Source organism: Roseburia sp. AF25-13LB (assembly GCF_003478915.1).
Classification (GTDB): Bacteria; Bacillota; Clostridia; order Lachnospirales; family Lachnospiraceae; genus Roseburia_C; species Roseburia_C amylophila.
On record NZ_QUFO01000002.1, the window covers coordinates 173015 to 230685 of the forward strand.

Consider the following 57671-nt stretch of genomic DNA (forward strand, 5'->3'; position numbering starts at 1 on the left):
TGTTGCCAGGCGATTGCAAAATGAAAAATAGTGTATGACATATTTTTTATGAGGTGAAAGGCTCCTCTTCTTTTCCGATATGAAATATTGTAACTCTAAGCGCTTTATTTTTCTTTTTGTTATATCAACTGTCTTTCCAATGTTTGACAAGAAATTCCGGAACTGTCCGCCGGAGTGCGGATACCTTGGCAAAGCTGCTAGGGGCACTTGGAATTTCACTGGCAACCGGCAACACTGGCACAGGGATGTGCCAGTGAGGTGTATCTGAACATGGATGTGAATATACACCGGTTGCCGGACATAATCATGATTTCATCGAAATTCCTAGTGCCCCTTGCGGGTTTGGCGTTGTATCCGCAACCGGCGGACAGTTCTGGAATCCTATGTCAAAGCAACCGGAAAGACAGTCTTCAATCAAGAAAAATAAAGTGCTAAGAGTTACGAGATATTTCATATCCATTAAAAAGAAGTGAAGTCTTCCACCTATAAAAATATCTTATTCTGTTTTTCCATTTTGCAATCGCCTGTTCAATCTTTGCCTATTATAGCATCTGTTTGTAAAAAGTCCACTGATTTAACAAAAAGTTTATAAAACGTTCATGGGATTAGATATTGTGAAGAAAGGCAGATAGTGGTACAATATTTCATAGTTGCGTAAGCAAAATTATGGATAGGAGCATTATATGAAAGCAATAGAAAAAATCTTTGGAACACATAGCGAAAGAGAATTAAAAAGAATTTATCCGCTTATAGATAAGATAGAGTCTTATCGGCCTGCCATGCAGGAACTGACTGATGAGCAGTTAAAGGATAAGACAAAAGAATTCAAAAAGAGACTTGCCGATGGTGAGACACTGGACGATCTGCTTCCGGAAGCATATGCAACCGTTCGTGAGGCAGCGAAGAGAGTGCTTGGAATGGAACATTACCGTGTTCAGCTGATTGGTGGTATTATCCTGCATCAGGGACGTATCGCTGAGATGAAGACCGGTGAAGGAAAAACATTGGTATCTACCCTGCCGGCATACTTAAATGCATTGGAAGGAAAAGGAGTACATGTTGTAACTGTCAACGAATATCTGGCAAAACGTGATGCTGAGTGGATGGGACAGGTTCATGAATTCTTAGGACTGACTGTTGGCGTTGTGTTTAACGGCATGGACACTAAGGAACGTCAGGATGCATATAACTGCGACATTACTTATATTACCAATAATGAATTGGGATTCGATTACCTGCGTGATAACATGGTAATTTACAAGGAACAGTTAGTACAGCGTGGACTTCATTTTGCAATTATCGATGAGGTCGACTCTGTGTTGATTGACGAGGCAAGAACACCGCTTATCATTTCCGGACAGAGTGGCAAATCCACCAGTATTTATGAGGCATGCGATATTCTGGCAAGACAGATGAAACGTGGTGAAGACCAGAAGGAATACACCAAGATGGATGCTATCATGGGAGTGGAAATCGAAGAAGATGGAGACTTCGTGGTAAATGAGAAGGATAAAGTAGTCAATCTGACATTAGAAGGTGTAAAGAAGGTAGAACAGTTCTTCCACATTGATAACCTTGCAGATCCGGATAATCTTGAGATTCAGCACAATATCATTTTAGCATTGCGTGCACACAATCTGATGTTCCGTGATCAGGATTATGTGGTAAAGGACGATCAGGTATTAATCGTAGATGAATTTACCGGACGTATTATGCCGGGCCGGCGTTATTCTGATGGATTACATCAGGCAATTGAAGCAAAAGAGCATGTAAAAGTAAAACGTGAGAGCAAGACCCTTGCCAATATTACGTTCCAGAACTTCTTCAATAAGTATGATAAGAAAGCAGGTATGACCGGTACCGCTTTGACAGAGGAAAAAGAGTTCCGTGACATCTATGGAATGGACGTTATCGAGATTCCTACCAACAGACCGGTTATCCGTGTGGATAAAGAGGATGCTGTTTATAAGACCAAGAAAGAAAAATTCCATGCTGTTGTGGATGAAGTAGAAGAAGCATACAAGAAAGGACAGCCGGTTCTGGTTGGTACCATCAATATCGATACTTCTGAGCTGGTAAGCTCCATGTTGAATAAGCGTGGTATACCACACAAAGTTTTGAATGCAAAATTCCATGAGTTAGAGGCTGAAATTGTAGCACAGGCCGGTGTACATGGTGCGGTTACCATCGCAACCAACATGGCTGGTCGTGGTACTGATATTAAGCTGGATGATGAAGCAAAGGAAGCCGGCGGTCTGAAAATCATCGGTACTGAGCGTCATGAATCCAGACGTATTGATAACCAGCTGCGAGGACGTTCCGGCCGTCAGGGAGACCCGGGAGAATCCCAGTTCTTCATTTCGCTGGAAGATGATTTGATGCGTCTGTTTGGTTCTGAGAAACTGCTTAGCATGTTTAATACTTTGGGTGTGCCGGAAGGCGAGCAGATTCAGCATAAGATGCTGACCAGTGCAATTGAAAAGGCACAGAAGAAGATTGAGGGAAATAACTTTGGAATCCGTAAGAATCTGTTGGAATATGATCAGGTTATGAATGACCAGAGAGAGATTATTTATGCAGAACGTCTCCGCGTATTGAATGGCGAGAGCATGCGCGATGTTATCTATAAGATGATTACCGACAGAGTGGAAAATACAGTAGATACCTGTATTTCGCCGGATTTACCACCGGAAGAATGGGACATTAATGAACTGAACCAGTTATTGATTCCAATTATTCCACTTCAGCAGGTGACACCGGAGCAGGCAAAAGAATACAAGGATCAGAAGAAGTTAAAACATGCTTTAAAAGAACAGGCTGTAAAACTCTACGAGGAGAAGGAAGCAGAGTTCCCGGAGCCGGAAGCTGTCCGTGAATTAGAGCGCGTTATTTTACTGAAAGTTATTGACCGTAAGTGGATGGATCATATTGATGATATGGATCAGCTGCGTCAGGGAATCGGTTTACAGGCTTATGGGCAGAGAGACCCGCTGGTAGAGTATAAGATGAGCGGTTATGATATGTTCGAAGAGATGATTAACAGTATTCAGGAAGATACCGTCCGTCTGTTATTCCATGTCAGAGTAGAGCAGAAGGTAGAAAGAGAGCAGGTTGCAAAAGTAACCGGAACCAATAAGGATGAGACTGCACAGGGCGTACCGAAGAAACGTGCGGCAGCAAAGGTTTACCCGAATGATCCGTGCCCATGCGGAAGTGGCAAGAAATACAAACAGTGCTGCGGAAGAAAAGCTTAAGAATAAAAATACAAAAATTAAATCGACTTATAATAATTAAATTACATTATAACAGTAAATATGACAAAAGGAGGAAAATAGATGCATTGCACAAGAAAAGTAACAGAAGATATAATCTGGATTGGTGGAAGTGACAGGAGACTTGCTTTATTTGAAAACGTATTCCCGATTCCAAGAGGCGTATCCTATAATTCCTATCTTTTAAAAGATGAAAAAACAGTATTATTAGATACCGTAGACCGTTCCATTGCAGGACAGTTTTTAGAAAATCTGGCATTTGCACTGGATGGAAGAAAACTGGATTACATGATTGTGAATCATATGGAACCGGATCACTGTGCATTAATTGAAGAAATCGTAAGAAGATATCCGGAAGTAAAGGTTGTGGGAAATGCCAAGACCTTTGGCATGATACAGCAGTTCTATACCTTTGATATTGCAGAACGTTCCGTTACTGTGAAAGAAGGCGAGACATTAAATACCGGAAAACATACCCTTCACTTTGTGATGGCACCGATGGTACACTGGCCGGAAGTAATGGTAACATATGATGAAACGGACAAAGTATTATTTTCAGCAGATGCATTCGGAACTTTTGGCGCATTGAACGGAAATATTTTTAATGATGAAATTGATTTTGACCGTGACTGGCTGGATGACGCAAGACGTTATTATACCAATATTGTTGGAAAATACGGCGGACCGGTTCAGACAACCTTGAAGAAAGCGGCAGGACTGGATATTTCTATTATCTGTCCGCTGCATGGACCAATCTGGCGTTCCAATCTTGGTTACATTCTGGATAAATACAATACCTGGAGCAGCTATGAGCCGGAAGAGAAAGCAGTTATGATTGCTTATGCGTCCATGTATGGAAATACAGAAAATCTTGCAAATGTACTCGCAGCAAAGCTGGCAGAAGCAGGCATTCACAATATTGCAGTATATGATGTATCCAATACACATGTTTCCACTTTGATTTCAGAAGCATTCCGTTGCAGCCATATTGTACTGGCAGCTCCGACTTATAATGGAAACGTTTATCCGGTTATGGAGAACTTCTTGAATGACATGAAAGCACTTGCCGTACAGAAACGTACCGTTGCAATTCTGGATAATGGTACCTGGGCAGCAACAGCTGGAAAACAGATGGCAGATAAGATTGCGGAAATGAAAGACATGAAGATTATTGAACCAAAGGTAAGTATTAAATCTTCATTAAAGAACGAACAACTGGAACAGCTGGATGAGCTGGTGGCAGAGATTAAAAAAGATTTCTAAAGCACTGATATTCATCAGAAGAGCAAATGAAATAGAAATAAAAAAGGTCAGAGTAAAATGAGTACAGAACAAACATTCGATTTTGTTCTGTACTTTTTTGTTGAGGGATGCTATAATGAGCGGAGAAACGTGGTAATACTAAAGGAAGAGTAAATGAACAGAGGAGAAATTGAGTGGATCATTTTAAATTAGTTTCCAAATATCAACCCACCGGAGACCAGCCGCAGGCAATTGAGAAGCTGGTGAAGGGATTTAAAGAGGGCAATCAGTTTGAAACACTACTGGGTGTAACTGGTTCCGGTAAGACATTTACCATGGCAAATGTCATTGCCCAGATGAATAAACCGACATTGATTATTTCGCATAATAAGACGCTGGCGGCGCAGCTCTATGGAGAATTCAAGGAATTTTTTCCCGAAAATGCAGTAGAGTACTTTGTCTCCTATTACGATTACTACCAGCCGGAGGCATATGTGCCATCCACGGATACTTATATCGCAAAGGATTCTTCTGTGAATGATGAGATTGATAAACTGCGTCTGTCTGCTACAGCAGCATTGACGGAACGGCGGGATGTTATTGTCGTTTCCAGTGTATCCTGTATCTATGGACTAGGTGAACCGGAGAACTTCCAGAAGATGATGGTATCTCTGCGGCCGGGCATGGAACGGGATCGTGATGATGTTATCCGGCAGTTGATTGATATACAATATACAAGAAATGATATGGATTTCCAGCGAGGCACCTTCCGGGTACGGGGAGACGTTTTGGAAATCTTTCCGGCAGACCGTGGAGAGACTGCTATCCGGGTAGAATTCTTTGGCGATGAAATAGACCGGATTACAGAAATCGATGTATTGACCGGCGAGATTAAGAATAGTCTGAATCATATCAGTATTTTTCCGGCATCCCATTATGTAGTGCCAAGAGAGAAAATCCTGCGTGCATGCGATACCATTGAAGCAGAGCTGGAAGAGCGTGTGAAATACTTTAAGGGGGAAGATAAGCTCTTAGAGGCACAGCGGATTGCCGAGCGGACGAATTTTGATATTGAAATGTTAAAAGAGACAGGCTTCTGTAGTGGAATTGAAAACTATTCCAGGCACTTATCCGGACAGCCGGCAGGTTCGAGACCGTTAACACTGATTGATTATTTTCCAGATGACTTCCTGATTATGGTAGATGAGTCCCATATTACGATTCCGCAGATTCGTGGAATGTATGCGGGAGACCAGTCCAGAAAGACAACGCTTGTGGATTATGGTTTCCGTCTGCCTTCGGCAAAAGACAACCGGCCAATGAACTTCGAAGAGTTTGAAAGCCAGATAGACCAGATGCTGTTTGTATCTGCAACACCAAATGATTATGAAGAAGAACATGAACTTTTGCGGGTAGAGCAGATCATCAGACCGACAGGACTTTTAGACCCTGACGTGGAAGTGCGTCCGGTAGAAGGCCAGATTGACGATTTGATTGGAGAGGTCAATAAAGAGACTGCGGCAGGACATAAGGTGCTGGTAACGACACTGACCAAGAAAATGGCAGAGGATTTGACAGAATATATGCGTGAAGTGGGTATTCGTGTGAAATACCTGCATTCGGATATTGATACTTTGGAAAGGGCAGAGATTATCCGGGATTTACGGCTGGATGTATTTGATGTGCTGGTGGGAATTAACCTTTTGCGGGAAGGACTTGATATACCGGAAATTACATTAGTGGCAATTATTGATGCGGACAAGGAAGGTTTCTTGCGTTCCGAGACTTCACTGATTCAGACTATCGGACGAGCGGCAAGAAACAGTGAAGGTCATGTTATCATGTATGCAGATAAGATTACAGACTCCATGCGGGTTGCGATTGATGAGACAAAGCGCCGCCGTGAGATTCAGCAGAAATATAATGAAGAGCATGGCATTACGCCGACTACCATTCAGAAATCTGTCCGTGAGTTAATCAGTATTTCCAAGAAGGTAGCCAAGAATGAAATGGAATTCAAGAAAGATCCGGAATCCATGGATAAGAAGGAATTGGAGAAGCTGATTGCAGATGTTCAGAAGAAGATGAACCATGCTGCTGCAGAGTTGAACTTTGAGGCTGCGGCAGAATATCGTGATAAGTTAATTGAGTTAAAGAAGATGCTTCGCGATTTGTAAGGTAGAGAAAGAGGAAGAAAAAGTGGCAAAGAAAGAGAGAAAATATATCAGGATTCGTGGCGCAAGCGAACATAATTTGAAGCATATTGATGTGGATATACCAAGAGATGAATTTGTGGTACTGACGGGACTCAGCGGCTCCGGTAAATCCTCATTGGCATTTGATACGATTTATGCAGAGGGACAGCGGCGTTATATGGAGAGCCTGTCATCTTATGCAAGGCAGTTCTTGGGACAGATGGAGAAACCGAATGTAGAGAAAATAGAAGGTTTGTCTCCGGCAATTTCCATTGACCAGAAATCCACAAACCGTAACCCGAGATCTACTGTAGGAACGGTAACGGAGATTTATGATTATTTCCGTCTGCTCTATGCGCGGATTGGAATTCCGCACTGTCCGAACTGCGGCAAGGAGATTAAGAAACAGACCGTAGACCAGATGGTAGACCAGATTATGAAGCTGCCGGAGCGTACCAGGATACAGCTTTTAGCACCGGTAGTCCGTGGAAGAAAGGGTGAACACCAGAAGCTCTTTGAACAGGCAAAGCGAAGCGGCTATGTGAGAGTACAGGTGGACGGAAATACCTATGAACTGACGGAAGAGATAAAGCTGGATAAGAACAAGAAACATAATATCGAAATCGTAGTGGATCGTCTGGTGGTAAAGGAAGGTATTGAAAAGCGTCTGACGGATTCTATTGAAAATGTGTTAGAACTTTCAAACGGACTTCTGATGGTGGATATCATTGATGGAGAGACCATGCAGTTTTCCCAGAGCTTTTCCTGCCCGGATTGTGGAATCAGTATTGATGAAATCGAACCGAGAAGCTTTTCCTTTAACAATCCATTCGGAGCCTGCCCGGAATGCTTTGGCCTGGGCTATAAGATGGAATTTGATGAAGAACTGATGATACCGGATAAAAGACTGAGTCTTGCAGAGGGCGCAATTCAGGTAATGGGCTGGCAGTCTTCTACCGATAAGAAGAGCTTTACTTATGCAATCCTTAAGGCACTTTCTGAAGAATATGGCTTCAGTCTTGATACACCATATAAGGAATTGCCGGCAGAAGTCCGGAATATGCTGATTCATGGAACCAATGGAAGGTCTGTAAAGGTATATTATAAAGGTCAGCGTGGAGAAGGCGTATATGACATTGCCTTTGAGGGACTGATTAAGAATGTGGAGCGTCGTTACCGTGAGACCGGCTCTGATACCATGAAACAGCAGTATGAAGAGTTTATGCGGATTACGCCATGCAAATGCTGTGGCGGGCAGAGGTTGAAGAAGGAGTCACTGGCAGTAACGGTTTCCGGTAAAAATATATATGAAATAACAGCGATGTCCATCCGTAATCTGGATGCCTATTTAAAAGAAATGGAACTGACGGAACAGCAGCATCTGATTGGTGACCAGGTTTTAAAAGAAATCAGAGCGCGGGTAGGCTTTCTGATGGATGTGGGACTGGATTATCTGTCCCTTTCCCGCGCGACCGGAAGCTTATCGGGTGGTGAAGCACAGCGAATCAGACTGGCAACCCAGATTGGCTCCGGACTTGTAGGTGTGGCTTATATTCTGGACGAGCCTAGTATCGGTCTGCATCAGCGGGATAATGATAAACTTTTGAATTCTTTAAAGGGGTTAAAAGACCTTGGAAATACACTGATTGTAGTAGAACATGATGAAGATACTATGCGTGCAGCAGATTATATTGTGGATATCGGACCGGGAGCCGGTGAACATGGCGGAGAAGTCATTGCTACCGGAACAGCAGAGGAGATTATGAAAAATAAGAACTCTATCACCGGTGCTTATTTAAGCGGAAGAATCAAGATTCCGGTACCGAAAGAAAGACGGAAACCAACCGGATTCATTACTGTAAAAGGTGCAAGAGAGAATAACCTGAAGAATATTGATGTGAAGATTCCACTGGGTATTATGACCTGCATTACCGGAGTGTCCGGCTCCGGAAAGAGTTCACTGACCAATGAAATCCTCTATAAACGTCTGGCAAGGGATTTAAACCGGGCAAGGTGTATTCCGGGTGCCCATGATGATATTGAAGGTCTGGAACAGTTAGATAAGGTAATTGATATTGACCAGTCTCCAATCGGAAGAACACCCCGTTCCAATCCGGCTACTTATACCGGTGTGTTTGATATGATAAGAGATTTGTTTGCATCCACTCCGGATGCCAAGGCAAGAGGATACCAGAAGGGAAGATTCAGCTTTAATGTGAAGGGTGGCCGGTGTGAAGCCTGCTCCGGCGATGGTATTCTTAAGATAGAAATGCATTTCCTGCCGGATGTATATGTTCCGTGTGAAGTGTGTCAGGGCAAACGATATAACCGTGAAACGCTGGAAGTAAAATATAAGGGCAAGAGTATCTATGATGTGCTGAATATGACAGTGGAAGAGGCACTGGAATTCTTTCAGAATGTGCCTTCTATTGCAAGAAAGATACAGACCCTTTATGATGTGGGCTTATCTTATATCCGTCTGGGCCAGCCATCTACTGAACTGTCTGGTGGAGAAGCACAGAGAATTAAGCTTGCAACAGAATTGAGCAAACGCAGTACAGGAAAGACTATTTATATTCTGGATGAGCCGACAACAGGACTTCATTTTGCAGATGTCCATAAATTAATTGAAATTCTGAGGAGATTGTCTGATGGTGGCAATACAGTAGTTGTAATTGAACATAATCTGGATGTAATCAAGACGGCAGATTATATTATTGATATGGGGCCGGAAGGCGGAGACGGTGGCGGAACTGTGGTTGCCCAGGGAACGCCGGAAGAGATTGCCAAAGTACCGGAATCCTATACCGGACAATATGTAAAGAAATATCTGGAATAGTAATACCGGATAAGCATAAGACAATGAAAAATGGCATCTGCTAGAAACTGCCAGTGGCGGGTTCGGCAGGTGCTATTTTCTATAGGCACATTCTTTGTTCCTGTTATGTGCACAAAAAAACTGCTGAAACATTCAGCAGTTACTATCTTGGGGAGTACCCTCCGGACATCCCGAGGGACATCCGAAGGGCTGAGTTATGAAAAATTATATTAGCTTAATAGCTAGTACATATATGATACTATAGAAGACGTGTGACTATTATGTGAACAAAAAGTTAAGACAATTAGAAAGCAAAAGAAAGTTAAGAAGATGTTGCGATTTCATTAAAAATAAGTAAAAACAGAAAAAAACCTTTGAAAAATGCCATTTATTGTATATAATGTGATTATATATGTAAGAATATGATTGAATGCGTAGTCTGCCTTTTTTTGTAGATTACTCCACATATAATGAAACAGATGAAAGGGGAAACATTGACATGGTTTCAACAGATATTGGAATTGATTTAGGAACAGCCAGCATATTGGTTTATATTAAAGGAAAAGGCGTAGTTTTAAAAGAGCCGTCCGTAGTAGCGTTTGACAGAGATACAAACAAGATTAAGGCGATTGGTGAAGAAGCAAGACTGATGCTTGGTAGAACACCGGGCAACATTGTAGCAGTAAGACCACTCCGTCAGGGCGTTATTTCTGATTATACTGTAACAGAGAAGATGATTAAGTACTTTATTCAGAAAGCACTTGGAAAGAAAACATTCCGTAAGCCAAGAATCAGTGTCTGTGTACCAAGTGGTGTAACAGAAGTTGAGAAGAAGGCAGTAGAGGATGCGACTTATCAGGCAGGAGCAAGAGAAGTTGCAATTATTGAAGAACCAATTGCAGCAGCAATTGGAGCAGGTATCGATATTGCAAGACCTTGTGGAAATATGATTGTAGATATCGGAGGAGGAACCGCAGATATCGCAGTAATTTCACTGGGTGGTTCGGTAGTAAGTACATCAATTAAAATTGCCGGAGATGATTTTGATGAAGCAATTGTCCGTTATATGAGAAAGAAACATAATCTTCTGATTGGAGAAAGAACTGCAGAAGATATTAAGATTAAGATTGGAACCTGTTTCCCGCTGGCACAGCCGGAAACTATGGATGTCCGTGGACGTAATCTGGTAACAGGACTTCCTAAGACAGTAACTGTTTCTTCTGAAGAGACTGAGGAAGCATTAAGAGAACCGACTTTACAGATTGTAGAAGCGGTACACAGTGTTCTGGAAAAAACACCACCAGAGCTGGCAGCGGATGTCGCAGACAGAGGAATTGTGCTGACAGGTGGCGGTTCATTACTTAGAGGACTGGAAGAGCTGATTGAAGATAAGACAGGAATTAATACAATGACAGCAGAAGAACCAATGACCTGTGTAGCAATTGGTACAGGTAAATTCGTAGAATTCTTAGCTGGTAAGAGAGACGACGATTAAGATTTCGGGAGGACTGTAGATGGTAAAAGGATTATATACCGCATGGACCGGAATGCTAGACGAACAGAACCGTCTGGATATTCTGACAAATAATCTGGCAAATGCCGACACAACCGGATATAAGAAGGAAGGTACCACAAACCATACATTTGCTGATACACTGGCAATTAAGATTAAGGATACTTCTGATTATGGGCAGCCGCGGGTACTGGGAAATATTAGTATGGGTGTGCATATTGGCGAAGTATATACCGATTTCAGCCAGGGCAGCTTTAAAGTGACAGACAGAAGTACCGATATGGCATTGGATGGAAATGGTTTTTTTACGGTATCATTTACCAATAAGAATGGTGAAACATCTATGAAGCTTACCCGGGATGGAGCATTTACACTGACCAGAGAAGGCTATCTGGTGACCAAAGACGGTGATTATGTGCTGAACCAGAATGGAGCTTCCACTGGCAATCCTGGTGCAGAGAATTATATCCGGATTAATCCGAATCTGGATTTTGAAGTGCTTTCCGATGGAAGTATTATGCAGAATAATCAGGTGGTTGCAAGACTTGGTGTGGTAGATGTAGATAATTATGACTATATCAGCAAATATGGTGAGAATCTCTATGATGTAGTAAATGGCGGACAGCTTGTGGCATCGAATGCGAGAGTAGAGCAGGGTGCATTGGAAGCTTCCAACATTAATGTAGTATCCGAAATGGTAGATATGATTACAATCACCAGAGCTTACGAGGCTGGACAGAAGATTATCCAGACGATGGATTCAACACTGGACAAAGCCGTAAATAATGTAGGTAAAGTATAAAAAGAACTAAAGAAAAGAGCAAAAGAAGCCGATATAAATAACTAGGAAACAGGTACGTTTCATAAAAGGCTGGCCACGGATGGCGCAAGAGAGATAAGGAGCGCAGGGCTTATGATGAGAGCATTGTGGACTGCTGCATCAGGAATGATTGCACAGCAGACAAATATTGATTCGATTTCTAATAATTTATCGAATGTAAATACAACAGGTTACAAATCCGAACAGGCAGAATTTAAATCGCTGCTGTATCAGACACTGCAGTCTAAGACAACTTCTGCAAATGGTGATGAAAAGCCGGTTCCGGTTCAGGTAGGACTGGGAACCAGAGTAGCCTCTATTACATCTGATTTTACCAATGGAGCATTAATTGCCAATTCCAGCAATACGGCATTTGCGTTGGAAGGAAAAGGATTTTTCTCGGTACGTGGAGAAGATGGACAGACATACTATACCAGAAATGGTAAATTTGGCTGGGCAATCGGAACTAATGGAACGACACTTTGCAATGAAGCCGGACTTCCGGTATTAGATAGTAATGGAAATGAAATTGTTCTGCCGGATGGCGTGACTGCATCATCTATCGAAGTATCAAATGATGGAAAGTTCTATTATAAAGATGCGGCAGGCAATACCATAGATATGAACAGACAGATTGGCGTATATCAGTTTACCAATCCGGCTGGACTGGAAAAGGATTCCGGAAGCCTTTTGGTTGCAACAGCAGCATCCGGTAATCCGATGAATGAGCTGACTACTCCGGGACTGACCAGAAGCAAGGTATGCCAGAATTATCTGGAAGCATCCAATGTCCAGGTGGCAGACGAGATGGTTAATATGATTATTGCACAGCGTGCATATGAATTAAACTCTAAGGCGATTCAGGCAGCAGATGAGATGCTTGGACAGGCAAATTCATTAAGAAGATAGTTCTAAAGGCAGGGTAAAATATGAGTATATCGATGGATAATATTTCGACATTCCTGAATACAACTGCATCACAGGCAAGTAACAGTTCCAATGGACTGGAGAAGACATTGAATTCAGATTTATCAGGTGCAACGGATGATGAACTGATGGATGCCTGCAAGGAATTTGAAGCTTATTTTTTGGAACAGGTTTATAAGGAAATGAAGAAAACCATTCCGGAGAACGAAGACCAGGATGCCAGTATGAGCCAGATGACGGATTATTTTGAAGACGAGATGATTCAGAAGCTGGCAAGCCAGTCAGTAGAACAGAGTGGCGGAAGTAACAGTCTGGCGCAGCAGCTGTATGAGCAGATGAAGCGTAATTATAATATGGAATAGAATTTAGAAAAGACGATAAAAGGGGCTGTCATTATATGACAGCCTTCTCTTACTTTACAGGAAATTGCTTTCCTGTAAAGTAAAAAATGCTCCGCAAGGATGCGCACTGCGGCGTATAAGGCGGATGTCGCAAGCGACCGCCGCAGGCGCAAGACTGTGCCAAGGCACATTCTTTATTCTGTTGGAAAGGAAAGACGATGGAGACGATAACCGGTTATGTAGATCATATCATATATCGAAATGCTGACAATGGCTATACGGTACTAGTGCTGGTTTGCGAAGAAGAAGAGATAACCTGCGTGGGAATCTTTTCGGGGATCAGTGAGGGAGAGAATATCGAAGTGACCGGTGAATATACGGCACATCCGACCTATGGAAAGCAGTTTAAAGCTGAAAGTTATGTGGAGAAAGAACCAACCGATGAACTGTCCATTGAGCGTTATCTTGGCTCCGGAGCAATTAAAGGGATTGGTGCGGCACTTGCAGCAAGAATTGTAAGAAGATTTAAAGGCGATACCTTCCGGATTATCGAAGAAGAACCGGAGCGGTTAGCGGAAGTAAAAGGAATCAGTGAACGGAAAGCAATGGAAATATCAGACCAGATCTCTGAAAAACGAGATCTGCGTCAGGCAATGATATTTTTGCAGCAGTATGGCATTACACTGAATCTTGCGGTGAAAATCTATAAAGAATACGGACAGGAAGTATACGGCATCATTCAGGAGAATCCATATCGTCTGGCGGATGATATCAGTGGTGTGGGATTCCGGATTGCAGATGAAATTGCTAAGAAAGTCGGTATTCATACAGATTCTGATTTTCGAATCCGAAGCGGTATATTGTATACACTTTTACAGGCATCCGGGGAGGGTCATACCTTTCTGCCGGAGGAAGAACTGACAAAGCGGGCAGGAGAACTTCTGGGTGTAACAGAAGAAGCAATCGAAAAGCAGTATATGGATTTGTCGATAGAGCGGAAAATCATTATGAAACAGGAGGGTGAACAGGTTCAGATTTATGGCGCACCACTCTATTATACGGAAGTAAATACAGCCATGATGCTTAAGAATCTGGATATTGCCTATGATGTGTCAGATGCAGAGATTGCCCAGCGAATCCATAAGATTGAGAAGCAGACCGGCATGGAACTGGATGAACACCAGAAAGAGGCTGTTTCGGAGGCAGTAAGAAACGGACTTTTGGTAATCACCGGTGGACCCGGAACTGGTAAGACGACGACAATTAACAGTATTATCAAATATTTTGAACTGGAAGGTCTGGACATTTTTCTGGCAGCACCTACCGGAAGAGCTGCAAAGCGAATGAGCGAAATGACCGGATATGAAGCCAAAACCATACACCGGATGCTGGAATTAAACGGTGGAATGGAAGGAGCGGTAGGATTCGAACGAAATGAAAGTAATCCGCTGGAAACGGATGTTGTAATTATCGATGAGATGTCCATGGTGGACATCAGCCTGATGCAGTCCCTGTTGAAGGCAATGGTAGCCGGAACAAGACTGATTCTGGTAGGAGACGTAAACCAGCTTCCGAGCGTAGGACCGGGAAGCGTATTAAAGGATATTATCGACAGCGGACAGTTCCATGTGGTACAGCTTACCAAGATTTTCCGACAGGCATCCCAGAGTGATATCATTGTCAATGCCCATAAAATCAACCGGGGAGAAGAAGTAGTGTTAGATAACAAGAGCATGGATTTCTTTTTCCTGAAACGATATGATGCAGATGTGATTATCAATGTGGTACTGCAGCTAATTATGCAGAAACTGCCTAAATTTGTAAATGCACAGCCTTATGATATACAGGTGCTGACTCCGATGAAAAAAGGAAATCTGGGCGTAGAACGACTGAACAGTATCTTGCAGCAATATTTAAATCCTCCTGCTCCGGATAAGAAAGAAAAAGAGTATGGCGATAAAGTGTTCCGCGAAGGGGACAAGGTCATGCAGATAAAAAATAATTATCAGCTGGAGTGGGAGGTCTTGAGTAAATATGGATTTGCCATTGACCGTGGAACCGGTGTGTTTAATGGGGATACGGGAATTATCCGTGAAATCAATGATTATAAAGAGACAATGACCGTGGTCTATGATGAAGACAAGGTGGTAGAGTACTCCTTTAAAATATTAGAGGAACTGGAACTGGCATATGCCATTACAATACATAAATCCCAGGGTAGTGAATATCCGGCAGTTGTAATTCCACTTCTTGGGGGACCGAGAATGCTGATGAACAGGAACCTTTTGTATACAGCGGTAACCCGGGCAAGAAAGTGTGTAACACTTGTGGGAAATGAAATGTGCTTCTATGAGATGGAACAGAATATTACAGAGCAGACCAGATACAGCGGTCTACGGGCAAGATTGGAAGAAAATGTGTAGAGGTGGTTGGCTGTACAGACATGCAGAACCGTCCACCGGCCACTTCTTAGAGTGCTTGGAAAGAAAAACCAGCCGAAATTCTGTATTTTGCAGAATTCCGGCTGGTTTTTGCGTGTCTGACAACCTGCAAAGCAAGTCATTTGTCAATTTTCGTTTAAAAACCGGCGGATACCAATTACTTGGATAATAAAGCTTTGTCATTGGCAAATTCTTCGCCACTGATTTCTTCAAATTTCTCTAATAAATCTTCTACGGTAAGATTCTTTTTCTCTTCTCCGGAAATATCTAAGATAACCTGACCTTCATTCATCATAATCAGACGGTTGCCATGAACAATTGCATCACGCATGTTGTGTGTTACCATCAGAGTGGTAAGGTTCTGCTCTGCAACTATTTTATCCGAAAGAGTAAGAACCTTTGCAGCAGTCTTTGGATCCAAAGCAGCGGTGTGCTCATCTAAGAGAAGCAGCTTTGGACGGTTTAAAGTAGCCATAAGAAGAGTCAGTGCCTGACGCTGACCACCGGAAAGCAGTCCGACTTTAGAGGTAAGACGGTTCTCAAGTCCTAAATCCAGCTCTTTTAACAATTCTTTGTAATGTGCTCTTTCTGCCTTGGTAATACCGCTTCCAAGACCTCTGCTTTTGCCACGACGGGCAGCGAGGGCAAGATTCTCATCAATTCCCATGGTAGCAGCGGTTCCCATCATAGGATCCTGGAATACGCGGCCTAAGAAACTGGCACGTCTGTGCTCAGACATTCTTGTAACATCTACGTCATCAATAGAAATGGAACCTTCATCCACAAGGAATACTCCTGCAATAGCATTTAATAAAGTGGATTTTCCGGCACCATTTCCACCGATGACAGTAACGAAATCCCCTTCGTTTAAAGTAAGGGTGGTGCCGTTAAGAGCGGTTTTCTCGTTAATGGTTCCCGGATTAAATGTTTTGTAAATATGATCAACTTTAAGCATTGGTTTTGGCTCCTTTCTTTACTGGTTTTGTAAAATATTTCTTCTTCCAGTAAGGAACTGCAAGGAAGAAAGCAACCACAAGTGCAGATAACAGCTTTAAGTAGTTGGTATCAAGACCAAGCCAGATAACAATCTGAAGTACAGCGTAGTAAATAACAGCACCGATAGCGACAGATAAAAGCTTCAACGCAAAGTTGTGGAAAATCTTTTCGAACAATACAGTACCGATAATAACGGCAGCAAGACCGATTACGATAGCACCACGTCCTGCATTGACATCAGCAAATCCCTGATACTGTGAGTAAAGAGCACTGGCAAGACCAACAAGACCGTTGGAAATCATTAAACCGATTACGGTATTGAAATTTGTGTTGATACCCTGGGCACGGCTCATATTCGGGTTGCATCCGGTAGCACGGATAGAACAGCCTCTTGCAGTTCCGAAGAACCAGTACAGGATAGCAATAATGGCGATGACAAAGATAGCAACGATAAATATGGTGTTTTTATAAAAAGCCACATTTTTTACATATCGTAAAGATACAATTAAATCGTATTTGTCAGCACTGATTGCCTGATTGGATTTGCCGCCAAGAATCTTTAAGTTAATGGAGTATAATCCAAGCTGGGTTAAAATACCTGCAAGGATTACCGGGATTCCCATTTTTGTATGGAAGATTCCGGTAATTAATCCTGCCAGCATACCGGATATGGTAGCGGCAAGGATTGCTACCCAGATATTCTGTCCAGAAGCAATCAGAGTAACACAGACAGCACCGCCAAGACTCATGGTTCCATCCACGGTTAAGTCTGCCACATCCTGTATTTTAAAAGTGATGTATACACCGATTGCCATAATGCCCCAGATTAATCCCTGGGCTACAGCACCGGGCATAGCGTTTAATAAATCAGCAATTTGCAATTCCACAATAAGTTCCTCCGGTTTCTAAATAAATAATTCAAAAGTATAAATTACTCAGACATGTCTAAAGCTTCGTAATCGTCTGGGACAGTGATGCCAAGCTTCTCACAGATGTCAGGGTTGTACTGTTTGGTAACTGCTGGAGCAAATTCAACTTCCATAGTGGATGGGTCTGCACCATTTACTAAGATTTCGTATGCCATTTTACCTGTCTGATATCCAAGATCATAGTAGCTGATGGATAAGGTAGCAACACCACATCCTTTACAGATACCGGCTTCCCCTGCAATAATTGGAACACCGGCTTCCCCTGCAATGTTATTGATAACTTCTGTATTGGAAGCTGCAGTGTTGTCGGTAGGAACGTAAAGAACATCGTTATCATTTACAGCACTCTGGACAACACTTGCAATATCGTTGGAATCAACGAAAGAATATGCAGTACAGGTGTAATTTAATTTTTCTAATTCTTCTTTGATAACATCAATCTGGTACTGTGAGTTTGCTTCTGCGGAGCAGTAAAGCAGTCCGACATTTTTAGCATCCGGGAATAATTCATTTAACATAGCTGCCTGCTCGGACAGAGGAGCTAAGTCAGAAGTTCCTGAAATGTTACGTCCTGTTGTGCCTGACCAGTCAGAAATGTCAAGAGCGGTTGCATAATCTGTTACGGAAGTTCCAAGAATAGGAATATCTGTAGTTGCAGCAGCTGCAGACTGAAGAGGAGCAGTTGCATTTGCAAGAATCAGGTCTTCATTTTTGGAAACGAAGGAGTTAACGATAGTTGCGCATGTGGCAGAATCACCCTGGGCGTTCTGCTCGTCAAAAACAACGTCATCACCTAATTTCTCGGTAAGATAGTCTTTGAATCCTTTTGTTGCAGCATCTAATGCCTCATGCTGTACGAGCTGACAGATACCAACGGTGTACTTTGCGTTGGATGAACTTTTCTCTGTAGCGTCAGCGTTTTGGGTATCTCCTGCTTTGGAGCCACAGGCGGTCATGCTGAGTGCAAGAACTGCTGCAACTGAAAGAGAGAGAAATTTCTTCATTTTTTTCATAATAATTTCCTCCTGAAATATGTAATGTTTTTTTTGATTTAACGCGTTCGTGCGTCTGCGCGTTTATGCATTAAAGCGTTAATCCGAATAGACTAATTATAATAAGTAGAGAAAAATAAGTCAATAAATTAAATCCTATTTTTATCAGGAAAAATTAAGAGAATGTTAATGTTTTTGCAAAAGGGACTGTGCTAATATGTGCAAAGAGAGTTTTGGAAAGGAAATAATGAATATACTGGATATTATATTCCCAAGAAGATGCCCGCTGTGTGATGAGGTAATACCGCCGGATGGGGAAATCTGCCCGGAGTGCACCGGAAAGGCAGAACTGGTGCAGGAACCGGTCTGTAAACGGTGCGGAAAACCCATTGGGAATGCCAGAAAGGAATATTGTGGTGACTGTGACCGGAAAAAACATTTTTTTGATTCGGGAAAGGCAGTATTTGTTTATCAGGGGGCAGTGCAACACTCGCTGTATCGTTTTAAATATGCCAATCGGCGTGAATATGCAGCTTTTTATGGAAAAATGGCATGTATACAGTATGCCCGGTGGATTTCAAGACTGGGGATAGATGCAATCATACCGGTTCCGCTGCATCGGAAACGCAGGAGGGAGAGAGGGTATAATCAGGCAGAACTCTTTGCAAAGGAAATAGGAAAACGTACCGGAATTCCGGTAGAAACGAAATTGCTATATCGGTGTATAAATACCAGACCCCAGAAGGAACTTAATGACCAGGAACGCAAGAAAAATCTGAAAAAGGCTTTTACAATCGCACAAAATATAGTACAATTAAGAAAAGTTCTGCTTGTAGATGACATTTACACAACTGGAAGTACCGTGGATGCAGCAGCAGAATGTTTGAAGGTATCAGGAATACAAGAGGTTTATGTGCTTTGCATTAGCATTGGCAGGGGACATTAGGAGGAGAAAGAATGGACGTAAGAAACTGCAAAGGATGCGGAAGATTATTTAATTATTATGGGGGCGTACCGTTATGTAAAGCCTGCAAAGATAAGCTGGAAGAGAAGTTCCAGGAGGTAAAAGAATATTTGCGGCAGAACCCGAATACTCCGATACAGGTTGTATCGGAAGATAATGATGTTTCTGTAAAACAGATTAAACAGTGGGTGCGTGAAGAAAGACTTGTCTTTTCAGAAGATTCACCACTTGGTCTGGAATGTGAAGGCTGTGGAACAATTATCAAAACAGGACGTTTCTGTGAAAAATGCAAACGTAAAATGGAAACGGACTTCCAGAGTGTAATAAAGAAAAAACCGGTGGAGCCTCAGTTGGATAAGAGACCGAAGGAAAGAGATAAGATGAGATATCTGTAACTGTAGATAAGAACTGCCGCAGTGACTGGTGGCAGTTTTTTCTTTTCAGAAGATAATATCTATGTTATACTAAAGAGAGTTTGTTTAGGAGCAGAGTATGATTAGTAAAGAACGCGTCAGACATATGACAAAGCTGTCAGAATTCGAAAATGAAGAAAGTAAAGCCTGCCAGAAAGCAACACAGTATTTTAGAAGAGATTATGTTGCCATGGAGTTGATAAAAAGCTTTTTTGCCGGAACCATTGCGTTTGGACTTCTTTTTGTGCTGTGGCTTTTTTACGACATGGAGAATCTGGTAAAGAAAATTAATGATATGGATATGATTGGATTTGGCATCCAGATTGTAATGGTGTATCTGGTATTTCTGGCTGCTTATCTGCTTATTACTTATATTATCTATAATCGTAGATATACAAAGGGGAGAAAACAGGTGAAGGAGTATTATAACAGACTGAAGAGGGTGAGCAGTCTGTATCGTGAGGAAGAAAATATATCTAATACGGATGACTGGGAGGTTTAGGATGACGGGTTTACTCGAACTGAAGGAGCGGTTAATCCGCTTTTTTGGAAAAAATGAAATATATGTGGTGCCGGTACTTAAGTTTATTCTGGCAACAGTGGTATTTCTACTGATCAATCAAAATATTGGCTATATGACCAGACTGGCTGGACTTCCGGTAACACTGGTACTGGCACTGTTATGTGCGGTTCTTCCGGTCAACGCTATCCTGTTGTTTGCGTTCATTCTGATTGCTGCACATTTATTTGCACTGTCTATGGATGTATGCGTGGTAGGACTGATTCTTATGCTGGTTATCGCACTGCTGTATTTACGGTTTTCACCAAAAGATGGTTATTATGCAGTGCTGACACCGATAACATTTACATTACATATCCCGTATATCATGCCGATTTCAGCAGGACTGTTACGGACACCGGCATCTGCTGCATCTATTGTGAGCGGAACTGTGATGTTTTATTTCCTGAAGGGAATAAAGGAAAATGAGGCAGTATTAAGTGCGGTGGAAGAGGACAGCAATGCGGCTTCAAAAATGGTGGTAGCAATCAACCAGCTGCTGGGTAATAAGGAAATGTATCTGGTACTGGCAACTTTTATTGTGATTTTACTGGTGGTTTATGTAGTGCGCCGCCTGTCCATAGATCATGCATGGACAGTGGCGTCACTGGCTGGCATTCTGATTGGACTTACTGTGCTGATCAGCGGTTTTGTAATGCTGGGCATCAAGGGACGAATCGTCTGGATTATTGTAGGAAGCGTAATTTCTACGGTGATTGCATTGATACAGCAGTTCCTGTTCTTTAACCTGGATTATAGCAGGACAGAACGGGTACAGTTTGAAGATGATGAATATTACTATTATGTAAAAGCGGTACCGAAGATTTATGTTACAACCAAGGAGAAAAAGGTAAAACGTATCGCAGCCAAGGATGAGGAAAAAGAACGTATTTCCCGCAAAGCATTGGCAGAGGAAATGGATATAGACGAAGATTTGCTGAAATAAGACAGAGAGGAAGTGGAACAGGTGCAGTCATTTTTGACAGTGTTGGAAAATTTTAAAGAAAATTATCTGGCGTGGGTAAGCGTTTTGAACATTACGGTATCAAAGACTGATATTGTAGAAATGCTTATTATTGCGTTCCTGTTTTATCACGTCCTGAAATGGATTAAGGATACACGGGCATGGATGCTGTTAAAAGGAATTCTTGTGATTTTAGCGTTTGTACTTGTGGCAGCAATCTTCCAGATGAATACAATTCTCTGGATAGCAGAGAAGACGATTAATGTAGCGATTATTGCAATCGTTGTTATCTTCCAGCCGGAGCTCCGGAAAGCACTGGAAGAATTGGGACGAAAGAAATTTATTTCATCACTCTTTTCTTTTGATTTTGGAAAAAACGGAGTGGAACGTTTCAATGACCATACGATTGGAGAACTGGTAAAGGCAAGCTATGAGATGGGTAAGGTGAAGACCGGAGCCCTGATTGTAGTGGAAAATGAAATTATGCTGACAGAATACGAAAGAACCGGTATTGCACTGGATTCCCTGGTATCAAGCCAGCTTCTGATTAATATATTTGAAAAGAACACTCCGTTACATGACGGAGCTATTATTGTACGTGGGGACAGGGTTGTCTCTGCAACCTGTTATCTGCCACTGTCTGACAGCCTGGAACTGAGCAAGGATCTGGGAACCAGACATCGTGCGGCAGTTGGAATTAGTGAAGTGAGTGATTCTCTTACAATTGTGGTATCAGAGGAAACCGGAAAGGTTTCTATTGCGATGGGTGGACAGCTGTACCGTAATGTGGATGCGGAGTTTCTGCGCAGCAAACTGAAATTTCTCCAGAGTAGCAATATCGAACCAAAGCGCTTCCAATTACTGAAGAGGAGGTTACGCAATGTTAAAAAAGCTGACAAAACTGGTGACGAATAATTTTGGACTGAAGGTTGCAGCATTATTCTTCTCTGTTGTGCTGTGGCTCGTTGTTGTCAACATTGATGATCCGACACAGGCGAAGAACTTTACCACGTCTATTACGATAACCAATTCGGATTATATGACACAGCAGGGCAAATACTTTGAAGCAAAGGACAGTAATCTGCAGGTAACCTTTAAGGTTTCTACTGTGCGTTCTGTTATGAAGAACTTGAGCAATACTGACTTCCGGGCAGTAGCAGATATGGAAAATGTTGAGCAGGTAGACGGTGTATACCGGGTACCGATTGAGATAACTGCAACACGATATGCGTCTGCGGTGAACTTCCAGGGCAAAACACAGTATATGGAAGTAAATGTAGAAGATCTGATGCTGTCACAGTTTTCTATTAAGGCAAAAACAGTAGGAGATGCAGCTGAGAATTATGCGGTTGGAGATGTGCGGGTATCTCCGAACATCTTAAAAGTAACCGGACCGGAATCGGTGGTGAATCAGATTGATCATGTAGAAGCAACCATTGATGTAACAGGTGCATCCGCAGACTTGACGGATAGTGTAGTCCCAGTTGTATATAATGCAAACGGTGAGGCGGTAGACACCTCAAAGCTGAATTTTAATATTGATAAAGTGACAATTTCGGCTACGATACTTAATATCCGTAACCTTTCAGTAGAAATTGAACCGAGTGGAACGGTTGCAGATGGATTTGTATGCACCGGAGTGACGATTAATCCGAATAAGATAGCGATAAAGGGAACACCGGAAGCACTGAACGCAGCCGGAAGTATTGTGATTCCGTCAGACCAGCTGGATATCAGCGATGCAACTGGCAATGTAGTGAAGACAATTAATATTTCTTCTTATCTGCCGGATGATGTAGAGGTGGTCGATGCTGACAATCTGAATGTTGAAGTAACCGCAGTGGTGGAGCAGATTGTGTCAGAATCTTATAGCGTACCGGTTGAAAACATTGCAATTCAGAATCTGAAAGAGGGTTATGAAGCAGCCTTTGCAGAGAGTACAGTTACGATAACTTTAAAGGGACTGCGTAATAATCTGGATAAACTTATGGCAGACAGTATTAAGGGAAATGTAAATGCAGCAGGACTGGCAGAAGGCAATCATACCGTAACAGTTACCCTGGAGCTGGATGACAGCTTATATTCGGTAAATGGAACACAGACTGCAGTGATAACCATAACAAAGAAATCAGAAGACACATCAGATACCACGAATACCGGAAATGACAATGGAACCCATACGGGTTCGAATGGTGGTACAGAAACGGGAACGGGCAGTACCAATGGAAATAATACGAATAATGGAAATTCGGAGGAAGATTAGAAAATGAGCAGAATGTTTGGAACAGATGGTGTAAGAGGTGTTGCAGGAGCGGAGCTGACCATTGAACTGGCAACAAAGCTTGGGCAGGCAGGTGCCTATGTGCTGACGAAAGAGCAGGAACATCAGCCGACATTAATTGTAGGATGTGATACAAGAATTTCAGGTGGAATGCTTGCCAATGCACTGATGGCAGGAATCTGTTCTGTAGGAGCCAATGCAATCTATGTAGGGGTAATGCCGACACCGGCGATTGCCTATCTGACCAGAAAACATAAAGTAGATGCAGGCGTTGTGATTTCCGCATCCCATAATCCGATGGAATTTAACGGAATCAAATTCTTTAATGGAGACGGATATAAGCTGTCTGATGCGTTGGAGGATGAAATCGAAGAGCTGATCCGCAATAATATGAAAGATGTTGTACTGCCGATTGGATCCGGTGTGGGAAGAATTGACTATCGTTTTGATTTGCGTGATGAATATGTGAAATTTATGAAGAAATGTGTGCCGGTTGATTTGACCGGTATGAAGATTGTGATAGACTGTGCAGAGGGTGCATCCTACTATACATCGGTTAAGACATTAAAAGACCTGGGTGCAGATCTGGTTGCTATCCATACGAAGCCGGATGGAACCAATATCAATGCCAACTGCGGTTCCACCCATATGGAAGAACTTCAGGCAAGGGTTGTTTATGAAAAAGCAGACGTTGGTCTTGCATTTGATGGCGATGCTGACCGTATGCTTGCGGTAGATGAAAAAGGTAACCTGGTGGATGGCGACCAGCTTATGGCAATCTGTGGATGCCATATGAAGAAAAAAGGAACTTTAAAGAAAAATACCATTGTAGTAACCGTTATGACCAATCTTGGCTTCAGTCTGATGGGAGAGCGGGAAGGCATCCATGTAGAGAAAACCAAGGTCGGAGACAGATATGTCCTTGAAAATATGCTGGAGAATGGCTATAATATCGGGGGTGAGCAGTCCGGACATATTATATTTTTAGATGATAATACAACCGGTGACGGACTTCTTTCCGGACTTCATTTATTACAGGTAATGAAGGAAACCGGCAGGAAATTATCTGAGCTGGCAGAGGTGATGGAAGTATTGCCGCAGGCACTTGTGAATGCCAAAGTGCCGAATCACAAGAAAGAAAAATTCATGGAATATACTGAGATTGCAGAGGCAATCAAGGCATTGGAAGAGAAATTCAATGGGGAAGGAAGGGTACTGATTCGTCCATCCGGAACCGAGCCGCTGGTAAGAGTTATGATTGAGGGAAAGAACCAGAGCGAGATTGAAGAAGAAGCACAGAAGCTGGCTGAATTAATTACCAACACAATGCTGTAATCAGGAGGGGAATAGAAATGGTAAGTCAGAAAGTTAAAATAAAGAATCCAACAGGATTACATTTGCGTCCGGCAGGAATACTCTGCAAGGAAGCAATGCAGTATAAATCGTTAGTAACATTTCATTATCGCGGAAATACTGCTAATGCCAAAAGTGTTTTAAGCGTACTGGGTGCGTGCATCAAATTTGGAGATGAAATCGAATTCGTCTGCGAAGGTGATGATGAGGACGAAGCATTAAAGGCAATGGTAGAAGCCGTAGAAAGTGGATTAGGAGAATAAAAGATGAAGAAGATATTGGTAACTGGATGCAATGGACAGTTAGGAAGAGCTATTCGTAAGGAATATGCAGAACAGAATATTGAATTCATAAATACAGATGTTGTTGCAGGCGATGGAATTGTATCACTGGATATCACCAATATTGATGTTGTAATGAACATGGTGAAAGATGCAAAACCGGATGTAATTATTAACTGTGCTGCACATACAAATGTAGATAAATGTGAAGAGCAGGAAGACCTGGCATATAAAATTAATGCGATCGGACCGAGAAACTTAAGCATTGCAGCAACAGAAGTGGATGCAAAAATGATCCATATATCAACTGATTATGTCTTTGAAGGAAATGGAACGAGACCGTATATAGAATTTGACAAGCCAAATCCGATCAGCGCATATGGAAGAACAAAATTAGAAGGCGAAAATTTTGTAAAACAGTTTGCTAGTCGTTTCTTTATGCTTCGGACAGCATGGCTTTATGGTGATGGCAGAAATTTTGTGAAGACGATGCTTTCTTTGTCAGAAAAGCATGATGAGTTAAATGTTGTCTGCGACCAGCTTGGATCACCGACAAGTGCAGTAGAACTTGCAAAGATGATTCATTTCCTGGAAGGAACAGATAATTATGGCATTTTTCATGCTACCTGCGAAGGTGACACAAACTGGGCAGAATTTGCAGATGAGATTATGAAACAGGCAGGAAAGAAGACCAGAATAAATCATGTGACCAGCAAACAGTATAAAGAGATGAATCCGGCATCTGCAAACAGACCTGCATATTCGATTCTGGAAAATTATATGATAAAGCTGACCAGCGATTACAGAATGGCAGACTGGCAGGATGCATTGACTGTATATATGAAAGAACTGCTGGGATAATAGGTGGAAAGATGGAACCATTAGTAAGTGTATGTATTCCGGCTTATAATAATGCCGGGTATATCAAAGAGACAATCGATTCGATTTTAAATCAGACCTATCAGAATATTGAACTTGTGATTGTAGATGACAATTCGAAAGATGAAACCTTAAAAGTTATACAAAGCATTAAGGATCCGCGGATAAAAGTCTATCACAATGAAGAAAACCTGGGCATGGTGGGAAACTGGAATAAGTGCCTGAGCCTTGCAAATGGTGAATATATTAAGCTTATATGCGCAGACGATATGATAGACAACAATGCGATAGAGATAGAAGCAAAAGCGATGCAGCAGAATCCGACGGCTAATCTGGTAGAGAGCGATACACGTCTGGTTGATATAAATGGAAAAAAGACTGGTGTATTTCACAGATATCGTAAATTGGGATTGGTAGATGGTAAAAAAGTTGCAAAAAAATCGTTATTAATACAGAACTTTTTTGGTGCTCCGGTTAATAACATGATTCGTAAATCAGCACTGGAAACAGTAGGATACTTTGATGAATCTTTTACATATATATTAGATTTTGATATGTGGATCCGGCTGGCCTGCAGTGGAGATGTATATATTATTCACCAGCAGCTTAACAGCTTCAGAATACGGAATGATTCAAACACAGGAAATTTAATTGGAGAGAATCGCGACGTATATGTGGACGAGCATAGACGACTGGTTGAAAAACATGCTTTGAATAAGGAATTACATATATCTGGATTTGATGTGAAATTCAGTATATGGTTCCGTAAAGTGAGAAATGTATTGATTGGAATATACTTGAAATTATTCTCGAAGTAGGAGTAATCAGATGAAGAAACTAGTAATCATTCCGGCGTACAATGAGGAAGGCGGAATTGTAAAGACGGTTACAGATGTAGTAGAAAATGCAAAAGACTTTGACTATGTGGTAATTAATGACTGTTCTAAAGATAATACGTTGAAAATATGCAGAGAACATAATTTTAATGTGGTAAATCTTCCGGTTAATATGGGAATAGGGGGAGGCGTCCAGACGGGATATATGTATGCGTACCGGAATGGTTATGATATTGCAGTGCAGTTTGACGGTGATGGGCAACACAATGCCAGCTATCTGACGGAAATGTCAGAAAAACTTGTCAAAGAACAATTGGATATGGTAATTGGTTCAAGATATATCGAAAAAGAAGGATTTCAATCCTCTGGAATGCGTCGGCTTGGTATCCGGTATTTTACTGGACTGATAAAGCTGTTGACAGGAAAGAAAATTACAGATCCTACTTCTGGCATGAGAATGATAAACCGGAAAATAATGAAACAGTTTTCAGAAGAATATCCAAAAGATTATCCGGAGCCGGAAAGCGTTGTGACAATTTTGAAAGAAGGCGCTAAGGTAGAAGAAATACCGGTAAAGATGAATGCAAGGGAAGAAGGCGTTTCATCAATATCTCCGTCTAAATCTATATATTATATGGTAAAAGTAAGCATAGCAGTTTTGATTGCTGCGATACGAAAGTAGAGGTGGACAATGGATATAAAAATACAAATAATAATACTGGTAATAATTATTATTGCATTATTAAGTCTTGGAAATATGATTCGCAAAAAAAAGGTAGATTTAAGATATGCATTGTCCTGGATTATAGTGGGCTGCATTATGCTTGTGTTTGATATATTTCCACAACTGTTAGGAAAGCTTGCAACTATTTTAGGATTTGAACTTCCTATAAATATGTTGTTTTTCCTGGGTGTGTGTTTGGCACTGGCAATATTGTTCATGCAGACAGTTGCCATTTCCAATTTGTCGGAGAAGGTAAAAAAACTGACACAGGAAGAAGCTTTAATGAATAAAACAGTTGATGATAAGATAAAGAAAAGAGAGGAAAAGTAAATGAGCAAAACAAAGGTATTGGTTACAGGTGCGAATGGTTATATTGGCAGACATGTTGTAGAACAATTACTTAATATGGGGGCTGATGTTCTTGCAGCGGATTTCAGTTTTGATGGAGTTGATGAGAGAGCACAGAGAGTGGAAACACCGATTTTTAGCGGCTTAGAAGATATTTATGAACAGATGGGAAAACCGGATGTATGCATTCATCTTGCATGGAGAAACGGATTTGTTCATAATGCAGATTCTCATATTGAAGATCTTCCGAACCATTATACTTTCTTAAAGAATATGATAGAAGGCGGATTGAAACATGTTGTTGTAATGGGAACAATGCACGAAGTAGGATATTGGGAGGGGGCAATTGACGAAAATACTCCAACCAACCCATTATCGCTTTATGGAATTGCTAAAAATGCATTAAGACAAATGGTGGAGCTTCTTGCCAAGAAAAGCGAAGTTTGCTTTCAGTGGACTAGAGGTTACTATATTATAGGAGATGACATTAAGAGTAATTCAATCTTCTCCAAAATTGTACAGGCTGAGCAGGCAGGTAATAAAAAATTCCCATTTACTACAGGAAAAAATTTGTATGATTTTATCTCTTTGGAAGAACTTGCAAAGGAAATTGCATGTGTAAGCTTACAGACAGAAGTGAATGGTATTATTAACTGTTGTACAGGAAAACCGGTATCACTTGCAGAACAGGTAGAATCATTTATTAAAGAACATAATTTTAAAATCCGTCTGGAATATGGTGCATATCCGGATCGTGCATATGATTCACCGGGAGTATGGGGAGATGCAAAGAAAATTCAGCAGATAATGAGCAAAGTTGAAAAGTAAAAGAATAGATGATATAATAACACAACAATGTAAATTAGGAGGATACTCAAAATGAGAACTTATTTGGTAACAGGTGGAGCAGGATTCATAGGATCCAATTATATTCATTACATGTTTCGGAAATATGATAATGAAATCAGAATTATTAATGTAGATGCTCTGACATATGCAGGTAACCTGGAGAATTTGAAAGATATCGAAAATAGAGATAACTATACTTTTGTGAAAGCTGATATTACAGATAGTGAAGCAATCAGCAAAATCTTTGCTGAGAATGATATTGACCGTGTGGTTCATTTCGCAGCAGAGAGTCACGTTGACAGAAGTATTAAACATCCAGAAGTATTTGTTAAGACAAATGTACTTGGAACTGCTGTTATGCTGAACTGTGCAAAGGCTGCATGGGAATTGCCAGATGGTACGTTTAAAGAAGGAAAGAAATTCTTACATGTATCTACAGATGAAGTATATGGATCATTGGAAGATGATGGAACAAGCTATTTCTATGAGACAACACCATATTCTCCTCATAGTCCATATTCAGCAAGTAAGGCTTCTTCAGACTTTTTGGTAAAAGCTTATATTGATACTTATCATTTCCCGGCTAATATCACAAACTGTTCTAATAATTATGGACCTTATCAGTTCCCAGAGAAACTGATTCCATTGATTATTAACAATGCATTACATGGTAAAAAATTACCGGTATATGGAGACGGAATGAATATCCGTGACTGGTTATATGTAGATGATCATGCAAAGGGAATCGATATGGTTCAAGAAACTGGTCGTCTTGGAGAGACATATAATATCGGTGGACATAATGAAAAACGTAATATTGAAATTATTAATATTATTATTGAAACATTACAGGAGATTCTTCCAGATGGTGACCCAAGAAAAGCAAATGTAAGCAAAGATCTGATTACTTATGTAGAAGATCGTAAGGGACATGACAGACGTTATGCAATTGCACCGGACAAAATTAAGGCTGAAATTGGCTGGGAGCCAGAGACCATGTTTAAAGAGGGAATTAGGAAGACAATTGCGTGGTACCTTGAACATGAAGACTGGATGAAGAATGTGACAAGTGGAGATTATCAGAAATATTACGAAGATATGTATAGTAATAAATAAAAATAAGAAATAAATAAGAAATGGAAGGGCTGCCCGATTTTAAATCGGACAGCCCTTTTTGCAACAAAATCAAGTCATTGCAAAGAATGTATATTGTGAAATACAAAAGACCCGTAATTTGCTTTTTCTTTACAAAAGTGTTAAAATAAATCGATTATATTATGACGAAAATGTTGGAGGTATGTTTGATGAAAGGAATTATACTTGCTGGAGGTTCCGGCACAAGGCTTTATCCATTAACAAAGGCTATTTCAAAACAGATTATGCCAGTATATGATAAGCCAATGATTTATTATCCGTTATCAACACTTATGCTTGCTGGAATTCGAGAAGTACTTATTATTTCTACTCCGAGAGACCTTCCGGTATTTGAGGAATTGTTAGAGGATGGAAGTCAATTGGGTATGCACATCGAATATGCAATTCAGGAAAGCCCAAGAGGACTTGCAGATGCATTTATTATTGGAGAAAAATTTATTGGTAAAGATGCTGTTGCATTGGTATTAGGAGATAATATCTTCTATGGACAGAGTTTTTCCAAGGTATTAAGAAGTGCTGCAGAGCGTACAGAAAATGAAGGCGGAGCTACAATCTTTGGTTATTATGTAAGAGATCCAAGAGAATACGGCGTAGTAGAATTTGATGAAAATGGAAAAGCTTTATCTATTGAAGAAAAACCAGCAGAACCAAAGTCTAATTATGCGGTTCCGGGTTTGTATTTCTATGACAATAATGTAGTTGAAATTGCCAAAACTGTGAAACCATCAGCCAGAGGAGAAATTGAAATTACAAGTGTTAATAATGAATATTTGAACAGGGAAACTTTAAGTGTAGAGACTTTAGGACGAGGCTTTGCATGGCTTGATACAGGAAATCATGATATGCTCCTGGCAGCAGCTGATTTTGTATCAGCATTCCAGAAACGTCAGGGATTGTATATTTCATGTATTGAAGAAATTGCTTATAAGAGAGGCTTTATAGATAAGGAACAGCTTGTAAAACTGGCGCAGCCTTTGTTGAAAACAGATTATGGTAAGTATTTGATGGAAATTGCAGAAGGATTATAAATAGAAAAGAGGAAAACAAAATGGGAAAAATTAAAGTAACAGATGATTGCAACGGTATCAAAGGATTAAAAGTAATTGAGCCTGCAGTATATGGAGATGCCAGAGGTTATTTTATGGAGACATATAATTATAACGATTTCAAAGAGGTTGGAATTGATTGTGAATTTGTGCAGGATAATCAGTCAGCATCTAAGAAGGGTGTTTTAAGAGGACTCCATTTTCAGATAAATTATCCACAGGACAAGCTGGTTCGAGTTGTAAATGGTACTGTATTTGACGTGGCCGTAGATTTAAGAGAAGGCTCTGAGACATTTGGAAAATGGTTTGGTGTAGAACTTTCCGCAGAAAATAAGAAACAGTTCTTCATTCCGAAAAATTTTGCTCACGGATTTATTGTTTTGAGTGATTATGCAGAATTCTGCTATAAAGTAACGGATTTCTATCATCCAAATGATGAGGGCGGATTATTATGGAAAGATCCGGAAATCGGAGTTGAATGGCCAATGCCGGAAGGCATGACTGAGGCAGATCTTATTTTATCGGATAAAGATAAGGTTTGGGGCGGTATTAGCACATTTAAGAAATAGAGGTTAATATGCGACAGTATATAGATACATTCATGAGATATCGGTCTTTGCTGACAGAACTGGTCAGCAGAGACCTTAAAACTAAATACAGAAGATCTGCATTGGGATTTATGTGGTCGGTGCTGAACCCATTGGGAATGATGGTTGTATTGACTATTGTATTTTCTACAGTGTTTCAGCAGGCAATTCCAAATTTCCCGGTTTATTTAATGTGTGGACAATTAACATTTAACTTTTTTAATGAGGCGAGCAATATGGCAATGACCTCTGTGCTGGATAATGCACCTTTGATTAAAAAAGTATATGTGCCAAAATATTTATTTCCATTATCAAGGGTGTGTTCATCTTTGGTAAATATGTTGACATCATTTGTTGCGTTAATGATTGTTATATTAATTACAAGAACACCAATTACATGGACTATTTTTTTGTCAGTATTTCCAATTTGTTTTGCAACATTGTTTTCCCTTGGAATAGGACTTATATTGTCTGTGGTTGTGGTGACATTTCGGGACATGAAACACTTATATAGTGTTATTACAACGGCATGGCTATACTTGACACCAGTATTCTACCCAATTAGTATGCTACCTGATTCAGTTGCAGTAATAGTTAGAAATAATCCGTTGACATTAATTGTTGAAATTTTAAGATATAATGTATTGTACCATCAGGTAGCTCCGTTTGTATTGGTATTAAAAACATTGATTTATTGTGCTGTAGCTATGATATTGGGCTTGTGGATGTTTAAAAAACAGCAAGATACCTTCATATTGAAATTATAGGAGGAATTGGTTTGAAACACGAAGAAAATGTGATTGAAGTTGAAAATGTTTCACTTCAATTCCGTTTATATAAAGAAAAAGTTGATAGTATAAAAGAGTATGTGCTAAAAAGGGCAAAAAGAGAATTGGAATATGAAAATTTCTGGGCACTGAAAGATATCAGCTTTGATGTAAAAAAAGGTGAGGCAGTAGGTCTTGTCGGGAAAAATGGCTCTGGAAAGAGTACAATGTTGAAAGTAATTGCGGGAGTCATAAAACCTACATTTGGTGAGGTGAGAAAACAAGGCTCAGTTGCACCAATGATTGAACTTGGTGCAGGTTTTGATTTTGATTTGACTGCAAGAGAAAATATTTATTTGAACGGAGCTATTTTGGGGTATCCTAAGGAGATGCTTCGTGAAATGGAGCATGAAATTATAGAGTTTGCGGAATTGGAAAAGTTTGCAGATGTTCCGGTGAAGAATTTTTCCTCTGGTATGGTAACACGTCTGGGTTTCTCTATTGCAACAATATATAAACCGGATATTTTAATCGTAGACGAAATTTTGTCTGTAGGCGATTTTAGGTTTCAGGCAAAATGTGAGGAAAGAATTGGCTCTATGTTAGAGAGTGGAACCACATTGCTATTAGTATCACATAGTACAGAGCAGGTACGACGAATCTGCGATAAAGCTGTGCTTATAAATCACGGAAATATGCTCTTACATGGTGACGTGGATGAAGTGTGTGATATGTATACAAGACTATAGGAGTTAAATTATGATAATTGATGAAAAGAAAGTAAAGCGTTTAATAGCTTATTTTATTTATGATAAACAGGGAATTGTAGATGATTATATCATTTACATGCTGTGTGCATTAAAAGAGCATTCCAGTGAAATAGCCGTTGTTGTAAATGGAAAATTAACATCGGAAAGCAGGAAAAAGTTAAATCAGGTGACACCTGTAGTGATGGTGAGAGAGAATAAAGGACTTGATGTATGGGCATACAAAACAGTTCTCGATTATTATGGATGGGATAAACTAGTTACATATGATGAAGTTATCATGATGAATTTTACGATAATGGGGCCGGTGTATCCATTGAGTGAAATGTTTGAATCCATGAGTGCCAGAGATTTAGATTTCTGGGGAATTACAATGTATCATAAATATGAGAAGGGTGATCCATTTGGAACTATTGAATGTGGCTACATTCCAGACCATATTCAGTCTCATTTTATTGCAGTACGAACACCTATGTTAAAAAGCATTGAATTCCAAAGTTATTGGAATAATATGCAGGAAATTAAGGATTATCGTGATGCAGTAGGATGTCACGAGGCGATGTTTACAAAACGCTTCTCGGAAAAGGGGTTTAAATGGGATGTTTATGCAGATATGGGAGATGGTTATAATAATCATCCGATTTTGTGTGCAACAAGAGAAATGCTGGAAGAAAAACGCTGCCCTATTTTTAAAAGAAGATCATTTATGCAGGACTACTCCAACATTATTCATGATACAGTAGGACAGGAAGCTATCGAAGCATATGATTTCATAGATAAGCATACAGATTATGATGTGAATCTGATTTGGGATAATATTTTACGTCTGGAGAATCAGGCAGATATTAAGAAAAATATGCAGCTTAATTTCATACTGGACAGTAAACATGGTACAGATATATCAGAAGTGTTAAAGAAAAAAAGAGTAGCACTTGTGCTACATTTCTATTTTGAGGATTTGGCAGAATACTGTCTTCATTATGTACAGTCAATGCCAAAAGAAGCAGATATTTACGTGACAGTTGGTTCAGAAAAAAAGAAAAAAATTATTGAAGAGACTTTCTCGGTATTAGAAAACAATGTGAAAGTGATTTTGATTGAAAACCGGGGAAGAGATGTTAGCGCTCTTTTAGTTGGAACAAAGGATTTTATCATGGATTATGATTATGTTTGCTTTGTTCATGATAAAAAGGTAACTCAATTATCGCCACAAACAGTTGGGGCTGGTTTTTCATACAAATGTTTTGAAAATTTATTGCCGACAAAGGAATTTGTTCAGAATGTAATTCGGACATTTGAAGAGAATCCAAGAGCTGGATTGTTGACACCGCCACCGCCAAATCATGGTGATTATTATATTACTTTGGGACTTGAATGGGGCATGAATTATGATGTTACAGTAGAACTTGCAGAAAAATTAGGCATAACAGTTCCGATTGATAAAAAGAAAGAGCCGATTGCTCCACTGGGAACAATGTTCTGGTTCAGACCGAAGGCCTTGAAATTATTGTTTGACCAGGATTGGGAGTATAAGGATTTTCCGGCAGAACCAAATAAAATTGATGGAACGCTGTTGCATGCTGTGGAACGGATTTATAGCTATGTAGTACAGCAGGAAGGCTACTATCCGGCATGGATTTTTTCGGAAAAAGGTGCTCAGATTGAAGTGACTAACTTAAACTATATGGTGCGTGGATTAAATAATGCAGTATTTCATATGGGACCGGGTGCGGGAAATTATGAGGATGTTCTGATTACAACAAAACGTGCATTTGGGGAATGGAGAATGTGCCGCTCGGCTTTAGGCTATTTGGAAGGAAATATTGTGCGGGCCAGAATGTATTTTAAAAATGAAAGTGGATTTTCGGAAGAAAATTCATTCCTGGCAGAGAACTCAGTGGATGAAGTCAGCCATCTGGATAATCATGAATTTTTGTATACAGATTTGGACAAACTTGGTGTGATTGAAGAATTACGCTGGGATCCGGGTGAAGTTGGCGGAATTGTAGTAAGAGATATTCATATTAAAGTGTTATTCCAAAATAATCACATTGAGGAGTACACATTAAAGGATGCAGTAAGTAATGGTGTAATGGTTGATGATGAGCTGGTATTTATTGCCCCGGACCCTCAGATGTATTTCAGATTAAGGACTACAGGGATTATTAAAAAAATAATAGTACAGTGTGATTTTATGAATAGTGTTTCTACACAATGTGCACAGAAAATTTATGATAAAATTGGTGGTAAAAAGCCGTTTAAATTCCTGAAAAAAGTGTATAGAAAAATAAAAAAAGTTGGAAAGTGAAAACGATGAAAAGAGAAAGAATATTTTATTTGGATTTTATTCGGGCGTTGGCAGTAATACTTATTTTGCTTACACATTACAATGCATTATTTCTATATATGGATCCACAACCTCTGGATAAGGTAGTAATTACATATAAAATATGCAATTTGTATATCGGTGATTTTGGCGTGTCATTGTTCTTTATTATATCAGGCGCCGCATTGATGTACGTATATGAAAACAGCTGCAATCTGGCAAAATTCTACAAGAAAAGATTTGTTGCAATTTATCCAATGTTCTGGATTACTTATATAATTGCGTTTGTAATACAGAAGCTGGTATATCATGCGGATTATTCTGGAATACCAAAACAAAATATTTTGTATACGATATTTGGATTTGACAGTTATTATGCTGCTGTAAAGCCGACTTTCTTCATAATTGGTGAATGGTTTTTAGGATGTATTATTTTAGTTTATATACTATTTCCGTTACTGCGTTGGGGGGCAAATAAGCACCCGGGAACATTTAGTGCAGCAATTATTTTAGTATATCTGTTGTCAATTGTGTGTTATCAGACAGGATTGAGCAAAGCAGAACTGGTGACGGTGAGACTTCCGGAAGTATTTTTTGGAATGCTTTATATGAAATATTTTAAAAAGACAAACTGGAAAGTTGCTTTGGGAGCCTTGGCGGTGTTGATTGCGAATACCATTCTGTCACCTGCTTTCAATAGTAACATTCAGACGACTTATGTTGGTATAGCAGCATTTCTGGTATTAACATTTATTGCAAAATATATGGAATGTGGTGTTGTGAAAGCTATCTGTAGTTTCCTTTCAAAGTATGCATATGCAATCTTTTTGATTCATCATTTTATTATTTATAAAGTGACAGATATGGTTGATTTTTATAAAATATCAACAGCAGAAAGCTATGGTGTATTTGGAATTTGTGTAGGAATTATTTTAGTTACATCTTTAGTATTATATTTCTTGAATAATAAATTTATGTGGTTATTTGGGAAAATTGTAAACAAAGAGAAATAGAGGAGAGAATTTGAATCATGGAATATATATATATGCTTACTGAAATAGATGATAGTGGAATACCAATTTATAGGGATGAGTTTTTGGAAAAAAGCAAACAGAATTGTACAATATTAACTACAAGTGAATATGCAACATTTCTTGAATATGAAAATAAGAATGTTGTGGTTGTTCCGGATGAAATAATGCAGGATTATGATAAAAATTTAGATGCAAAAGGAAAGCGTTTTGTTATGATGGAAGTTTATAGAAATGAGAAATTTGAAAATTGGCTTTCTTTTGTGTTTAAAGAGAATAATGAACGTGTAGAGGGGATTGTAATCAAGTATGCATATGCAAGCGTTATACATGTGGCAACAGAAAATAGAAAGTCTGTTTTGGTTGAACAAAATAGAAAAGAAACGTCAATGAATTCTGAGGAGGAGTATCAAAAACTTGTTAGTGAATTAAAACGTCAGATAGAAATATTACAGACCGAATTGAAACAAAAAGAGGTAACGACATTAAGTTTGAGCGAAAATTTAAATTCATCTAGTCATTATATAGAAAATCTGCAGAAACATGCAACGAATCTTGATAATGAATTGAAAAAATACAAAAGTTTTTATAATGAACACAATGAAACGATTCAATTTGCTGAAGAGAGAGTGAATCATGCGGAAGCAGAGATACAACGTTATATGGAATTATATAAAAATGTGTTGTCAGAACTTGATGAAAGAAAAATAGAACTTCTTGAATTGAAGAGTAAAATAAAAAAACATTAGTATTAAGAAATAATCAGATACAAAAGTGGAGATGAAGAATGAAGAGACTGGGTATATACTTTTTCTTTGACAAAGATGGCATAGTGGATAAGTATGTTGACTATGTATTGGAGGATTTGACAAAACATGTTGATAAATTAATTGTAGTATGCAATGGACAGTTAAATGAGCGAGGGCGAAAAACATTTGAAAAGTTTACAGGTAATATTATTGTCCGTGAAAATAAGGGATTTGATGTATGGGCATATAAGACAGCTATAGACAGTGAAGGCTGGAATAAGCTTATAGAGTATGATGAAATTATTTTAATGAATTATACTATTATGGGACCGGTGTATCCATTAAAGGAGATGTTTGACATAATGGATAAGCGCTTGGAACTGGATTTTTGGGGGATTACAAAGTGTTTTCAAGAAAATTCTCCAGTGGCACAACAAATCTGGCAGTGCCCTTATGGATATATTCCAGAACATATTCAGTCTAGCTTTATGGCTTTTAGAAGAAGTATTGTTTCATCCACTATTTTTCAGAAATATTGGGATGAAATGCCTATGATAAAAAGTTATTATGAATCGGGAGGGAGTCATGAACAGTATATAACAAAATACTTTAGCGATAATGGTTATAGATGGGATTGTTATACTAATTATGATGATATGGATGAAGAGATATATACATGTTGTCCTTTGATTGTAGCACCATTGGAGGTTATAAAAAATAGAAAGTCACCTTTCTTTAAAAGAAGAACATTTTTTTCTATGAAGACTGATTATAGTCAAACCCTACCAGTTGCAAAAGAGTTTCTAGATTTTTTGGAAAAAGAAACTTCATATGATACAGCTTTAATATATTCTAATTTAATTAGAACATGTCATCAAAAAGATTTAGTGGAGAGTTTCCAATTGTTTCATGTGATATAGAAAGGGGACAATCATGGCAATACTTGGGAAAAAGGTTGCATTATTTATTAATATAGAAAATTTAATATATAAAGAAATAATATGGAAAATATGCAACGAGTTTGAAGATGATTTGGAAGTATTTCAATGCAATGAAAAGTCAAATTCCTTGTTGCATTTAGGAATGAATGTGAAGGCAAATTACGATGACTTTGATTATATTGTTATAATAAATCCATTGAAAAAAAGTACTACAGAATTAAAAAGCGTATTGTTACAGCGCCAGTTGTATTATTTACAGAATATTCTTGGTAGTAGGGAACAACTTGAAAAGTCATTAAAATTGTTGGAAAACTCCAGAATAGAGGGGATGCTTGTTCCATATGTGGATTATATAAAAGCTCATAATATGGGGCATTATGATAATTGGCAGGACTATTATTCCGATATAAAGGAAATAGCGGATAAAAATGACATTCGAATAGTTTTATCCAGGGACAAATCGCCTGTAATATCAGAAGATGGCTTTGCAATTATAAAAACAGAGGCAATTCGTGGAATAGAAACAGTAAGGTGTGGGGACCTCGATGCACAGGGAATATTTTATCTGATGTCTATATATATGCAAAATAAAGGTTTTTTGCCAGCATATATAATGAAAGAGGATTTGCTAATTAATAATCAGTATGGATATGAAGCATTTAATGAAAACAAATTACAGTGTTTTCCACCAATTATGCAGCTTGAGAGTGAAATCTATTATGACTTCGGAGATGGCTTTGAAGTATCGAAGGTTAAAAAGATAAAATATATTTTAAAAATTGGAAAGAAAGAGGAGCTTTCTTTTAAAATTAAAGTTCCTCAAAATATAAAATATATTCGCTTTGATCCATGTGAGAAATTTATGTGTGTGTGTTCTGGAATATCTGTTAATGACACACATATTGAAGTTAATAATTTGAATGGAATTCATTTTGGAAATGAAGATTTATTCTTAACAAAAGATCCACAGTATATATTAAGCGGTGACTTTTCTGATATAAAAGAATTAGAAATAAGGGTAGAAAATCTATCTATTTTTTGGTCTGAAAATGGACTGAAAGAAGATATGGATCGTATATTTGAAGAGAAAGAAGAACTGGTTAAAGCCGTGCAGCATTTAACAAATGCATATGGAAAACTAGAGATGAGTGCTCAAAAACGGGAAAAAGATTTAATATATGAAAGGAAACAACTGGAAGAAGAAAAGATAGAATTAGAGCTTAGAATAGCAAATGAACTTGAAAAAAATGAAAAACTAGAATTAGAACTTACACAGATAAAAAATAGTCGTAGTTGGAGAATAATAACTAAATTAAGAAAAATGAAAAATAGAATAATAAGGAAGAAAGCATGAAGAAACATACGGAGACATGGTATTACTTGGTTTGATGCGTAATGTGTTTCATAAAATGGGGATTCTTCAAGATGTATATCAGCCGTATGACATATGTACAGGGATGGATGCTCTAGTAAATTATTTGAAATTAAACGCAGAACCATTTGCAGGTGCATTATGGTTTATGTTCCCATTCTTTTGGGCAACCTTGTTATATGGTGTAATATATTTGGCAATATGTAAGCTAAGGTTAAGTGAGCCAGGCAAATGTATTTTTAGCTTTGTATGTTGTACGTTATGTTCTGTCGTAGGTTTCTTTTATGTAGGGAAAGAGTTTTTCTTAAACAGCTTTTCTGACATCGCATTAGTAGGCGTATCAGGACCTATTTTGGTTAGAATGATATTGAAATATATGAGCAAATGAGAAGATATTTTATAAAATAGCAGGAGGCAAATGAGAATGCAAGGTATATCGGTAGTAGTACCAGTATTTAATGAAGAAGGAAACGTAAGAGAGTTACACAAGGAAATACTTGAAGCATGTAAAAAAGAAAATTATAACTTTGAAATCATCTTTGTAGATGATGGCTCAAAGGATAAGACACCGGAGATTTGTAAAGAATTAAAGCCTTTAAAATATATTCGTATGCGTAAAAACTTTGGGCAGACAGCGGCAATGGATGCAGGAATCAAAGCAGCTCAGTATGACTATATTGTGACAATGGATGGTGATAGACAGAATGACCCAGCCGACATTCCAAAGCTTGTAAACTATTTGGAAGAGAATGACCTTGATATTGTATCTGGATGGAGAAAGAACCGAAAAGATACAGTAATGAAAAAATTTACATCCAGAGTTGCAAATTTCTTAAGAGGAATTATTGTCAAAGATAATATTCATGATAGTGGATGTTCATTAAAAATCTATAAGAAGGAATGCTTTGATCATATAAATTTATATGGGGAAATGCATCGTTTTATTCCAGCGCTTTTAAGAATTAAAGGCTTTGAAGTTGGAGAAGTTGTGGTAAATCACAGACCTCGGACAGCCGGTGTGACAAAATATAATTGGAAGAGAACTATCAAGGGGTTTGTAGATATGATTTCATTATGGTTCTGGAGTAAGTATGCTGTAAGGCCATTACATATATTGGGAGCAGGCGGTATGGTATCTATATTCCTTGGAGTAGTATGCGCAATATGGTCAATCGTATTATTTGCACTTGGTTATAAGATGTCTAATAATATTATGCCACCATTATTAACAGTATTCTTTATTATAGTTGGATTACTAATGTTTATTTTTGGATTGATGAGCGACATGATGAGTAAGACATACTATGGTTCTGGAATTGATAAATCATATAGTATAAAAGAAACAATAGAAAATAAGGAAACGGAAGAATAAAAATGAAAATACTTGCTATATCCCATGAGTTTCCACCTATTGGAGGCGGAGGCGCCAACGCGTGCTATTTTTTGACCAAGGGATTTGTGGAAAAAGGTCATGAGGTAACACTTGTAACTGCAAATTATCAGGGAATGCCTGAGAGTGAAATTGTAAATGGTGTGCGTGTTATTCGAGTGAATTCGAAGAGGGCACATAAGGAACATTGCAGCTTCAAAGAAATGTTGAGTTATCTGCTGAAGGCATATCCTGTTGCGAATAAATTGCAAAAAAGAGAAAATTTTGATGTGTGCCTGGTATTCTTTGGGATACCAAGTGGACCAATAGGGTATATGCTAAAAAAGAAGTATAAACTTCCATACGTGATACGATTTGGTGGTGGGGATGTTCCAGGATTTCAGGAACGTTTCACGAAAGTATATAAGATAATTGCACCGGCGATAAAACTTATCTGGAAAAATGCAGACGCATTAATTGCAAATAGCCAGGGGCTAAAGGATATGGCGCTTGATTTTTATAATAAGAAACCATTTGATGTTATACCGAATGGTGTTGATACAGAAGTTTTTTATCCGAGCGTAAAAGAGGAAAGTGATGAATTTAAAATTCTTTTTGTTTCAAGGTTGATTGAACGAAAAGGGTTACAATTTATTTTTCCACAGTTAAAAAAAATACAGGATAGTACGGAGAAAAGTGTAAAACTAATTGTAGTTGGAGATGGTCCATATCGAGAAACATTGGAACGAATTGCGGAGGAAAACCATGTTTCAGATATGGTAGAATTCGTAGGACAAAAGGGAAAAGAAGAGATTGTGCCTTTTTATCAAAATGCAGATTTATTTATATTGCCATCATCAAAAGAAGGAATGCCAAATGTTGTGCTGGAGGCTATGGCATGTGGATTGCCAATTATTATGACTCCGTGTGAGGGTAGTAAGGAGTTAATTGATGGTAATGGAGATATTGTGTCGGTTGAGGGATTTGAGAAAAGAATAATTGAATTAATTCGGAATGAAGAAAAGAGAGAGGCCTGTTCGAAAGTTAGTATAGTGAGATGCCAAGAGCTGTTTTCATGGCAACAAGTGGTGGACGCCTATGAGAAAAAACTTAATGGTATGTGTAGGAGAAAGTAAAGTTCATGTGTGGAATTTGTGGATATATTTCAAAAAGAAAGATTGGTGATGAGGCATTAGAAGCAATGAATGACACGATGTATCATAGAGGACCAAATGATTCGGGGATTTATCAGGTAGAAGTGGAAGATAAATATTTTGGATTTGCTCAAAGAAGATTATCAATTATGGATTTATCTGTATTGGGGCACCAACCAATGTTTTCAGAAACAAATGAGTATGTGATTGTTTTTAATGGGGAAGTTTATAATTACAGAGATTTAAGAGAAGAATTAATCGAAAAGGGACATATGTTTAAATCTGATTGTGATACAGAAGTAATTCTTGCAGCATATATGGAATGGGGGGATGCAGCAATTGAAAAGTTGGATGGGATGTTTGCTTTTGCCATTTTGAATTTAAAAACAGGAAGAATCGTATTTGCACGAGATAGAATAGGTAAGAAACCTCTATATTATTATTGGAAAGATGGTGATTTGATTTTTGGGTCAGAATTAAAGGCTATTGTAAAACATCCAAATTTCAAGAAAAATCTTAATGAAAATGTAATTAAGCAGTTCTTGTGTTATCAATATATTAATGAACCAAATACAATCTATTGTGATACATACAAATTACCCGCAGGACATTATATGGTATTTGAGAATGGTCAAATAGAAATTAAGAAATATTGGGACATATATGAAAAGTATATTGATGGTAAAAAAAATGTTATTTTAGATTACAAAGAATGTAAGGAAGAATTAAAGAATAACATTTATCATGCAGTTGAAAAGAGATTGGTAGCTGATGTGCCGGTTGGCTCTTTTTTGAGTGGTGGAATAGATTCAACGCTTGTAACAGCTATTGTAAATGATATTGTGAAGGGAAAAATCAAAACTTTTACAATTGGGTTTGAGGATAAGAAAAGAAATGAGGCACAATTTGCAAAGGAGACATCACAGTATCTGGGAACGGATCATTATGAAGTATATGTTACTGAAAGAGATATGCTAAATTTGCTGGATGACATGTGTTTTTATTTCGATGAGCCGTTTGCTGACCCGTCTGAATTGCCAACAATGTTAGTTTCAAAAGTGGCAAAAGAGAAGGTTACAGTTGCATTATCAGGAGATGGTGGTGATGAATTTTTTTGCGGGTATTCAATGTATGATTATGTTTACTATTCACAAATGCTTGATAAGCTGTCTGGAGTAGGAAATAAGTTTATTCCCAAATCAATAAAGAAAAAATTGCCAGCAGAAGTCGTTGCACTTCTTAATAATAGAAATCCTAACTATAAGGTTCAGTTGTTTTCAGATTTGCCAGAGATGTTTGTTTCAAAAATGATGAAGAACAACGATGTGGGAATAAAATTTGATAAAGAAAGATTGATTGATACAGAAAATTGGCAAGAAAGAAGAATGCTCTTAGATATGTACACCTACTTGCCGGAAGATGTATTGACAAAAGCAGATAGAGCATCGATGAAATACTCTTTGGAGATGAGATGCCCACTGTTAGATACGAATGTTATGGAGTATTCTTTTAGGGTCCCGCATGAGTATAAGTATAAGGCAAGAAATAAAAAGTACATATTAAAGGATATATTGTATGATTATGTCCCAAAGAAAATGATGGATAGACCTAAGAATGGTTTTGGAGTTCCGCTTGGTAAATGGTTAAGAACCTTTTTGAAGGACGAGATTAATCGTGTCTCTCAAAAGGATTATTTAGACAAACAAGGGATATTTAATTATGAGGCGGTACAGGAATTAATATCTAAAGTTGATAAATCGGATAAAAAACCATATCCTAAAATTTTATGGGCATTTTATGTTTTTCAAATGTGGTTTGCAAGATATATAGAGAACTAGAAAAATGAAGGAAATGATTGTAAAATGTATAATTATGAAAGGTTTATGAATGTTGCTAGAGAATATCCAGAGGGGATGATAGCTACACCACCAGAATTTGAGAAGATAATGGGAGATTGGATTGATGTTAAATAGTAATTATGTTGGAATTGCATATAGTACTGAAAAAAAATATACAGATAGAAAGAAAAAAAATTGGTTTCGTCCAGATACACAATATCCTGAAATGATGTTTGATGATTGCTCAGAACACAATCAAGTGTATGAAGCAGTTAGGGAGGCACTACATATATATCAGATGGATAATGACAATTATGGAACCGATAGATGGAATCCGTTAGGCGAATTAATTAAACCAGGAGATAATGTTATTATTAAGCCTAATTTAGTTATGGATTATAATCAGTCAAATGAAGGAACAGAGTGTCTTTTTACACAGCCAGAAGTTGTTGCACCAATTATTGATTATATTTTAATTGCTTTAAAGGGAAAAGGCGGAATCATAATTGGGGATGCACCTATGCAGGAATGCAACTTAGAAAAACTGCTTGAAGAAAGCGGATATAATGAAATGATGGAGTGGTATAGAAACGTTGGCGTAGAAATAAAGATTGTAGATTTTCGTGGCTTGACAACACAGATTGATAGTAAAAAAAGAATAGGCGTTCGCAAACAGACAATTAGCGACAATCAGGATGGAACAGTTATTGATTTAGCAGACATGAGCCAGTTTGCCAAATATGATAAAGAACATTTAGAAAAGATGCGAATCACAAACTATTCTCCAGACCGTTTGAAAGAACATCATTGTCCTGGCAGACATGAATATTTTGTGTCTAATTATATTTTGAATGCGGATGTTGTGATTAATATGCCAAAGCCGAAGACTCATAGAAAAGCTGGCTATACGGCGGCGATGAAGAATATGGTAGGGATGAATGTTAGAAAAGAGTATTTACCACATCATACGATTGGAAGTGTGGCAGAAGGAGGAGATGAATATAAAAAGAAGAGTCTATTACGAAATATAGATGATAAGTTATATGACATAAAGAATACATTAGAAGGAAAAGAACGTTATAAAGCAGCTAAAGTTGTCTGGTATATTGCGGGTGGTTTAAAGTTTCTCGGAAACAAGGTACATCATGACGAGGCAGAGGGAAATTGGTATGGAAACAAAACTATAAGCAAAACAATAGTGGATTTGAATAAAATACTATTTTATGCAGACAAAAATGGACATATACATGATGAGATTCAAAGAAAAACATTGAATATTGGAGATATGATTATTAGTGGCGAGAAGGAAGGCCCTGTAGCACCTAGTCCAAAGCAGATTGGAGCAATTATAATTGCATTGAATGCCTATATTTTTGATATGGGTGTAGGCATTATGATGGGGGCAGATGCAACAAATTTTCCATTTGCAGAGGATTGCAAAAATGCAAATGAAAGTCTTCCATTGTGTAATTATCAAGATGATGAGTTGATATATGTTTCAAATGATGAAAAACTGAACAACAAGGATATTAAAAGTGTATCAAATGAGTTGAAATGGAAATTTGTTCCGACTAAAGGCTGGACGGAAATGTTTATTTGAGATAAAAATAGGGCATATGGCAGAGAATTTTATGCTGTCTTGTGGTTGGAAAGATAATTTTTAAAACATAATACTTATCAAGGAAAGAGAGATTAATTAAATGTTGCATAAGGTATTAAGTTGGTTTGTTTTACATTTTACAGGAAATAGAGGAGCGAAAGGACTTAGATATTCGGGTCAATTAAAAACATATAATTACTTAAAAAAAATGCAATGGAATGTAATGGAGGAGAATATCAATATACAGAAAAGAAAATTATATGATATTGTGATATTCTCCATAGAACATGTTCCGTATTATAGAGAACTAGGATTCAAAAAAGAAGATTTTTCGAAGGCGACAATATTTGACGATATAAAGAAATTTCCTATACTGACAAAAGATATAATTCGACGCGAAGGGAAAAAAATGTATCCTGATATACCAATAAGGGATTGGACATTCGAAAATGTTTCAGGAGGAACAACAGGAGAGCCGGTTAAATTTAGGCATAGTGGGAAATTTTTTGAAACCGATCAAGGAGCAAAATTGTTGTTTGATGAATGGTCTGGACGAAAAATAGGTGATTATCAAATTCGCTTATGGGGAAGTGAAAGAGATATTGTATCAGGAAAAAAAGACTGGATGAACAAAATTTACCGTTGGATGAGAAATGAAGTCTTTTTAAATACTTTTGTAATGTCTGAAGATGTAATAAAAAAATACATAAATGTGATAAATGAGACAAAGCCCAAAATGATTTTAGCGTATGTACAGTCCATTATGGAAATTGTGAAATATGCAAACTTAAACCATATTGAAATGTATTCACCTCGAGGAATTATGACATCTGCTGGAACATTGGACGAACAGATGTTAGAGGAAATTCAAAAAGTATTTAAGTGTCCTGTCTTAAATCGTTATGGCTCAAGGGAAATGGGAGACATGGCATGTAGTTGTAATAAGAATGAAGGTCTGCATATAAATACGTTTGTTTCTTATATAGAGGTGCTGGATGGTAATTATGAATCATGTAATTTAGATGAGGAAGGACAACTGATAGTATCATTGTTGAGTGATTATTCAATGCCTATAATTCGTTATGCAATAGGAGACAGAGGAGCATTAAGCTCAAAGACTTGTACATGTGGTAGGGGATTGCCTATGCTGAAATGTGTTACTGGAAGAATAATTGACTTTTTTAAAACTATGGATGGGCGTATAGTATATGGAGATTATTTTACACACCTTTTTTATCCCTGCACTAATGTAAAACAATTTCAAGTTATTCAGGATGCAATAGATCACATTTTGGTAAAATTGGTTTTTTTCGATAAAGATGTTGATAATAAAGGTTTTTATTTTGAAAAAGAAAATGAAATAAAAAAAGCCATGGGAGAAGGAACAAAAGTAGACTTCAAGATTGTTGATGACATTCCAGTATCGAAATCGGGAAAACGAATTTATACCATTTGTCAAATATGATTGATAAAAGTCTGTAAATAGAAAGCTAGGGCTAACTTGAAAGAATTAAACTGATGACCTATGTCCTTAAACTGATTACGTAATTTTCAAATATATTATACAGCTTAAACAACAAACCATAAATATATTGTAGTAGTGGAGGAATATATGAAAAAACAAATCAATATATTGAATGACACCATATTGAGTTTAGGATCAAAAGCGGTAGGAATGATTCTCTTTATGGCAACGGATATAATGATTGCGAGGTTTCTTTCGACTGAATCTTATGATGAATGGAGTTTCTTTTATGCGATTATTACTATGTGTTATTGGTTAGTCTGGTTTGGAATAAATGAGTCAGTCAGAGTTTTTGTAGCCAAAGAAAGAAAAAATATCAAAAGACAGAATAGCAATATTCGTATAGGAATAAAATTACGTTTACTAATCAGTGGATTATTTTTATTATTATTTACTATTGCAAGTATAGTATTTATCTTTGTAGAGCCTAGTAAAAATTTAAGATATCCGCATTTAAAAGAACTGTTTGTATGCGGAAGCCTTTTGTGCTTTGCTAATTCTTTGTTAGAGTATTTTAAGGCTGTTTTTATAGGTCTTGTTAAATTTAAGAATATTTTCATATTGACATTGGTGGAATTTGGTGGATATTTTATCTTTGGTGTAGGATGTCTGGTTATATCAAAAAATATCATTGGATTAGGAATCGGATATGTAATTGCTATTTGTAATGCTGCTTTAATAGGAAGCATTTTGTTAAAAAAATATTTAAGAGAATCGAAATGCCAATACGCGGATAGTGAATATGAGAAAACTATAAGGTGGAGTATTTTTAAATATGCTATGCCAATTTTTGTTGTTAGTATTGGCTCACTTCTTTTGACAGAAATGGACTCATTGATGTTGGGAGTGATGAGTGAAACCGGAGAAATAGGGGCATATTCTATTGCAAAAAGCTTAATGGGAAAACTCACACATGTTAATCTGGCAATATGTACAAGTACAATGACTGTCTTTGCTGTTTTAACCAAAGAAAATGTAAATAGGATGAGGAAAACATTTCATAAAATTATGCTTGGAAATGTTGCGGTTATGTTGCTAATTTGCGTAGCAGTACTCTTATTTGGCCCTTATGTGATTAGAATATTATATGGGGTAGAATATAGCAAATCTGGAATTGTGATAATTTATCTGATACCTTACTATTGTGGTTATGCTATTACAATATTTATGTCTGCTTTATTGGATTACCAAGAAAAAGCAAAGCAAAGAGTACCAATTTATTTTGCTATGATATTGTTGAATTTTATATTAAACATGTTATTTATTCCTCGTTATGGGGCTATTGGAGCTGCAATCGCAACCGATTTTAGTCTGTTGCCATATTTGGTGGGGCTGATTTTTTTAAGCTATAAGGTATTTAAGGAAAAAGAATAGATATTTAGATAAAATTACTTGGAACAGATAATTAGATACATAGGAGGTAAGCGCTTAATGGGTCAAAAAATGACATCAGTGTTTTCTTTTATATCAACCAATCATATACTGGAATTGATAGGATTTATTATATTAATTTTATTAATTTTTGATTTATATTGGAAAAGAAGTAAAACAGAAAATGTATTTGAAAAGAATGAACAATCGGCTGGTTTGCTGTTTTTGTTGCAAGGCTTTCTATTATTGTGTTCATATATGATTCTTTTCTTAAGATTTAGAAATTTAATCTACAGAAATGTTTTGAGCATTATTATTTCTGTAGGAGTAACAATTATAGTATTGGCATTAACTGTAATTGCTGTTCATGCATCAAAACAAGGTGACACTGTACGACTTAATACATCAAATTATATTCATTTAGTGAATGTGGCAATACTTATAGTTTCTGCCTGGTTGATTTATTCATATAAAATAGCTGTAAACCCAGAATTTTACAATGATGAACATTATATGATAAAAACGGCATATGGTTTAATTAATGAGCATCAGTTTGCTTTGTGGGATTTTGTACATAACACAACAATGGAAAAATATCATGGGGCTATGTTATATAATTTATGCTTAGCAATGGTGTATAAAATAACAGGATTATCAGTGGTTAGTGGTAGAATGTTATCAGTGATTTTTGCAATACTCGTTATTATATCATTGTATTACATAGGGCTGAATTTATTGAAATCTACGGAAACGGCATTTTTGGCTTCTGTAATCATGCTGTTATTTCCAGGATTTGTTGAACAGGCGAGATTGATAAGGATGCATACGTTGTCACCATTAGCCGGAATTTGGTTGTTTTATTTTGGATTAAAGGTTATTGATTGCAAAAATAATTTTAAGAAGGAAAATAGATTTACACTTTTTATAAAAAAGTACTTTGACTATAATTTGAAATATGTAGCTTTGTTTTTTTTGCTATTGGTAATTAATACATATTATTTGGTATTTCAAAATCCTTGGTTTTTTTGTATTGGACTTTTTTTATATTTGATTTTTTTGATGATAATTAAGGGAGAGAAGAAGCATTTTATATTATTTAGTGTAGGGGGAATATTAATATTCCTTGTTGTAATTGGCTGGAATTTTGAAAACATAACATGGGGGTACTATAAAGAAGTTATTGAAGCATTGAAATTACATTTGACTTTTCATTTTAATTATCCAGAAATGAGTTACATAACAAGTTTTATCAGTCATCCATTTGGAATAATTATGGGAAGCGTTTTGATGGTATCATTTATATATATATTATGTAGAAAATGGCATGAAAACAAACAATTAATTGCAATTGTATTTTGCTATTTATCATGTACATTTATATTTGTATTCTGTACAAGCCATATGTTCAGAATAAGATATCTCCTTTTTGTAGAACCATTATTAGCTTGTATTTTAGCTGTTTCGTTTAAGCAATTATTTGAAATAATGGAACGATTTGGCAAAAAAGTCTTAAGAGCCTTCTTGGTGATGGGGTTGGCTTTAAGTTTATTGACGATTGCAGTGTCAGAATATAATCCGGATTTAAGTAGAACAAAATTACAAGAAGCATATTCAAAAATAGATAGTGCTATTGATACAAGTAAACCATTTGCTTTTTGCTCTTTTCACTATCATAGCGAATACCTGACTGATTATTCAGAGAGTAATTATATAGAAATGCTGGATTCAGACTACTTACAGGATAGTGGCATGAAAGACTTTATTAGGATGGGAAGGGAGTATAATGATGGAGTTATAGTATTTGAAGCTGATAAAGCGCATATGGTAACACCAGTTTATGCAGACTTTCGTGATACATGGCTGGAACAGATTAGTGGTCAGAATATTGATGATACAAATGTAAATATTTATCGATATCGTTTTGAAGAAGAGGATAAATCTGTAGAAGTAAATCTAAATGACACAGAGAACTATAAGGCGGAAGTAATAGATGCCAATACTGTTTTTCTTGGAATAAGAATTAGAGAAGACATTAATGCTGATTTACTATTAATACAGTTCTTGAATTCAAATGGTGAAAAGAAAATGTGGCAATTAGATATTCCAGATGATGTAAGACCTGGTGAGGTAGTTTGTTATAAGTTAAAACTTGCTGAACCGTATTTTGATGGGGCTGTTTTACAACCTAATATGGGGATATATAATACGAATGAAGACACATTAACAGAGATATATTACTGATAATAGTGAGGGTTAAAAATTAGGAAGGAAAAAATTTAATGAGGAGAATAGCATTTATAGTTTCATCACTAGATACTGGAGGAGCGCAAAGGGCGGTTTCTAATATAGTGACAAATTGGCCGGATAATTGGGAAATAGATATTATTTTAAATAATGCAACAATAATTAAATATCCATATAAGGGGAATATTATTGATTTAAAAATAAAAGAACCAAAGAATCGGAAAAGTGTATTATATCAATTAAAGGTTTTTTTTAAAAGATTTCGTAGAATAAAAAGTCTGAAACGGAAAAGAAAATATGATGCATGTATAAGTTTTTTAGATAGTGCAAATATTGTAAATATTTTAACTAAAACGGCGAAAACCAAAACAATAGTGTCTGTAAGGTGCGAGCTGTCACAGGATAACTCATTTTCATATAGATATATATTAACTCCAATGGTAAAACATTTATATAATAAAGCGGATAAGGTGGTTTCGTTATCAAAGGGAGTGGAAAAAGATTTAGTTAGCAATTTTGGCTTGGAACCACAGAAAAATTGTACTATATATAACTGTTACAACTTGCAAAAAATGAAAATGTTGGCAAGTAGTGAAGATAATGTGTTAAATGATTTGGGAGATAATGAGGTATGTTTTATATCAATGGGGAGATTCACATACCAAAAAGGAGGCTGGCATCTAATAAGAGCATTTGCCAAATTAGTCCACGATGGTTATAAATGTAAGCTAGTTCTTCTGGGAACGGGGGAGTTAAAGGAATATTATGAGAAATTGGTTGAAGAATATAATATAGAAAAATCAGTTGATATAGTTGGATTTGCGGATAATCCATTTGTATATCTGAAAAAGGCAACATGTTTCGTATTTCCATCTTTATTTGAAGGTTTTGGGAATGCATTGATTGAAGCATTAGCATGTGATTTGCCGGTTATTTCTTCTGATTTTAAGTCGGGCGCAAGGGAAATTCTTGCACCAGGAACAAATATAGATTCTCATGTTATGGATGAAATTGAATATGCGAAATATGGAATTTTGGTTCCAGTATGCGAGGGAAAATATTTTGGAGCAGAAGAAAAGTTGACAAAAAATGAAATGATAATGTACAGGGCTATGACGGAAATCATTAATAATAAGGAATTGAGAGATAAGTACAAAAAAAATGCGCATTTATGTGTAGAACAATATGAACCACAGAGTATTATTAAACAGTGGATTGACTTAATTGAAGAATAGAATATAGAAAACAGATCAAATGATAGGCTAGATTGCGATAGTGTATTTTTGTGATTAGTTTTATATAAAGTGGCAGAAATGATTTATTTGAGGTGGGATATGAAGGGTAGCATTTTAAAAGAAAAATACAGTTGGATTTGGCTGGTTGTCTTGATGACAATTCTTAATCTGCTTTTTTATTGGAAATTTATTATTGGAAAAGAGTTTTTTTTAGTATCAAAAGATATGGCTATCCAACAATATTCAAGCCTGGTGAACTGGCTAAATCATATAGGAGACGGCATAAAGGGGTGGTCTTTTTCAGAGGGTATGGGAAATAGTTATGATTTTAGTGGACAGACTTTTTCTTTAAATATATTTCTCCTCCTTTTTGGAAAAGAAAATCTTAAATACACATTTATCTGGTATCATCTGATTAAAATGTATTTGGCTGCAGTGTTGTTCTATTGTGCGTTGACAAAGCTTGGAATAAAGCAAAAAGTGGCAGTATATGGTGCATTATGTTATGTTTATTCTGCTACATTTATTGTAAGAAGTTTTTGGGCAAGCTATGCATTGGAATTTGTCCTTTTTGCATTGTTGCTTTATGCATTGGAATGTTATTTTCAGGATAACAACTGGCTCCTGTTGGTGGTTGCAATTGTTTTATTGGGGACACAATTGCAATTATATCATTTAGTGGTGTATTCAGTTGCAATGTTATGCTATACGTTAATTCGTAATTATCTTGTGACAAATTATCGTGGGAAAAAGTTTTGGAAGTATATTGGAAACTGTGCATTGATTATGATCGTTTCTGTTATTATATTGGCATATCGTCTTATTCCGGAAATTATGTCAACATTTTCGTCTGGTCGTGTAGCAAATGTTAGTACACAGGTTGGAAGTTCTGCAAAGTGGATAAATTTGTTGGCATTTGCTGAACCGGATCGTCTTATAGCATCATTCAATAGCTGTTTTGCAATTTCATTGGAAGGGGCAATTGGAAATACTGCCTTTTGCCCGAATGCGTTGGATGGACCATTGTTTTATGTGGGACTATTGGTATTATTGTTGCTGCCACAATGTGTAAAATTCCTGAATAAAAAGGGAAAAAAGGTATGGCTCGGATTATTTGCATTTATTGTAGCATATTGTGTGATTCCGGCAGTTTCTTATTTATGTAATCTAGGTGCAGATGAGGACTATTTTAAGTTAAGCACAATGTGGATGCTTGCCTTCCTGATTTTTTCGACAGTCTATGTATTAGATAAGGTAGTACGCGGGGTACAATGTATAGACGGAAAATTACTTTGTATAACATATGCGGTGATTATGGTGGCTTTTATGGGGGTGAATCTGGGAATTGATGATTTTAAAAGCCGGCTCAATATGATTATGTTTGGAAAAGTAATTATTTATTTAAGTCTTTGGCTGCTGTTTCTATTGATGTTTAACAAAATAAAAAATAAAGTCATAGTGAATTACATATTTATGATAATTGTATGCACTGAAATATATTTCTTTATTCATCCGACAATGACAGCTGCAGAAGATTTGGCAGATGGATTAAAATATGTTGTAGATACCGGAGAAAATCAGAGGATGATTGATGGAATAAAGGAAAATGAACAGGAAGATTTTTACAGAATATATTTTCGGGACCAGCGTATGGCAGATTATAATACAGAATCTGTTTTGTATAATTTTAATAGCATGGGATATGGAGAACAAAGTGTAAAAAGCGGGTATGTTGATTTTCTGGAGGCTATAGAGGCAGAACCAACTTACAGACCTGTCTGGAAAAGAAGTAATGGCTTTTTGTCCAGATATATGATAGATTCCTTGGCGAGTGTGAAGTATGCAGTATTAGATAAGACAGAAACTCCACCAAGAGGATTTGAAAAGATTGGTGAGAATGAAAACTATAATATTTATCGTAATAATTATAGTATGCCGTTGGGTGTGGTAATAGACCAGACGATATCCATTGAAGATTTTGAAAAGTTATCTATCCGTCAAAAAGACGTTGCACTACTGAATTGTATTGTTTCAGATGACATACAGGAGAGTAATTTGACTCAGTATCAGAATGAGCTGAATGTCGAGTCAGAGGAAATTACCCTGGAGGAGATGTATTTAGAAGGTATAACGTTAGCCGTGAAAAATGATATGTATGAAATACAATGTGAATCAGAGGATTTTAATCGTATTTGCCTTCAGACAAAGGATATGCAGTGGACGGAGGATAATGAATATATTGTATCTTTCAAGATTTATTCTCCTACAGAAAATTCAATTTTTATACAGTGGAACGAGGGAGATGTCTGGAAACAGAAAATTATTTCAGTTACAGAAGGAATGAATAATGTTAACTTTACCATAGATTATAAAAATACAGATACTTTATGCATGTATTTTCAGAAAGGAACTTATCAGATTGGAAATCTGCATTATGAAAGCAGTAGTGAAGATGCAATTGATGAGGTATATCAATCGGGCATAAGTGAAAAATCGTTTTTGCAGATGGACACATATGAAAATAATTTGATTACAGGAACAATAGAAACAGAAAAAGATTCATTCTTATTGTTTATGATACCTTTTGATAAGAACTGGGAATTGTATGTAGATGGAAAAGAGGCACAATTACAACAGGTAGATTATGGATTTATGGGAAGCAGAATTGCAGCAGGAAACCATGTTATAAAACTTGACTATGTACCGGATAGTAATGCAATTCCGGTATACATTTCCATCGTGGGTATTATTCTTTTGGCAGGACATATACTATTGCTTAAGAAAAAAAGCCGGCTGTTATGAGAAAATTAGAACGATGGAGTAAAGAGGAAAATGAAGAAGAAACGGAAGATGGAATAAGAGTTTCTTTTTTGGTGATAGCATAACAACATATAAAGATTATAGCGGTACACAGGGTTATTATTATGATGAGTCCATGTTGCCCGTTGAAAGTACCTGGTGGATGCGTCTCCAGGGTGAAGTAGATATGGGAGAAATTAAAGAAGAATACATTTATGGTAAAACAGATGATTTTGCAGATGCATACTACACGATGTTGCAGAGAATCAGAAATGATTATCCAGATGCTGAAGTTGTATGTATGATTCCATATCATACAATCTACTCGGCTGCATTGCCGGTACTTTTGGAAGATACGGAAAAGGAGGCGGCTATTATTTCTATGATGAGAATGGCAGAATGGTGCGTAACAGCCGGATAGAATATGAAGGAAGTATGTACTATTTCAAAAGTGATGGCACACCGATGAAGGACAGGCTTACTTATCATCCAGATGGAGAACATATTATTTATCTGGATGCAAATGGAGCCATGGAGCAACGGGGCCTTTTCCGCTTCTCCAATGGAAGGGATTTAGGGTATGCAAATGCCGATGGAACCCTGATGCATTCCAGGTTTTCATACGACCCATATGGAAGAATAGTTTTTTTCATTGGAATGGAATGATAGCAAGGGGATTGATTTCGGATGGTAATATTTATTATAATATGGATGGAGCGGATGGACATTATTTAGGACAATTCGGATAAGGAGATAATTATGAGAAGAGCAGGGATACGAAGAACAGGACAAAAGTTGGTAGCTTTTTTACTGGTTGTATTGCTGGTATTTCCTATGATGGTACCGGCACAGGCGAAAGCAGCAACAACCTTGATGGGAAAAAGAGCATCAGCGTCTGACGTGGTGGAAGCAACGGCGGAAAATAAAAAAGGTATTCAGGGAGTAGAATTTTGGACAGACAGCTCTGATACAGAAATGAAGAATTCTGTCCACCATGTTTATGTGAATCTGGAATTAAATAATATTATTAACACGGATGGAACGGGAACACCATATGTTTATAATGGAAAAACCTATTATTTTAATTATGAAAATTATATAAAGGTTTTTGAATGGAGAATCAGGGAACTCCGGGCGGCTGGTAAGATTATTACAGCAGAAATATTATTAGGTTGGTCGGATAATCCGGAAATACAGAAACTGATTTATCCGGCAGGAAGAGAAAATGGACATTTCTATTATGCATTGAATGTACAGGATGCGGATGCTGTAGCAACACTGGATGCAACTTTCCATTATTTGGCAGATGTATTTGGACAGTCAGATTGTTTCATACAGAACTGGATTCTTGGAAATGAGATAACAGCACCTCAGCATTATAATTACTGTGGTTCGTATGATATCAATACAAATGTTGATATTGCTGTAAAGTCTTTTGATTTATTTTATGATGCAGTGAAAGATAACAGTCCATATGCAAGAGTGTATGTATGCCCGACACATAACTGGTATGATAATCTGGCTGGAACAGGAATTCCAACCAAAACGTTTATTGACCGTTTTGCAGCAAAAGAGCAGAGCCGTAATTGGAACATAGCATATCATGCTTATCCACGCAAAATGGATAAGACGATGTGGAGCAAAGAGGCAGCGGCAGATTTATCCCATGATATTACTTCTAATTTTGTATGTGCGGCAAATTTGGAAGTGCTGACGGATTATATTAAGAATACATATGGTTCCAAGCATCGGATTATTTTGTCAGAGCAGGGGTTTGATGCTAAGACCCTGGGGGAAGAAGCACAGGCGGCAAGTCTTGCTTACCTTTATTATGCAGCAGCTAGAAATGATATGGTAGATGCCATGATTTATGTACAATTTAAAGATAATCTTGGTGCTACAGGAGCAGGTCTTTATCAGGGACTTGTGAATGCTGATGGGACAGACCGTCAGGCATATAATGTATTTAAGTATATGGATGGCCCATATGCTTCAACTGTTGTAGAACAGTATTTGAAATATATAAAACCAAATGATACAGGAACACCAATCAGCAGTTGGACAGATGATATTATATGGAAAGCGGCCCCAACATTAGCAACTATTACTTCAGCTCAGCTTTATATTCCAGATAATCAGTCTGGCCCATGTGTGCAGATGGCAATGAGTGCAACGACATCTGCATCTGCGGATTTGGAGTATCGCTGGCTGGTATACGATCAGAGTACTGCAGTCTGGAGAGTGGTCAGTGGCTGGCAGCTGAATCAGAATATATTGAACTGGTATCCGGAAAATGCTGGAAATTATCTGGTACAGGGGGAAGTGCGGGTTGCAGGAAATACGAATTCCGTAAAAACTGCAACTACTGGTTACCAGTATGGAAATGCCATTAATCCACCTGAATCTGCACCGGCTGTTTCAGGACTGTCCTCTGTTGGAATCTATCTCTGGCAGTATGAAAATGGGCTGATTGAAGGTGGGGCGGTAGTAAATGATGGCACAGATAAATCACAGCTTTCTTACCGCTGGCTGGTATATGATGTGAAAAATAATCAGTGGATTCAGGCAGGTGATTGGTCTGCAGACTATGGAATCCATTATAGTCCGTCATCAAGTGGAGATTATCTTGTCTATTGTGAGGTAAAAGATGCACAGGGAACTGTGGTAAATACCACAGTAGGAGTTAATTACCGCCATGCAATAGAAGCAATCTGCCAGATGCCTGACCCGGCAGGAAATGGATATTTAATTGGTATCCAGAGCTTTAATAACCTAGGTTATTATTATGAAATGCAGATATTAGACTGCAATCTGTATGTGCAGGGAAAGGACGCCTGGATTTATACTACCGGTAAGTG

The 57671-nt window shown here is 37.8% G+C and carries 48 protein-coding genes (1 of these 48 cut by a window edge); 45 read left to right on the top strand and 3 right to left on the bottom strand.

All coding sequences use genetic code 11. The features are described from left to right. Positions 1-683: 683 nt before the first annotated feature. The 9 genes from secA to recD2 all read left to right on the top strand — a co-directional run bounded on the left by secA (position 684) and on the right by recD2 (position 15551). Positions 684-3254, top strand: coding sequence for a preprotein translocase subunit SecA (gene secA / locus DWY37_RS04095; protein ID WP_117946347.1), 2571 nt, complete (start codon positions 684-686; stop codon positions 3252-3254). Between the two features lie 81 nt (positions 3255-3335). Next, positions 3336-4535 carry an FprA family A-type flavoprotein gene (locus tag DWY37_RS04100; RefSeq protein WP_118544452.1) on the top strand — a complete coding sequence of 400 codons (1200 nt, stop codon included), beginning with the start codon at positions 3336-3338 and terminating at the stop codon, positions 4533-4535. Positions 4536-4708: 173 nt separating this feature from the next. Further along, positions 4709-6691: an excinuclease ABC subunit UvrB gene (gene uvrB, locus DWY37_RS04105; protein WP_118544451.1), complete on the top strand. Its 1983-nt coding sequence runs from the start codon at positions 4709-4711 to the stop codon at positions 6689-6691. Positions 6692-6713: 22 nt separating this feature from the next. Next, positions 6714-9548 carry an excinuclease ABC subunit UvrA gene (gene uvrA, locus DWY37_RS04110; RefSeq protein WP_117698445.1) on the top strand — a complete coding sequence of 945 codons (2835 nt, stop codon included), beginning with the start codon at positions 6714-6716 and terminating at the stop codon, positions 9546-9548. Between the two features lie 478 nt (positions 9549-10026). Further along, positions 10027-11022, top strand: a complete 996-nt coding sequence (locus DWY37_RS04115; protein WP_022244522.1) for a rod shape-determining protein — start codon at positions 10027-10029, stop codon at positions 11020-11022. A 19-nt stretch (positions 11023-11041) separates the two neighbouring features. Further along, positions 11042-11842: a flagellar hook-basal body protein gene (locus DWY37_RS04120; RefSeq protein ID WP_117698444.1), complete on the top strand. Its 801-nt coding sequence runs from the start codon at positions 11042-11044 to the stop codon at positions 11840-11842. Positions 11843-11953: 111 nt separating this feature from the next. After that, positions 11954-12769 carry a flagellar hook-basal body protein gene (locus tag DWY37_RS04125; protein WP_117698443.1) on the top strand — a complete coding sequence of 272 codons (816 nt, stop codon included), beginning with the start codon at positions 11954-11956 and terminating at the stop codon, positions 12767-12769. A 20-nt stretch (positions 12770-12789) separates the two neighbouring features. Beyond that, positions 12790-13149, top strand: coding sequence for a rod-binding protein (locus DWY37_RS04130; protein ID WP_118541605.1), 360 nt, complete (start codon positions 12790-12792; stop codon positions 13147-13149). A gap of 197 nt (positions 13150-13346) precedes the next feature. Next, positions 13347-15551, top strand: coding sequence for an SF1B family DNA helicase RecD2 (gene recD2 / locus DWY37_RS04135; RefSeq protein WP_118541607.1), 2205 nt, complete (start codon positions 13347-13349; stop codon positions 15549-15551). A gap of 175 nt (positions 15552-15726) precedes the next feature. On the opposite strand, the gene DWY37_RS04140 is transcribed toward recD2, so the two are convergent. From DWY37_RS04140 to DWY37_RS04150, 3 genes are read right to left on the bottom strand one after another with little or no spacing between them, the layout of a single operon-like run. Beyond that, a complete protein-coding gene (locus tag DWY37_RS04140) occupies positions 15727-16524 on the bottom strand; it encodes an ABC transporter ATP-binding protein (RefSeq protein ID WP_022244517.1) in 798 nt (265 codons plus the stop codon). Further along, positions 16517-17446: an ABC transporter permease gene (locus DWY37_RS04145; RefSeq protein ID WP_117698468.1), complete on the bottom strand. Its 930-nt coding sequence runs from the start codon at positions 17444-17446 to the stop codon at positions 16517-16519. Before DWY37_RS04145 ends, DWY37_RS04140 begins: the two co-directional genes overlap by 8 nt. A 50-nt stretch (positions 17447-17496) precedes the next feature. Beyond that, positions 17497-18507, bottom strand: coding sequence for an ABC transporter substrate-binding protein (locus DWY37_RS04150; RefSeq protein WP_330408337.1), 1011 nt, complete (start codon positions 18505-18507; stop codon positions 17497-17499). Positions 18508-18733: 226 nt separating this feature from the next. Between DWY37_RS04150 and DWY37_RS04155 the strand changes: the two genes are divergently transcribed. From DWY37_RS04155 to DWY37_RS04330, 36 genes are all read left to right on the top strand, one after another. After that, positions 18734-19432, top strand: coding sequence for a ComF family protein (locus tag DWY37_RS04155; RefSeq protein WP_243092086.1), 699 nt, complete (start codon positions 18734-18736; stop codon positions 19430-19432). Between the two features lie 11 nt (positions 19433-19443). After that, positions 19444-19845 carry a flagellar protein gene (locus DWY37_RS04160; RefSeq protein WP_117698439.1) on the top strand — a complete coding sequence of 134 codons (402 nt, stop codon included), beginning with the start codon at positions 19444-19446 and terminating at the stop codon, positions 19843-19845. Between the two features lie 97 nt (positions 19846-19942). Further along, positions 19943-20365 carry a hypothetical protein gene (locus tag DWY37_RS04165; protein WP_118173021.1) on the top strand — a complete coding sequence of 141 codons (423 nt, stop codon included), beginning with the start codon at positions 19943-19945 and terminating at the stop codon, positions 20363-20365. A gap of 1 nt (position 20366) precedes the next feature. Next, complete coding sequence (locus DWY37_RS04170; protein ID WP_117698437.1) at positions 20367-21368, top strand: hypothetical protein; 1002 nt, start codon at positions 20367-20369, stop codon at positions 21366-21368. A 21-nt stretch (positions 21369-21389) separates the two neighbouring features. Continuing rightward, the gene (gene cdaA, locus DWY37_RS04175) at positions 21390-22301 is read left to right on the top strand and encodes a diadenylate cyclase CdaA (RefSeq protein WP_330414758.1); all 912 of its coding nucleotides are present in this window, start codon (positions 21390-21392) and stop codon (positions 22299-22301) included. Beyond that, on the top strand, positions 22267-23649 hold the full coding sequence (locus DWY37_RS04180) for a CdaR family protein (RefSeq protein ID WP_118541611.1): 1383 nt from the start codon (positions 22267-22269) through the stop codon (positions 23647-23649). Before cdaA ends, DWY37_RS04180 begins: the two co-directional genes overlap by 35 nt. A 3-nt stretch (positions 23650-23652) precedes the next feature. After that, positions 23653-25002: a phosphoglucosamine mutase gene (gene glmM / locus DWY37_RS04185; RefSeq protein WP_022244508.1), complete on the top strand. Its 1350-nt coding sequence runs from the start codon at positions 23653-23655 to the stop codon at positions 25000-25002. Between the two features lie 17 nt (positions 25003-25019). After that, positions 25020-25283, top strand: coding sequence for an HPr family phosphocarrier protein (locus DWY37_RS04190; RefSeq protein ID WP_022244507.1), 264 nt, complete (start codon positions 25020-25022; stop codon positions 25281-25283). Between the two features lie 3 nt (positions 25284-25286). Beyond that, positions 25287-26162 (top strand): dTDP-4-dehydrorhamnose reductase, encoded by an 876-nt coding sequence (rfbD, locus tag DWY37_RS04195; RefSeq protein ID WP_117698434.1) that lies wholly within the window; start codon positions 25287-25289, stop codon positions 26160-26162. 11 nt (positions 26163-26173) lie between these two features. Further along, positions 26174-26998 carry a glycosyltransferase family 2 protein gene (locus DWY37_RS04200; protein WP_117698433.1) on the top strand — a complete coding sequence of 275 codons (825 nt, stop codon included), beginning with the start codon at positions 26174-26176 and terminating at the stop codon, positions 26996-26998. A 10-nt stretch (positions 26999-27008) separates the two neighbouring features. After that, positions 27009-27698: a glycosyltransferase family 2 protein gene (locus DWY37_RS04205; RefSeq protein WP_117698432.1), complete on the top strand. Its 690-nt coding sequence runs from the start codon at positions 27009-27011 to the stop codon at positions 27696-27698. 9 nt (positions 27699-27707) lie between these two features. Next, positions 27708-28070 (top strand): DUF2304 domain-containing protein, encoded by a 363-nt coding sequence (locus tag DWY37_RS04210; RefSeq protein WP_117698431.1) that lies wholly within the window; start codon positions 27708-27710, stop codon positions 28068-28070. Continuing rightward, positions 28071-28916, top strand: coding sequence for an NAD-dependent epimerase/dehydratase family protein (locus DWY37_RS04215; protein ID WP_117698430.1), 846 nt, complete (start codon positions 28071-28073; stop codon positions 28914-28916). A 51-nt stretch (positions 28917-28967) separates the two neighbouring features. Further along, a complete protein-coding gene (rfbB, locus tag DWY37_RS04220; protein WP_118173020.1) occupies positions 28968-30053 on the top strand; it encodes a dTDP-glucose 4,6-dehydratase in 1086 nt (361 codons plus the stop codon). A 188-nt stretch (positions 30054-30241) separates the two neighbouring features. Then, a complete protein-coding gene (gene rfbA / locus DWY37_RS04225; protein WP_117698428.1) occupies positions 30242-31120 on the top strand; it encodes a glucose-1-phosphate thymidylyltransferase RfbA in 879 nt (292 codons plus the stop codon). A 20-nt stretch (positions 31121-31140) separates the two neighbouring features. Next, the gene (rfbC, locus tag DWY37_RS04230) at positions 31141-31707 is read left to right on the top strand and encodes a dTDP-4-dehydrorhamnose 3,5-epimerase (protein ID WP_117698427.1); all 567 of its coding nucleotides are present in this window, start codon (positions 31141-31143) and stop codon (positions 31705-31707) included. Between the two features lie 47 nt (positions 31708-31754). Next, positions 31755-32492, top strand: a complete 738-nt coding sequence (locus DWY37_RS04235) for an ABC transporter permease (protein WP_330408336.1) — start codon at positions 31755-31757, stop codon at positions 32490-32492. 11 nt (positions 32493-32503) lie between these two features. After that, positions 32504-33241: an ABC transporter ATP-binding protein gene (locus DWY37_RS04240; protein WP_117698425.1), complete on the top strand. Its 738-nt coding sequence runs from the start codon at positions 32504-32506 to the stop codon at positions 33239-33241. A gap of 10 nt (positions 33242-33251) precedes the next feature. Further along, complete coding sequence (locus DWY37_RS04245) at positions 33252-35567, top strand: rhamnan synthesis F family protein (RefSeq protein ID WP_117698424.1); 2316 nt, start codon at positions 33252-33254, stop codon at positions 35565-35567. 5 nt (positions 35568-35572) lie between these two features. Next, on the top strand, positions 35573-36598 hold the full coding sequence (locus tag DWY37_RS04250; protein ID WP_118544450.1) for an acyltransferase family protein: 1026 nt from the start codon (positions 35573-35575) through the stop codon (positions 36596-36598). A gap of 17 nt (positions 36599-36615) precedes the next feature. Next, the gene (locus tag DWY37_RS04255) at positions 36616-37365 is read left to right on the top strand and encodes a hypothetical protein (RefSeq protein ID WP_117946376.1); all 750 of its coding nucleotides are present in this window, start codon (positions 36616-36618) and stop codon (positions 37363-37365) included. A gap of 38 nt (positions 37366-37403) precedes the next feature. Further along, positions 37404-38285: a rhamnan synthesis F family protein gene (locus DWY37_RS16250; RefSeq protein ID WP_117946378.1), complete on the top strand. Its 882-nt coding sequence runs from the start codon at positions 37404-37406 to the stop codon at positions 38283-38285. A 13-nt stretch (positions 38286-38298) separates the two neighbouring features. After that, positions 38299-39660 carry a rhamnan synthesis F family protein gene (locus DWY37_RS16255; protein WP_117946380.1) on the top strand — a complete coding sequence of 454 codons (1362 nt, stop codon included), beginning with the start codon at positions 38299-38301 and terminating at the stop codon, positions 39658-39660. A gap of 16 nt (positions 39661-39676) precedes the next feature. Continuing rightward, positions 39677-40066: a hypothetical protein gene (locus DWY37_RS04270; protein ID WP_118542456.1), complete on the top strand. Its 390-nt coding sequence runs from the start codon at positions 39677-39679 to the stop codon at positions 40064-40066. A 36-nt stretch (positions 40067-40102) separates the two neighbouring features. Continuing rightward, entirely contained in the window at positions 40103-41050 is a 948-nt protein-coding gene (locus tag DWY37_RS04275; protein ID WP_117946384.1) for a glycosyltransferase family 2 protein, read from the top strand. A 2-nt stretch (positions 41051-41052) separates the two neighbouring features. Then, positions 41053-42183 (top strand): glycosyltransferase family 4 protein, encoded by a 1131-nt coding sequence (locus DWY37_RS04280; protein ID WP_118542458.1) that lies wholly within the window; start codon positions 41053-41055, stop codon positions 42181-42183. A 5-nt stretch (positions 42184-42188) separates the two neighbouring features. After that, on the top strand, positions 42189-44039 hold the full coding sequence (gene asnB, locus DWY37_RS04285) for an asparagine synthase (glutamine-hydrolyzing) (RefSeq protein WP_118544449.1): 1851 nt from the start codon (positions 42189-42191) through the stop codon (positions 44037-44039). A gap of 124 nt (positions 44040-44163) precedes the next feature. Beyond that, positions 44164-45639, top strand: coding sequence for a DUF362 domain-containing protein (locus tag DWY37_RS04290; protein ID WP_118542512.1), 1476 nt, complete (start codon positions 44164-44166; stop codon positions 45637-45639). Positions 45640-45739: 100 nt separating this feature from the next. Then, positions 45740-47104, top strand: a complete 1365-nt coding sequence (locus tag DWY37_RS04295) for a phenylacetate--CoA ligase family protein (RefSeq protein ID WP_118544448.1) — start codon at positions 45740-45742, stop codon at positions 47102-47104. Between the two features lie 147 nt (positions 47105-47251). Beyond that, complete coding sequence (locus DWY37_RS04300) at positions 47252-48538, top strand: oligosaccharide flippase family protein (protein WP_118544447.1); 1287 nt, start codon at positions 47252-47254, stop codon at positions 48536-48538. A 57-nt stretch (positions 48539-48595) separates the two neighbouring features. After that, a complete protein-coding gene (locus DWY37_RS04305) occupies positions 48596-50776 on the top strand; it encodes an ArnT family glycosyltransferase (protein ID WP_118544446.1) in 2181 nt (726 codons plus the stop codon). Positions 50777-50814: 38 nt separating this feature from the next. After that, the gene (locus tag DWY37_RS04310; RefSeq protein WP_118544445.1) at positions 50815-52014 is read left to right on the top strand and encodes a glycosyltransferase; all 1200 of its coding nucleotides are present in this window, start codon (positions 50815-50817) and stop codon (positions 52012-52014) included. Positions 52015-52113: 99 nt separating this feature from the next. Beyond that, positions 52114-54816, top strand: a complete 2703-nt coding sequence (locus DWY37_RS04315; protein WP_158575662.1) for a YfhO family protein — start codon at positions 52114-52116, stop codon at positions 54814-54816. 184 nt (positions 54817-55000) lie between these two features. Beyond that, entirely contained in the window at positions 55001-55234 is a 234-nt protein-coding gene (locus DWY37_RS04320; protein WP_147403579.1) for a hypothetical protein, read from the top strand. Beyond that, positions 55213-55479 carry a hypothetical protein gene (locus DWY37_RS04325; RefSeq protein WP_118541876.1) on the top strand — a complete coding sequence of 89 codons (267 nt, stop codon included), beginning with the start codon at positions 55213-55215 and terminating at the stop codon, positions 55477-55479. The genes DWY37_RS04320 and DWY37_RS04325 overlap by 22 nt, the downstream gene beginning before the upstream one ends. A gap of 93 nt (positions 55480-55572) precedes the next feature. Beyond that, a protein-coding gene (locus tag DWY37_RS04330; RefSeq protein WP_118541878.1) for a DUF5722 domain-containing protein crosses the window boundary here: on the top strand, positions 55573-57671 show its 5' portion. It continues 133 nt past the right edge of the window; 2099 of the gene's 2232 nt are visible here — the first part of the coding sequence; the start codon lies at positions 55573-55575; its stop codon lies off the right edge, out of view.

Coding starts and splice junctions, on each gene's coding strand:
- secA (WP_117946347.1), top strand. CDS start 684: ATGAAAGCAATAGAAAAAATCTTTGGAACACATAGCGAAAGAGAATTA.
- DWY37_RS04100 (WP_118544452.1), top strand. CDS start 3,336: ATGCATTGCACAAGAAAAGTAACAGAAGATATAATCTGGATTGGTGGA.
- DWY37_RS04115 (WP_022244522.1), top strand. CDS start 10,027: ATGGTTTCAACAGATATTGGAATTGATTTAGGAACAGCCAGCATATTG.
- DWY37_RS04120 (WP_117698444.1), top strand. CDS start 11,042: ATGGTAAAAGGATTATATACCGCATGGACCGGAATGCTAGACGAACAG.
- DWY37_RS04125 (WP_117698443.1), top strand. CDS start 11,954: ATGATGAGAGCATTGTGGACTGCTGCATCAGGAATGATTGCACAGCAG.
- DWY37_RS04130 (WP_118541605.1), top strand. CDS start 12,790: ATGAGTATATCGATGGATAATATTTCGACATTCCTGAATACAACTGCA.
- recD2 (WP_118541607.1), top strand. CDS start 13,347: ATGGAGACGATAACCGGTTATGTAGATCATATCATATATCGAAATGCT.
- DWY37_RS04140 (WP_022244517.1), bottom strand. CDS start 16,524: ATGCTTAAAGTTGATCATATTTACAAAACATTTAATCCGGGAACCATT.
- DWY37_RS04150 (WP_330408337.1), bottom strand. CDS start 18,507: ATGAAAAAAATGAAGAAATTTCTCTCTCTTTCAGTTGCAGCAGTTCTT.
- DWY37_RS04155 (WP_243092086.1), top strand. CDS start 18,734: ATGAATATACTGGATATTATATTCCCAAGAAGATGCCCGCTGTGTGAT.
- DWY37_RS04160 (WP_117698439.1), top strand. CDS start 19,444: ATGGACGTAAGAAACTGCAAAGGATGCGGAAGATTATTTAATTATTAT.
- DWY37_RS04165 (WP_118173021.1), top strand. CDS start 19,943: ATGATTAGTAAAGAACGCGTCAGACATATGACAAAGCTGTCAGAATTC.
- DWY37_RS04170 (WP_117698437.1), top strand. CDS start 20,367: ATGACGGGTTTACTCGAACTGAAGGAGCGGTTAATCCGCTTTTTTGGA.
- DWY37_RS04180 (WP_118541611.1), top strand. CDS start 22,267: ATGTTAAAAAAGCTGACAAAACTGGTGACGAATAATTTTGGACTGAAG.
- glmM (WP_022244508.1), top strand. CDS start 23,653: ATGAGCAGAATGTTTGGAACAGATGGTGTAAGAGGTGTTGCAGGAGCG.
- DWY37_RS04190 (WP_022244507.1), top strand. CDS start 25,020: ATGGTAAGTCAGAAAGTTAAAATAAAGAATCCAACAGGATTACATTTG.
- rfbD (WP_117698434.1), top strand. CDS start 25,287: ATGAAGAAGATATTGGTAACTGGATGCAATGGACAGTTAGGAAGAGCT.
- DWY37_RS04200 (WP_117698433.1), top strand. CDS start 26,174: ATGGAACCATTAGTAAGTGTATGTATTCCGGCTTATAATAATGCCGGG.
- DWY37_RS04205 (WP_117698432.1), top strand. CDS start 27,009: ATGAAGAAACTAGTAATCATTCCGGCGTACAATGAGGAAGGCGGAATT.
- DWY37_RS04210 (WP_117698431.1), top strand. CDS start 27,708: ATGGATATAAAAATACAAATAATAATACTGGTAATAATTATTATTGCA.
- DWY37_RS04215 (WP_117698430.1), top strand. CDS start 28,071: ATGAGCAAAACAAAGGTATTGGTTACAGGTGCGAATGGTTATATTGGC.
- rfbB (WP_118173020.1), top strand. CDS start 28,968: ATGAGAACTTATTTGGTAACAGGTGGAGCAGGATTCATAGGATCCAAT.
- rfbA (WP_117698428.1), top strand. CDS start 30,242: ATGAAAGGAATTATACTTGCTGGAGGTTCCGGCACAAGGCTTTATCCA.
- rfbC (WP_117698427.1), top strand. CDS start 31,141: ATGGGAAAAATTAAAGTAACAGATGATTGCAACGGTATCAAAGGATTA.
- DWY37_RS04245 (WP_117698424.1), top strand. CDS start 33,252: ATGATAATTGATGAAAAGAAAGTAAAGCGTTTAATAGCTTATTTTATT.
- DWY37_RS04250 (WP_118544450.1), top strand. CDS start 35,573: ATGAAAAGAGAAAGAATATTTTATTTGGATTTTATTCGGGCGTTGGCA.
- DWY37_RS04255 (WP_117946376.1), top strand. CDS start 36,616: ATGGAATATATATATATGCTTACTGAAATAGATGATAGTGGAATACCA.
- DWY37_RS16250 (WP_117946378.1), top strand. CDS start 37,404: ATGAAGAGACTGGGTATATACTTTTTCTTTGACAAAGATGGCATAGTG.
- DWY37_RS16255 (WP_117946380.1), top strand. CDS start 38,299: ATGGCAATACTTGGGAAAAAGGTTGCATTATTTATTAATATAGAAAAT.
- DWY37_RS04270 (WP_118542456.1), top strand. CDS start 39,677: ATGGTATTACTTGGTTTGATGCGTAATGTGTTTCATAAAATGGGGATT.
- DWY37_RS04275 (WP_117946384.1), top strand. CDS start 40,103: ATGCAAGGTATATCGGTAGTAGTACCAGTATTTAATGAAGAAGGAAAC.
- DWY37_RS04280 (WP_118542458.1), top strand. CDS start 41,053: ATGAAAATACTTGCTATATCCCATGAGTTTCCACCTATTGGAGGCGGA.
- asnB (WP_118544449.1), top strand. CDS start 42,189: ATGTGTGGAATTTGTGGATATATTTCAAAAAGAAAGATTGGTGATGAG.
- DWY37_RS04290 (WP_118542512.1), top strand. CDS start 44,164: ATGTTAAATAGTAATTATGTTGGAATTGCATATAGTACTGAAAAAAAA.
- DWY37_RS04295 (WP_118544448.1), top strand. CDS start 45,740: ATGTTGCATAAGGTATTAAGTTGGTTTGTTTTACATTTTACAGGAAAT.
- DWY37_RS04300 (WP_118544447.1), top strand. CDS start 47,252: ATGAAAAAACAAATCAATATATTGAATGACACCATATTGAGTTTAGGA.
- DWY37_RS04305 (WP_118544446.1), top strand. CDS start 48,596: ATGGGTCAAAAAATGACATCAGTGTTTTCTTTTATATCAACCAATCAT.
- DWY37_RS04310 (WP_118544445.1), top strand. CDS start 50,815: ATGAGGAGAATAGCATTTATAGTTTCATCACTAGATACTGGAGGAGCG.
- DWY37_RS04315 (WP_158575662.1), top strand. CDS start 52,114: ATGAAGGGTAGCATTTTAAAAGAAAAATACAGTTGGATTTGGCTGGTT.
- DWY37_RS04320 (WP_147403579.1), top strand. CDS start 55,001: ATGGGAGAAATTAAAGAAGAATACATTTATGGTAAAACAGATGATTTT.
- DWY37_RS04325 (WP_118541876.1), top strand. CDS start 55,213: ATGGTGCGTAACAGCCGGATAGAATATGAAGGAAGTATGTACTATTTC.